Below are 54,256 nucleotides of genomic sequence, written 5' to 3'. Positions count from 1 at the left end.
CCCTCCCTCTCCCACGAGGGGAGAGGGAACCAAAAAGCGCCTCGCCCCTGCATATAAACCCCTCTCTCCTGGTGGGAGAGGGTTGCGCAGGCTTGGCGAGCGCAGCGAGCCTAGCCGAAGCTGGGTGAGGGGGACTGCGATGGCGGAGGCCGTGCGCAGTCCCTCGTACTGAACCAAAGCCCCCCTCACCCTCCCGCTTACGCGGGCCCCTCCCTCTCCCCGCTGGGGCGAGGGGACTACTCTGTTTCCCCCTCTCCCCGCTGGGGAGAGGGCCGGGGTGAGGGGACCTGCCGCTCAGGCGTTCTTCCTTTCGCTCTCGCCTTCCGCCCCCACCGCCCCCACACCGCCATCGACCCCGTCGACCGTCACCTCGGGCAGGCGGCAGAAGCCCTGGGGCGGGACCTCCAGGGCGGCGTTGAACTTGCTGGACATGTTCTGGAAGGCGATGAGGCCGGTCAGCTCGGCGCGCTGGTCCTCGTCGAACTGCTCGGTCAGCGCGGCGGCCATCGCCGGCGTGACGGCCTCCCCCGTGCGGGTCACCGCCTCGGCGTAGTCGAGCGCCGCCCGCTCCGCCGCCGTAAAGCCGTCACTGCCGCGCCAGCGGTGCAGGGCCTGGATCTTCTCCGCCGCCACGCCGCTCTTTTCCAGGGTCGCCGCGTTCACATCGACGCAGAAGGCGCAGTGGTTGATCTGCGAGATGCGCACGGTGACGAGGGAGCGCAGGGCCGGATCCAGCGGCGAGCCGCGGCGGTTCAGCGCCCCGTAGAGCAGCGCCAGCGCCGCGAAGACCCAGGGCGAGCGGCCCCAGAGCAGCCCCGGTTCCAGCACCTTGCCGTAGCTGCGCTTCTGCTTCCAGAAGAACAGGCGGATGAACCAGGGATAGGCCGACAGCGGCTTGGGGGTGACCAGCATGGGGTTCTCCGGTTGCGGCGGCGTCGTGACGGGCGCCATCGTGGGGTCGCGGCGCGCCGGCGCCGTCTCCCCTCCCACGTCGGGACCCCCGCCCCCTCGCGCAAGGGGTGCGGGGACTCAGGCCCGTCCGGCCGCAACGGAAAGCCGCCGCCCCGCGCCACCTGTTGACCAGATCCGGCTCCCTCCGCCGGCCGTTGCGCCAGGGGCCGCCGCTGCGGTGGTGGCTCGGCGCGGCGGGATCGGCTTTCCAGGTGTGGGCCGCCAGCAGCGGCAGGGCGAGCGGCAGGGCGAGCAGCAGGGCGCCGGTGCGGATGTCGTGGCGCTGGTGCGCCGTGGCTTCAGGTCAGCTCCTTCACGCCGTCCGGGGTTTCGATCCGGGCGCGGTAGCGGAGCCGGGGGCCCTGGACGACGGCGGGCGGGCGGTCGATGGCGAGGGCGTGGTAGAGCGTCTCGACGGCGGCGGGGTCCGGGTGTTCGAGGGTGAGCGAGAGGAGGCGCGCGCCGAGGTCGGGAATCCTGGCCATCACAGTGCGTTCGCCGCAGTGGTCGATAAGCGAGGGGGCGGCGCCGCCAAGAGGGAGCGAACCATCCGCCGGAATAGCGAAGTCGAAGGACGGCGCGGCGGGCGGCAGGGAAACCCGCTCGCCGAAAACCGTGCCCTGGGCGCAGACAAGGGACCCGATGTCCTCCGTCGCGGCGACCCAGCCGCGCAGGCGCCGGCCCTCGGCCCAGTCCGCCCGCACCTGCTCCCCGTTGTCGAGGCCGAACCAGCGCGCGCGGCCGGGGTCGATGCCCTCCGGGTCGCGGGCGACGATCTCCAGATAGACGGTGCCGCCGAGCTGAAGCCGGTGATTGTGCGTGCCCATGTAATCGTGGCGCGTGCCGAAGGGCACCTCGAGGCCGAGGCAATCGCGCACGTGCGCGACGCCCTCGGCCAGGGTCGGGGCGATCACGGTGAGGTGGTCAAGCGTCAGCACGGGGACGAACTCCTGTGGCGTCCGGATGGATGACATGCGGGCCTGTCGATGGGGCGGGCGGTCCATCTGGCGGGAGACCTATATGATCCAACCTTGCCGGGAAAAGCAAAGGCCGCTCTCGGCCTGAAGGCAGACCACCGCTTCCTTCGCGCCGGCGTCTTTCCCCTCCCTCTCCCGCAAGGGGAGAGGGTTGCGCAGGCTTGGCGAACCCAAAGGATGAGTTCAGCCGAAGCTGGGTGTGGGGGAGTGCGATGGGGCAGCCCGCTCCGAAGTTCCGAACCAAAGCCCCCACGCCCGCTTTCCGACATAACGCTGGACCTGTCTTCCGTTTCCTGTCTTTGCTGATGCCGACAGCCGCGCCAAACGCAGGAAACAAGACCCATGCTTGCCGTCAATCCGGAGCTTTTCGCCGCCTATCTCTTCGCCACCGCCGTGCTGATCCTGATGCCGGGGCCGATCGTCACCCTGGTGATCGCCAACTCGCTGGCCTACGGGCAGCGCACCGGGCTGGCGACGGTGGCGGGGGCGAGCAGCGGCAATGCCATCCTGGTGGCGGCCGGGGCGCTGGGCCTGACCACCCTGCTGGCCGTCGCCGCCGGCCTCTTCGAGGTGCTGCGCTGGATCGGCGTCGCCTACCTGCTCTATCTCGGCATCAAGCAGTGGCGGGCCGTGTTCACCGCCGGCGCGCAGGGCGAAGTGGCGCCGATGAAGTCTCACAAGGGCGTCTTCGGCCAGGGCGTGCTGGTGGCCATCACCAACCCGAAGACCATCCTGTTCTACGCCGCCTTCTTCCCGCAGTTCATCGACCCGGCGCTGGCGGCGGGCCCGCAATTGCTGGCCATGTCCATCGCCTTCGTGATCATCGCCACCACGCTGGACGGGCTCTATGCCGTCCTGGCCAGCCGCGTGAGGCGTTTCTTCGTCTCCGCCCGGGCCAACCGCATCCGCCACGGCATCACCGGCACGCTGCTGATCGGCACCGGCGTCGGCCTCGCCCTGGCAAGACGGTAGGGCGCGGCGGTAGCGAGAGGAGACCGCTGCTTCATCCTCCTGCCTGCGCGAAGCCGAAGCGGCTTCGCTTCGGCGAAGGCAGGTCGAGACGGCCTTTACAGGCCTCCTCAGGATGAGGAGAAGAGTAAGGGCCTCGCCCTGAGGAGCGGCCTGCAGGGCCGCGTCTCGAAGGGCGAGCGCTGCCGGACAGAGTGATCGAAAAGGAGCCGCCCGACATGGAAACACCGGAGGCCGTAGTGGCGGCCTTTCAGGACGCCTGGAATGCCCACGACATGACGGCGCTGGAGGGCCTGTTCCGCGACAAGGCGGATTTCGTCAACGTGCACGGCCTGTGGTGGCGTGACCGCGAGACCATCGCCCAGCGCCACCGCGCCGCCCACGCCGGGCCCTACGCCCGCTCCCTGCTGGAGGGCCAACTGCGCTCGCTGGAGAGCCTGGCCCCGGACCTGGCGCTGGCGCAGGTCGACTGGCGGCTGCACGTCCCGGTTCCTGAGCGCACAGCGGGCGGCAACAAGGTGGGCAAGAAGATCGTCGGCGGCGATCCGCCCCAGGGCCAGGCCCAGGCCCAGGCGGCGGCGCCTGCCGCCCAGCAAAACGCCGGAACCAAGACCAAGCTGTCGCGCAGCATCATGACCCTGCTGCTGCAGCGCGGCGACGAGGGCTGGCGCATCCGCGCGGCCCAGAACACCGAGAAGAGCTGGCGCTGAAGGAATTCGATGAGGGCTTTCGGTCCTAGGGCGGAGTTGGCACGGGGCATCATCCTTCGAGACGGCCCGCTTCCGACTCATTGGGCGGGCCTCCTCAGGATGAGGGCCGAAATGAAAGCCTCATCCTGAGGAGCGGCCCGCAGGGCTGCGTCTCGAAGGGCGCGCGACAAACTGCCGCAGTCGGATTTTCGCTGGCCCCGCGCCCCGGGGCGGGTCTATGGTCTGACGCATGAAAGGCGTATTCTTCGTTCTCATTCTCATCGCCATGCTGATCACCCTGGGGGTTCTGGCCACCGGCATCATCGGCATGGCCCGCGGCGGCGACTTCAACGCCAAGTACGGCAACAAGCTGATGCGCGCCCGGGTCATCGCCCAGGGCGTCGCCCTGGCCCTCTTCGCGCTGGCCGTGCTGGCCGGCGCCCAGGACTGAAGTCCGGAGGGCTGGCCCGGTTTGTTTCGGGCCGACGCCTTGGACCCTAAACACCCCAGAGAGTTCGGCAGATGGTGAAGCTCACCCGCATCTACACCAAGGGCGGCGACAAGGGAAAGACGGCGCTTGGCTCCGGCCAGCGGGTCGCCAAGCACCACCCGCGCGTTGCCGCCTATGGCACGGTCGACGAGGCGAATGCCGCCGTCGGCCTCGCCCGCCTGCACACGCAAGGCCTGCCGGACCCGGAGGTCGACGCCATTCTGGGCCGTGTGCAGAACGACCTCTTCGACCTCGGCGCCGACCTGGCGACGCCGGAGGTGGAGAACCCGGAGTACCCGCCGCTGCGCATCACCGCGCCCCAGGTGGACCGGCTGGAAGGGGAGATCGACCGACTGAACGCCGACCTAGAGCCGCTCAACTCCTTCGTCCTGCCGGGCGGCTCGCCGGCGGCGGCCTTCCTGCATCAGGCCCGCACAGTGGCGCGGCGCGCGGAGCGCGAAATCACCACGCTGGCGGAGGCCGAAGCGATCAACCCGGAGGCGATCCGCTACATCAACCGCCTCTCCGATCTGCTCTTCGTCATGAGCCGCTACGTGAACGACAAGGGCGCCGGCGACGTGCTCTGGGTGCCCGGCGCGAACCGCTAGACAGACTCGGCGGTACATTGGCGCTTCACCGGCGCTTCACCGGCGCCTCATCCGCGGTTTATCGGCGGAAATCCTGGGCTGACGCGGCGTTGACACTCCCCGGCCGGACTCCTATTGTGCGACCGCGAGATAGTAATGTATGCGTTCGTCCGTCCGGTTTCCGGGCCTTGCCCAGGCGCTTGCTTGGGGGCTTTTTTGGGCAACCCCGCTGCCGGACTCGTTGACATTTCCTAGCCGAGAGGTAGGTCGCAGACTTGCGATGAAAGTACTCGTACCGATCAAGCGCGTCATCGACGCCAACGTGAAGGTCCGCGTGAAGCCGGACCACAGCGGGGTGGAAACCGCCAACGTCAAGATGGCGATGAATCCGTTTTGCGAAATCGCCGTGGAAGAGGCCGTGCGCCTGAAGGAAGCGGGTGCGGCCAGCGAGGTCATCGTGGTCTCCGCCGGCCTGGCGCAGGCGCAGGAAACTCTGCGCACGGGCCTGGCCATGGGCGCCGACCGCGGCATCCTGATCCAGTGCGATGCGGACCCTGAGCCGCTGGCCGTCGCCAAGCTTCTGAAGGCGGTGGTCGAGAAGGAGAGCCCGGAACTGGTGATCCTCGGCAAGCAGGCGGTCGACAACGACAACAACCAGACCGGCCAGATGCTGGCCGCACTGCTGGGCTGGCCGCAGGGCACCTTCATCTCCAAGATCGAAAAGGCCGACGGCAGCTTCGCCATCACCCGCGAGGTCGACGGCGGCCTGGAGATGCTGGACATCAAGCTGCCGGCGGTGGTGACCACCGACCTGCGCCTGAACGAGCCGCGCTATGCCTCGCTGCCCAACATCATGAAGGCGAAGAAGAAGCCGATCGACACCATGACCCCGGCGGACCTGGGCGTCGACGTCAGCCCGCGCCTGACCGTGGTGGCCGTGAACGAGCCGCCGGCCCGCCAGGCCGGCGTCAAGGTCGGCTCGGTCGCCGAGCTGGTGGAAAAACTGCGCAACGAAGCGAAGGTGATCTGATGTCGACGCTGATCGTCGCCGAGCACGACAATGCGGAGCTGAAGCCCGCAACGCTCAACGCCGTCACCGCCGCCGGCCAGTTGCCCGGCGAAACCCACGTGCTGGTCGCCGGCACCGGCTGCGATGCCGCCGCCGAAGCCGCCGCCAAGGTGTCCGGAGTCGACAAGGTCTTGAAAGCCGACGACGCCGCTTTCGGCCACGGCCTGGCGGAAAACCTGGCCCCGCTGGTGGCCAAGCTCGCCGACGGCTACAGCCATGTCATCGCCGCCGCCACCACCTTCGGAAAGAACGTGATGCCGCGTGCTGCGGCACTGCTGGACGTGCAGCAGGTCTCCGACATCTCGGCGATCGAATCCGAAGACACCTTCGTGCGTCCGATCTACGCCGGCAACGCGCTGGCCACGGTGAAGTCGGGCGACGCCGTCAAGGTGCTGACCATCCGCGCCACCACCTTCGATGCCGCCGCGGCCGAAGGCGGCTCCGCCGCGGTGGAGGCGGTCGACGGCACCGGCGATGCCGGCCTTTCCAGTTTCAAGGGCCAGGAGCTCACCAAGTCGGAGCGGCCGGAGCTGACCACCGCCGGGATCGTGATCTCCGGCGGGCGCGGCATGCAGTCGGGCGAGAACTTCGCCATGCTGGAGCGGGTCGCCGACAAGCTCGGCGCCGCCGTCGGCGCTTCGCGTGCCGCCGTCGATGCCGGTTTCGTGCCCAACGACTATCAGGTCGGCCAGACCGGCAAGGTGGTGGCGCCGGACCTCTATGTGGCCATCGGCATCTCCGGAGCCATCCAGCATCTGGCGGGCATGAAGGACTCCAAGGTCATCGTCGCCATCAACAAGGACGAGGAAGCGCCGATCTTCCAGGTCGCCGACTACGGCCTGGTGGCGGACCTCTTCCAGGCGGTACCCGAACTGGAGAAGGAACTGGGCTGAGACAGCCCGACAGCGAAGCCGGCAGGAAGCCGGCGAAGGTCCGGTGCAGGACCCAGCGGGACCGCGAACACCAAGGACCGGATCAGGCATGAGGACGGGGTAAGTTGGAACTGATGGCAGATCAAGACGCGGCCGCCGAAGGCCCGACGGACGTGAAGTCGGTGGGCGTGATCGGCGCCGGCCAGATGGGCACGGGCATCGCCCATGTCTGCGCCCTGGCGGGCTATGACGTGAAGCTCTCGGATATCTCGGAAGATCAGGCCAAGGCAGCGCTCGACATCATCGCGCGCAACATGGACCGCCAGGTCAAGCGCGGCAAGATCAGCGACGCCGACAAGGACGCCGCCCTGGCGCGGATCGTCCCCGGCGGCAGCCTGGAAGTCTTCGGCGACAGCGACCTCGTCATCGAAGCCGCCAGCGAGGTCGAAGAGACCAAGCGCGAGATCTTCAAGGCGCTCTGCCCGCTGATCAAGCCGCAGGCCATCATCTGCACCAACACCTCGTCGATCTCCATCACCCGCCTGGCTTCGGTGACGGACCGGCCGTCGCGTTTCATGGGCATGCACTTCATGAACCCGGTGCCGCTGATGCAACTGGTGGAACTGATCCGCGGCATCGCCACCGACGAGGCGACCTTCGAGACCGTGCGCATGATGGCCGAGAGGCTGGGCAAGACCACCGCCTCCGCGGAAGACTTCCCCGCTTTCATCGTCAACCGCATCCTGCTGCCGATGATCAACGAGGCGGTCTACACGCTCTACGAGGGCGTCGGCTCGGTGAAGTCCATCGACACCGCCATGCGCCTGGGCGCCAACCACCCGATGGGACCGCTGGAGCTGGCCGATTTCATCGGCCTCGACACCTGCCTGGCGATCATGCACGTGCTCTATGACGGCCTGGCCGACACCAAGTACCGGCCCTGCCCGCTGCTGGTGAAGTACGTCGAGGCGGGCTGGCTGGGCAAGAAGGCCGGGCGCGGCTTCTACGACTACTCCGGCGACGAACCCGTCCCGACCCGCTGACCGGGCGCGGCGGCCAGCCAGTACGGCAGACCGCAACGACCGGGGTGCGACCCCACTGCAACCTTAGGATTTCGCGGGCATTCAGCCCGGAGAAGCTTGTTGCTCTTGATTTGTGCCGATATATCGCTATATCTCGATATATGGATTTACAAGCCGGCCTCACGGCCCTCAATAATCCGGTGCGCCGCCAGATCCTCGACTGGCTGAAGGACCGCAGCAACTTTCCCCCCGCCCTGCCCGAACATGCCGGGGTGGACGGAGTCTGCGTCGGCTACATCCAGGAAAAGGCGGGCCTCTCCCAGTCCACGGTTTCCAGCTACATGGCGCTGCTGAAGCAGGCCGGCCTCGTGGTCTCCGAACGTCACGGTCAGTGGACCTTCTACCGCCGCGACGAGGCGGCCATCGCAGATTTCGCCGAAGCCTTCCGGGACGCCCTCACCAAGGCGCAGCCATGATCGACCGTCCTTTGACGCTGCCCAGCGGTGCGCGCCTGAACAATCGCATCGTGAAGTCCGCCATGTCGGAGGCGCTGGCCGATGCCCGGAACGACCCGACGGAGGGCATGATCGCCCTCTACAGGCGCTGGGGCCAAAGCGGAGCCGCACTGCTGATCACCGGCAACACACCGGTCGAGCGCAATCATCTGGAGCACGCCGCGAACGTCGTCCTGGACGAAAGAAGCAACCTGGAAAAGACCCGTCGCCTGGCGGTGGCGGCCAAGAGCGGCGGCGCCCTGGCCCTGGTCCAGATCGCCCACAGCGGACGGCAGACCCCCGCAGCGATCAACGCGCGGCCGCTGTCCATCTCCGACAGGGCGCTGGACCTGCCCGGTTACGGCACACCGAAGATCGCCAGCGAGGACGCGTTGCAGGCGATCATCGCGCGCTTCGCGGCCACGGCCCGCCTCGCACGAGAAGCCGGCTTCGACGGGGTGGAGGTTCATGGCGCCCATGGCTACCTGCTGAGCTCCGCACTGTCGCCGCGCATCAACACCCGGAAGGACCGCTGGGGCGGTTCCCTGGTGAACCGCAGCCGCCTGCTGCGGGAGGTGATCCGGGCGGTGCGCGCGGCGGGCGGAGCGGACTTCGTCGTGGCCGCGAAGCTCAATTCGTCGGACTTTCAGAAGGGCGGCTTCACCCACGAGGAGAGCATCGAAACCGCGCGGATGCTGGAGCGCGAGGGCGTAGACTTGCTGGAGATCTCCGGCGGCACCTTCGAAACTCCGGTCGCCTACCAGCATGCCACGCAAAAACAAAGCACAGCGGCGCGCGAAGCCTACTTCCTGGACTATGCCCGCGATATCAAAAGGGCGCTCGGCATTCCGGTCATGGTCACCGGCGGTTTCCGCTCAGCCGCGGTGATGCGCCAGGCCCTCGCAGAAGATGCAACGGACCTGATCGGCATGGGCCGCCCCTTCATTCTCGATCCGGCATTTCCGAGGAAGCTTCTGGCCGGCGACATTGCCGTCACCCCCGCGCCCGAGCGCGACTTCCCGCCGGCGGAGGCTCTGCCGCGCGGCGCCGTGCTGAACTGGTTCTGCCATCAGCTGGCGCTGCAAGGTACGCGAGGAAAGGCGGATCCGGACCTACCGGTCATCGAAGGCCATGACCGCTACCTGGACCGCATTGCGTCCTCCACCGCCGGACTGCTGGCAGCCCGTGCGGCAGCGCCCTGCTGACCCTGCGGTGCCAACGCCTTAGCGGCGGACGAATTCGACGACGGAACCCTCGTGCTCGTAGCGGATCTGGACCAATCTGCCGTCGGGGCCGTACCAGAGGTCGCGGCTCAACTGACCGCTGAGGCGGTAGCGCTCCGCCTCGACGTCACCGCTCTCCAGCGTGATCACCTCGCGGCCCAACAGATCGGCGCGCACCCTGTAGACCTCGTCCTTTTCCGGCGACAGCAGCTTGCCGCCGGAGAGAACGCTCTTGGACCACAGGCTCGCAACGACAATGGGCGCAGCCAACTGCTCGTCCCGGCCGTTTATGGTGCGGGTGTACTCCTTGTCCTTCAGGACGATGGAAAGCTCGGTCTCCTCGCCGTCGTCATTGGTCATCCCGGCCAGGGAGAGCAGCAGCCCGTTGCGCCAGCGTTCGACGCGCTTGTGCTCGTAGCGCGAGACAGTGATGAAGGCCACCTTCACCGCCAGCGCCGTTTCGACCGAAACCTTCAGCGCCTCGTCTTCTTGCTCGAACTCGAAGTGATGGCTGCCGATGGTCTCGCCGTCGCGCAGCACATCGAAGACGAGGCGCTCCTGGGCCAGGGCCGCGGCGGAGGCAAGCAGACCGAAAACAAGGGCTGCCAGACCGCAACGCCGGCCCAGGCGCAGCCGGCGCCAACGCCCCCCCCATCGCACTTGCCACGGCACCCCGGCAGCTGTGGGGACGGGGCGGCCAAGACACCGATCACTGCTGCGCATACATCACCTCCTGACCCTGGCGGCCTGGAAAGACGGCACGCTCTATCTTGGCCAGGGTGGAAGCCCACCACAAGCTTTCCGTGCAATTTGGGAAAATTCTCGGTTGTCTCTACCTTAGGTTTTAGGTCCTTCGGCAGGCTGGGCCAGATAGTGGCGGATCACCTCCATGGCCTCCGGAGAGTCCCACTCCGCCGGGCCGGTCATCCCGGCAACGACGGTGCCGTTGCGGTCGATCAGGAAGGTGGCCGGCAGGCCGTTGAGGCTGAAGGCCCGGGCCAGCGCCCCCCGGCGCTCGCCGGACTGGTCCAGAAAAACCGGCAGATCGTTCAAACCCAGGCGGTCCAGAAAGGGCACGACCTGCGCCGCGCCGCCGCGGTCTTCGGAGACCGCCATCACCAGAAACCCCTGATCCTTGAAGGCCTGGTGCAGGCGCTCCAGGCCCGGCATCTCGCGGATACAGGGCGCACACCAGGTGGCCCAGAAGTTCACCAGAACCACTTCCCCCTTGAACTCCTGCAGCGCCAGGGGGCTGCCGTCCAGGGTCTCGAAGGCCGTGCTCGGCGCTGGCAACGGCGGGTCCCAGAAGGTAAGGTTCTCAACGAAGGGGCCCTTCAGGGCCGACGGCGCTTCGCCGGATGCCCTTACCAGGTCTGGATAGATCACAAAGGCCACGGCAAGGACGGCGAGCACGACGGCCGCGAGGGCTCTTCGCATGAAACGCCCCGCCCGCGGCGTGAGAGATCTCAGATCGTGGAGCATGGCGGCGATTGTCCTAACCCCGTTGTTTATGATCATTCTGCGAGAGGCCCCCTAAAGGCGGATGACTGCTGAGACACAAAATCTGGCTGCCAAGGCCGGGGCGCAAGAGGGAACAGAGGCTGAAAGCGCCGCAAAGCCGGAAACCGCCGCGGAACCCGGAAGCGCGGGCGATATTGGCGCCAACGCCATGTGGGGCGGCCGTTTTGCGGCCGGTCCTGCGGAGGTTATGGAACAGATCAATGCCTCCATTTCCTTCGATCAGCGCCTCTATGCCCAGGACATTGCCGGCTCCAAGGCCCACTGCGCCATGCTGGTCGACCAGGCCATCATCTCTGCAGAAGATGGGGCCGCGATCCTCTCGGGTCTAGACACGATCCTGTCAGAGATCGAGGCCGGGCGCTTCGTCTTCAAGGCAAGCCTGGAAGACATCCACATGAACATCGAGGCGCGCCTCAGGGACCTGATCGGCGAGGCCGCCGGCCGCCTGCACACCGCGCGCTCGCGCAACGATCAGGTCGCCCTGGACGTGCGCCTCTGGACGCGCGATGCCATCGACCGCCTGGACCCGGCCCTGCGCGACCTGCAGGCCGCGCTGATCGACCAGGCCGAGCGCGAGGCCGACACCATCATGCCGGGCTATACCCATCTGCAGGCCGCCCAGCCGGTCACCCTCGGTCATCATCTCATGGCCTATGTGGAGATGCTGGGGCGCGACCGGGCCCGCCTTGCCGACTGCCGGCAGCGGCTCAACGAATCGCCCCTGGGGGCGGCCGCCCTGGCCGGCACGTCCTTTCCCATCGACCGGGCGGCGACGGCCCGCAGCCTCGGCTTCGACCGGCCCATGGCGAACTCGATGGATGCGGTCGCCGACCGCGACTACGTGCTGGAGTTCATCGCCGCCGGCTCGATCCTGGCGCTGCATCTCTCGCGCTTCGCCGAGGAACTGGTGCTCTGGTGCTCGGCCGGGTTCCGCTTCGTCGAGCTCTCCGATGCCTTCACCACCGGATCATCGATCATGCCGCAGAAACGCAACCCGGATGCGGCCGAGCTGATCCGCGGCAAGGCCGGGCGGGTGATCGGGGCGCTCAACAGCCTGCTGACCGTGATGAAGGGCCTGCCGATGACCTACGGCAAGGACATGCAGGAAGATAAGGAACCGCTGTTCGACGCCGCCGACACCCTTCAGCTCTGCGTCACGGCAATGACCGGTATGGTCCGGGACATGCGGGCCCGGCCCGAAGACCTGCGCCAGGCGACCGATCACGGCTTCATCACCGCGACCGACCTGGCGGACTGGCTGGTGCGGCGCCTGGATATGCCGTTCCGGCAGGCCCATCACGTGACCGGCAGCATCGTGCGCCTGGCCGAGGAGCGCGACTGCGCCCTGGCCGACCTGCCTCTCGCAGCCATGCAGGAGGTCGAGCCGCGCATCGATGCCGAGGTCTTCGAGGTGTTAAGCGTTGAAAAGGCGGTCGCGAGCCGCAACAGTGAAGGCGGCACGGCCCCTGAGGCCGTGCGTCGGGCCATCGCCGCAGCAAGGGAGCGTTTTCTATGACCGCTGGCCGCCACCGCCGTGTCCTGGTTCTGGCCGCTGCAAGCCTGCTGATTGCGGGCGGCCTCGCCGCCTGCGGCAAAAAGGGCTCGCCCAAGCCCCCGACCGGCGAGGAAGAGGCCTATACCTACCCGCAGGCCTATCCGGCGCCGGGCACCGTCGGGCCGCCGCCCGAAGGCGAGAACCCGCAGGAAAACCGCGGACCCTTCTCGATCTTCGAAGACAGCCGCACCAAGACCACGACCTACTAGCCGGCAGCAGCGCTGCGAACGCCGAGGATCCGTTCTTATGGACAGCACCTTCTTTGCCTATCGCGACGGCGGCCTGCAGGTCTCTGAGGTCGCGCTCGATCGCCTGGCGGAGGAGGTCGGCACGCCGTTCTACTGCTACTCGGGCGATGCCCTCGAACACAGCTACCGCAGTTTCGCCGCTGCTCTTTCCGGGCTGCCGGCGACCATCTGCTATGCGCTGAAGGCCAACTCGAACCAAGCGGTGATCAAGACCTTCGCCGACCTGGGCGCCGGCGCCGACGTCGTCTCCGAAGGCGAGCTTCGCCGCGCCCTGACAGCCGGTGTTCCGGCCGAGAAGATCGTCTTTGCCGGTGTCGGCAAGACCGCAGCAGAGATGGCCGCGGGCCTGGATGCCGGGATCATGCAGTTCAATGTCGAGTCGCTGGCCGAACTGGAGCTGCTTTCCCAGGTCGCCAGCCAGCGCGGAACCACCGCCCCGGTCGCGGTGCGCGTGAACCCGGACGTCGACGCGGGCACGCTGGACCAGATCACCACCGGGCGGGCCGACAGCAAGTTCGGCATCGATGCCGGCGCGGCACGCGACTATATGCTGAACATCAAGAGCATGCCGGGCATCCGCTTCGAAGGACTGGCGGTCCACATCGGCTCGCAGCTCACCGACATCGCACCCTACCGCACGGCGTTCCAGCGGCTTATCGCGCTCTATCATGAGCTGCGCGCCGCAGGCCTGCCGCTGCGCCGCGTCGATCTGGGCGGCGGCATCGGCATCAGCTACACGCACGATCTGCAGGCGCAGTTCGCGGAAACCGAGAAGCGGGTGCGCGACTATGCGACCATGGTGCGCGGGCTTGTGGACGGCCTGGACGCCGAGTTGGTGTTCGAGCCTGGGCGCTCGCTGGTCGGCAACGCGGGGCTGCTGGTCACGCGCGTGCTCTATGTAAAGGACAACGACACACGCCGCTTCGTCATCGTCGATGCGGCGATGAACGACCTGATCCGCCCCTCCCTCTACGATGCCTGGCACGAAATCCTGCCGGTGAAGGCGGCGCCGGAAGGAACGGCGCTGCGGCCGGTCGACGTGGTCGGGCCGGTCTGCGAATCCACCGATACCTTCGCCAAGCAGCGCCCCTTGCCGCCGCTGGCCGAGGGCGACCTGCTGGTGTTCAGCTCCGCCGGGGCCTACAGCTTCGTCATGGCATCGACCTACAATTCGCGCCCGCTGCCCCCGGAAGTCCTGGTACGCGGCGGACGCTTTGCAGTGGTGCGCGAGCGCATGAACTATGACACAATGATCGGGCAGGACCATCTGCCGGACTGGCTGAGCGACGGGGCCGCCCAGCCGGCCGTAAGGAAGGCTGCAGGCTGAAGCGTTTGGGCCGCAGGCGCCAAAGACTGCGTGGCGGCCCGGAGCGGAGCGTTGGTTGGGGGCAGAGAGCTGGGGGACGAAAGGACAGGAGGGACGATGACCTCGAGTTGGCCCAGTAACTCAAGCAGTAACTCCAGCGGTAACTCCAGCAACAACGCCGATGGCGGCACCCGCGGCCCTGCCCCGGGAGGCGAGCCCTCCAAGACCGCCAACCCGAACCAGACCAGCCCGAATCAGAACCGCTGGTCAGCGGGCGTGAGCCGCGCCGAGGAGCGCCGCGCCACCGAGCGCAGCCTCCGGCGCTTCGGCGTCCTGCTGAGCCTGGCGCGCGGCGCTGTCGCCTGGGAAGCGATCTGGCGCGCGGTCTGGCCCGTGCTGGGGATCTGCGGGCTGTTCCTCGCACTGGCCCTTTTCGGAATCCTGCCGGCGCTGCCGGCCTGGCTCCACAGCCTCATCCTGATCGGTTTTGTCGCTGCGCTCGGTTATGCCCTCTGGCGCGCCGTCACGGTGGTGGCGCTGCCCGACGAGGCCGCCGGCAAGCGCCGGCTGGAGCGGGACAGCGAACTCTCCCACCGGCCCCTGACGGCGCTCGACGACCGCATGATGACCGGCCTCAGCGACGTGGAGTCGAAAGCCCTGTGGCGCGCCCATCAGAAGCGCGCCATCAGCCGCCTTACAGGCCTGCGCGTCCTCTTGCCGCGGCCCGGGCTCGCCGGGCTGGACCCCTGGGCCCTGCGCGGCCTTGTGCTGCTGCTGATTTTTGTCGGCTTTGCCAGTTCCGACGGCAACGTCACGACCCGCCTGGCCAGCGCGATGACCCCGCAGTTCCAGGGCGAACCGACGTTGCCGCCCAGTCTGGATGCCTGGATCAACCCGCCGACCTACACGGGCCTGGCCCCGCTCTATCTGGATGCGGAAGGCAGCGGCGGAGAGAGCGGCGAGCGCCTGCGGGTACCGAGCGGCAGTGTGCTGCTGGCCCAGGTCCAGGGCGGCAGCACGGCGCCGAGCCTACAGATCGATGAGAATACCGAAGCCTTCGAGCCCTTTGCGCAGGAAGCCTACCGCCTGGAGCACATTCTGACCGAAGGCTCCAGCCTGGCCATCCGCCAGGGCAGCCGCAGCTTGGCGGAGTGGCCGCTGGAACTGGTTCCCGACACGGCGCCCAGCATCGTCTTCGAGTCGGCGCCGGGCCGCAGCGAGCGTGCCGCCCTGCGCCTCGCCTATCAGGCCGAGGACGACTACGGCGTCGTTGCCGCAAGAGCCGAGATCAAGCGCATCGACAAACCCGAAGAGCCGCCCATCGAAATCGATCTGGTGGTGCCCGGGGCCGCGCCCAAGGCCACCGCCGCGACGACCTACCGCGATCTGACGCCGCACCCCTGGGCCGGATTGGCCGTCGAAATCCAACTGATCGCGCGCGACCATCCGGGCCAGGAGGGGCGCAGCGAAACCCTGCGTACGGTGCTGCCGGAACGCGTCTTCAACCATCCCGTTGCCCGGGCTCTGGTCGAACTGCGCAAGCAGCTCACCCTGAAGCCCGAGTCGCGCCTGCCGATCGTCCAGGCCCTGAGCGCCATTTACGAGCGCCCCGACCATTTCTTCCACGATCTGGTGGTCGCGCTGGCGATCCGCTCCGCCGAGCGCCGCCTGATCTACGATCCGTCAGAGCAGGCCATCACCGAGGTACAGCAGCTCCTCTGGGACACGGCGCTGCGAATCGAGGAAGGCGAACTGGCGATCGCCGAACGCGCCCTGCGCGATGCCCAGCAGGCGCTGATGGACGCCCTGGCGCGCGACGCCGGAGACGACGAGATCCAGCGCCTGATCGACGAGTTGCAGGCCGCGCTCAACAACTTCCTCGACGAACTGGCCGAACAGATGCGCGAGCAGATGGCCCGCGGCGAGCAGCCGGGCGAACAGGAGCTGCCGCCCAACGCGCAGCTGCTCGACCGCCAGGACCTGCAGAGCATGATCGATCAGGCACGCGAGCTGGCGCAGTCGGGCGCCCGCGATGCCGCGCGCGAGCTGCTCTCCCAGCTGCGTGAGATGCTGGAAAACCTGACCGCCAATCCCTATGCAGGCCAGATGAACCAGGACATGCAGGATGCCTCGCGCATGATGGAGAACCTGGAAAACATGATGCGCGAGCAGCGTGATCTGCTGGACCGCAGCTTCGAGCGGTCGCAGCGCGGGCGCCAGCAGCAGGGGCAACAGGGCCAGCAAGGGCAGCAGGGACAACAGGGCCAGCAGGGTCAGCAGGGACAACAAGGCCAGCAGAGCGCCGACCTGACCGATGCCCAGCGCCAGGAAGCCCTGCGCCGCAGTCTGGGCGAACTGATGCGCCAGTTGGGCGACGTCATGGGCGACATTCCGCGCCCGCTGGGCCGGGCCGAGCGCGAGATGCGCGATGCCCGCGACGCCCTCAACAGCGAACAGCCCGGTCAGGCGGTGCCGCCGCAGACCCGCTCGCTGGACCAGCTTCAGCAGGGCATGCAGGCCACCCTGGACCGCTTCATGGAGATGTTCGCCAATCAGCCCGGCGAGACCGGCGAGGGCAGCGTCTCAGGCCGCTTCGGGCCCAACGGCCGCGACCCGCTGGGACGCGACAACAACCGCCCGGCGGGCGAGGCCTTCTCCAACGAGGGCGTGCAGATCCCCGAGGAAATGGAGCTGCAGCGCAGCCGCGAGATCGTCGACGAACTGCGCCGGCGGCGCGGCGAACGCAACCGGCCTGCCGAAGAGCTGGAGTACATCGACCGTCTGCTGAAGCGGTTCTGAGAGACACCGGCAAGGGCGCCGATTACGCCCTCAAGCACAAGAAGACGATGGCGTCGCGAGCGGCCTTTCAGTGTTCCGGCAAGACCAGTACGTGTCTCCGACGGAACCTGAACACTCTAGTGGCAGGTCATCGGCTCGCTGGACAGCGCCGCCTCGGCGGCCTCGCAGATCTCGAGCAGCGTGAAAGGCTTTGTGATCACCTCGCAGATCAGCTCTTCGAGGTTGTGCGCACGCTGGCGTTCCGCCGAATAGCCGGTCATCAGAAGCACCGGCATGCTGGGATAGTCCTTGGCGACCTTGAGGGCCAAACCGATACCGTCGAGGCTGGGCATCACGATGTCGGTGATCAGGAGGTCGAAACTGGAACCGCCGAGCGCCTCGAGGGCCTGCACACCGTCTTCCACCGACGTCACTTTGTGACCGCGGTGGGCGAGTGCGCGACTGACAAAACTCTGAACTGCGGTGTCGTCTTCGGCGACCAGGATATGCGCCATTGTGTAACGGTCTCCAGCGGCCTCTCGTCTCGGGCGGGCGCCCGGACTCTGCGGCTTTTCAGGCGTTTCCATGAGAGGGCCCGGCCGATCACCGCGTCTGCGTGACGCCTCCGGCGCCGGCCATACCCCCGCACGGCCTCTTCGCCAAACTGCCACCGCGTGGTTAAACAAGCCTTAATGGAGCAGGTCCGAGGCGCCGATGAGGCCGGCTATTCCTCGTCCTGAACGAAGGTGATGGTGAGGTTCTGGCCCTCGGCCGGCGGATCGACCGTCTCGGTCGCGAAATCGACCGCTGCACCCGCATCCAATTCGGCCCTGGGCGCTTCGAACTCCCACTCGCGCAGCACCGCGCCTTCTCCGTCGGTCAGGCGGGCGCGCAGCTTGGGCACCGTCTGTTTGCGGTCCGTGATGTTGGTCACCGACCCGCTGAGCAGGATGATGCTGTCGCCGTCGCGCTGGGTGACCCGCGGTTCGCCAACCCGCAGCTCCAGGGTCGGCCCGGGCGCGGTTACCGGAACGCCCAGGGTGGCGTAGAGCGTTTCGAACTGCGGGAACTGGGCGACGATCTGCTCGCGCCCGAACCAGGCGCCGGCAAACAGCGCGACCAGCACCGCCAGGAGAGCGAGCCAACCCAGGCCGGCGCTGTTTCTGGCCTTGGCCTTCGCAGGTGCGGCACGGCGCTTGGGCAGCGGGGGCGGCGGCGGTGGAGGTTCGGCCGGTTCCGGCGCCGCGGCGGGCGGCTCCTCCTCCGGCATCTGGTGCCAGCAGTTGCCGCATTTTCCGCAGCGTACGATTCGCCCGTCATAACCGAGGTGCTCGCGCTCGACGGCAAAGCGGCTTCCACAGGCAGGACAGGTAACAATCATGAACGGCCGGCTACCCCCAACGGCAGGTAATCCGATAACCTTATATGGGCGCGGTATAATCAAAGCAAGGCATGAGCAGGAACCTTTACGGGACTGACTTGCCTATGCCATTTTCGATTCAGGCTTCCGCAAAGGGGAATCCGAGCTTGGTTCGCTTCGAGGACGTCGCGCTGCGCTATGGCACTGGGCCGGAGATCCTGAAGCACATCTCCCTGCAGTTCGACCCTGGATCCTATCACTTTCTGGTCGGCGCCAGCGGCGCCGGCAAGTCGTCGCTGCTGCGCATGATGTACCTGGCCCAGCATCCCAGCGCCGGCCGGGTGACGCTGTTCGGACGCGACGTCACCGAACTGTCGCGCCCCGAAACGGCGCTGCTGCGACGGCGAATCGGAGTCGTCTTCCAGGACTTTCGCCTGCTCGACCATCTGACCGCGCGCGAGAACGTGGCCCTGCCTCTGCAGATCAGCGGCCAGGCCCACGGCCGCAGCGATAAGGACGTGGAGGAACTGTTGACCTGGGTCGGTCTGGCCGACCACATGGACGCCCTGCCGCCGACGCTTTCCGGCGGCCAGCAGCAGCGCGTCGCCATTGCCCGGGCGGTCATCGGCCGGCCCAACCTGCTGCTGGCGGATGAGCCGACCGGCAATCTGGACGACCGCATGGCCGTGCGCCTGCTCTATCTCTTCGAAGAGTTGAACAAGATCGGCACCACCGTGGTCATCGCCACGCATAACGAATCGCTTGTCGACCGCTTCCCCCATCCAGTGACCCGGTTGAGCGTCGGCGCAATCGCCCCCTCCGGAGAGATGGCCAAGACGCCCGCCGCAGGTCCCGGTGCAAACCCGGCCACTGCCAAGTCCGCGGCCGCCGTGGCCGGCCGGGAAAGCCCATGAGGCGGCGGCGCCAGGCAGTCCCGCTGGACCGCGACGCGACCGGGCGCTACCTGCCGCTGCTGGTCGCGATCATGGTCTACCTGGCGGCCCTCGCCCTGGCCGGCGCGATGGTGGCCAGCAAGCTTGCCGACCGCTGGGACAGCGGGCTGAGCGGTGCGCTGACCGTACAGCTTCCCGCCGCCGGGCCCGCCGCGACGGAAGGCGGCGAGGGCGACCCCGTGGCGCAGCAGGTGGTTGCCCTGCTGCGGGACACACCGGGCGTGACCGCGGTGGAGCGACTCGACACCCGGGACATCGCCGCGCTGCTGGAGCCCTGGCTCGGCGACGCGGGCCTGACCGCGGACCTGCCGCTGCCGGGGCTGATTGCGGTAACCGTGGACGCCGATCAGCCGCCTGATCTGAACGCCCTGCGCCGCGCAGTGCTGGCGGTTGCGCCGGGCAGCCTCGTGGACGACCACCAACGCTGGCTGGGCCATCTGCTGGACCTGACCTGGGCCATCGAGGCGATGGCCATCGTGGTGGTTGCGCTGGTCGTCCTGGCCGCCGCCATCATGGTCGCTTTCGTCACACGCATGGGTCTGGCGGCCCATGAGCAGGCCATCGAGGTTCTGCACCTGATCGGGGCGCAGGATTCCTACGTAGCACGCCAGTTTCAGAGCCACGCCCTCAGCCTCGGACTGCGCGGCGGCCTGATCGGCCTGCTCTGCGCGCTCCCGACCCTTTATCTCGGGCGTCACCTGCTGCAGCGAATCGACAGCGGCCTGCTGCCGGAAATGCAGCTTCTGCCGATCGAGTGGTCGCTTCTGGTGCTGTTGCCGGTGGCTTCGGCACTGGTGGCCATGATGACAGCGCGGATTACAGTCTTGCGCACCCTGGCTAGAATGCCCTGATGCGCCTGCGAACGATCAAGAAGGACCGCGCCTCGCCGCTCAGCCGCGGCCTCCGCCGCCTGCGCGGCCTGCTGGTGCTGGCCGTCATCGCCGCCCTGGCCTGGGGCGCCGGCCTGTTGTGGTTCGCGACGCTGCTGCCCACCGCCGTCGCGGACAGCGACAGCCGCACCGATGCCATCGTGGTGCTGACCGGCGGCAGCGACCGGCTGAACATCGCGCTCGACCTGCTGGCCGAGCAGAAGGCCGACAAACTCTTCGTCTCCGGCGTTTACCGCGGCGTCGATGTCCGTCAGCTCCTGGAACTCTTCCAGCAATCGCCGGAGGAGCTTTCCTGCTGCGTCTTCCTGGGCTACGAGGCCGACAACACCCGCGGCAACGCCATCGAAACGGCGGACTGGATCGCAGCGCAGAACGCACGCTCCCTGCGGCTTGTCACCGCCAACTACCACATGCCACGTTCGCTCCTGGAGTTCCGGCGCCGCATGCCGGAGGCCGAGATCGTGCCTCACCCGGTCTTTCCCGAGCCCTTCAAGCACGATGACTGGTGGCTCTGGCCGGGCAGTTCCTCCCTGCTCGTCACCGAGTACAGCAAGTACCTCGTCGCCGTGGTGCGCGGCTGGTTCGACCGCATGGTCGCCGCCCTGCCGTGACTGATCTGCGATGACTGATCTGCCATGACCAAGCTGCGCTCCTTCCTGTTCAACGTCTTCTTCTATCTCTGGACCACCGTCGTCCTGCTTCTCGGGCTGCCGTTGATGCTGGGGCCGCGCAGCGGGCTCTATCACCTGGGCCGCTTCTGGGTGCGCGGCATCATGGCCGCCCTCGCCGTCCTCTGCGACCTGCGCTACGACATCCGCGGCCGGGAGAACCTTCCCCAGGGCGCCTTCCTGGTCGCGTCGAAGCATCAGTCCGCCTGGGACACCTTGATCTACTCGCTGCTGCTCTGGGACCACAGCTTCGTTCTGAAGCAGGAGCTCACCTGGATCCCGGTCTTCGGGCAGTACCTTATCCGGGCCGGCCTGGTGCCGGTCGACCGCGCCGGCGGCAGCAAGGCCCTGCGCAAGATGGTGGCCCAAGCCAAGAGGGTGGCCGCTCAGGGCCGCCCGATCGTTATCTTTCCGGAGGGCACCCGGGTCGCCCCTGGACAGCAGCGGCCCTACCACCCCGGCGTGGCGGCGCTCTACGGGCAGCTCAACATCCCGGTGGTCCCGGTTGCCCTGAACTCCGGGCTGTTCTGGGGGCGCCGCAGCTTCGTCAAGCAGCCGGGCCGGATCACCCTGGAATTCCTGCCCGCCATCGAGCCGGGATTGAACCGCAAGGCCTTCCTGCAACGGCTGGAAGCGGCGGTTGAAGGACGCAGCCGGAAGCTGGCGGAAATCGCAACCCATGGGCGTGCAGAGCGGTCGCTGAAGCAGGCCGGTTAGCTTGTGCGCAAAGCTGTGGACAGCTCCCGGGGCGCCGGCCGTTTTGGCTGATTCTCCGCTTGCCAAGCCCGGCGCAGGCGGCGAATCGGAAGCCGGAGCGCCTGACGAAGCCCGTTGACCGGGTTCTTCGGCGGACCTATCGTCAGCACAGCGTTTCCGCCGAAATATCGCACAAATGCGGGATCTTAGGGCCCGCGAGAGGTTCGCCCATGTCTGAATTCTCGGCCCTGTCGCAAGAGATCTGGGACATGAAATACCGGCTCAAGGCCCCCTCCGGGGAGCCTGTGGACAAAACGCTGGGCGACAGCTGGCGGCGCATCGCGGGGGCCCTGGCCGCCGCCGAATCGGATTCGGCAACCAGAAGTTCTATTGAGACGCGATTCGAAGACGCTCTGCGCGATTTCCGCTTCCTGCCGGCCGGACGCATTCAGGCCGGCGCCGGCAGCGAGCGGAACGTCACCCTTTTCAACTGCTTTGTCATGGGGGTCATCCCCGACGACATGGCGGGGATTTTCGAGCACCTGAAAGAGGCGGCCCTGACCATGCAGCAGGGCGGCGGCATCGGCTACGACTTCTCCACCCTGCGGCCGCGCGGCGCCGTGGTGCACGGCATCGGCGCCGACGCCTCGGGGCCGCTCTCTTTCATGGACGTCTGGGACGCCATGTGCCGCACCATCATGAGCGCCGGGTCGCGCCGCGGCGCCATGATGGCGACCCTGGCCTGCAACCACCCGGACATCGAAGCTTTCGTCGAGGCCAAGCAGGAGCCGGGCCGCCTCTCGATGTTCAACCTCTCGGTGCTGGTCACCGACGCCTTCATGCAGGCGGTGCGCGAAGACCAAGCCTGGCCGCTGACCTTCGACGGCACGGTCTACCGCGTGGTGCAGGCCCGCGATCTCTGGGAGCGCATCATGCGCGCCACCTACGCGGCGGCGGAGCCCGGCGTGATCTTCATCGACCGCATCAACCGGCGCAACAATCTGCACTACTGCGAGACCATCTGTGCCACCAACCCCTGCGGCGAACAGCCCCTGCCGCCCTACGGCGCCTGCCTGCTGGGCTCCATCAATCTCGCAGCCCTGGTGACGCAGCCCTTTGGGGACGATGCCGCCCTCGACATGGCGGCCTTGGAGACACTGGTGCCGACGGCGGTGCGGATGCTCGACAACGCCATCGACGTTTCGCGTTTCCCGCTGGAGACCCAGCGCCAGGAAGCCCAGGCCAAGCGGCGCATCGGCCTGGGGATCACCGGGCTCGCCGACGCACTCATCTGCTGCGGGCTGCGCTACGGCTCTTCCGAAGCCGTCGCGACGACGGAGCGCTGGATGGCCGCCTTCCGCAAGGCCGCCTATCAGGCCTCCATCGACCTGGCCGCCGAGAAAGGCCCCTTCCCGCTGTTCGACCGCGAGGCCTACCTGGCCGGCGAGTCGATCGGCGAACTGGACCAGGATCTGCGGGATGGAGTCGCAAAGCATGGAATCCGCAACGCCCTGGTCACCTCGGTCGCGCCCACCGGCACCATCTCCCTGCTTGCCGACAACATCTCCTCGGGCCTGGAGCCGGTCTTCAGCTTCGCCTACACCCGGCGCATCCTTCAGCCCGACGGCAGCCGGCGCGAGGAGGAAGTGAGCGACCATGCCTATCGTCTCTACCGCCGCCTCAAAGGACCGGACGCCCCGCTGACCGAGGCTTTCGTCGATGCCCAGACCCTAGAACCGGCGGCGCATCTGGTCATGCAGGCCGCGGTGCAGCGCTACATCGACAGCTCGGTCTCCAAGACCATCAACCTGCCCGCCGACATCTCCTTCGAGGCCTTCAAGGACGTCTATACCCAGGCCTACGATCTCGGCTGCAAGGGCTGCACGACCTACCGGCCCAACGAGATCACCGGCGCCGTGCTGACGGTGCAAAGCGAAGAGCGGCAACCGGAACTGCGCGAGGCAAGCCTTGCGGCCACGCCGCCGGCACCGCCGGCCGAAGGCGACGTCGTCTACATGACCGACCCGCTGGCGCGGCCGGCGATGTTGCCCGGCTGCACCTACAAGCTGCGCTGGCCAGAAAGCGACCACGCCATCTACATCACCCTCAACGACATTCTGCAGGAGTCTCCCGGCAAGGCCGGGGGCAGCAAGGAACCGCGGCGGCGGCCTTTCGAGATCTTCATCAACTCCAAGAACATGGAGCACTATGCCTGGACGCTGGCACTGACCCGCATGATCTCTGCGGTGTTCCGGCGCGGCGGCGATGTTTCCTTCGTCGTGGAGGAACTGAAGGCGGTCTTCGACCCGCGCGGTGGCGCCTGGATGGAGGGCCGCTATGTGCCCTCCCTGCTAGCGGCCATCGGCGGTGTGATCGAACAGCACATGGTGGAGATCGGCTTCCTGCAACCCAAGGAGCGCCCGCAGCTCGGCGCGCAGGGCGGCGCCGTCAAGATCGCCGCCACCGCAGGAACGCAGCGCTTCGCCCAGTGTCCGAAGTGTGGCAGCGCCGGGCTGATCCGCCAGGAAGGCTGCGACCTCTGCACGAGCTGCGGCTATTCCAAGTGCAGTTGAGGCCTAAGCGCATTTAAGAGACCGCCGGGACGGTCGGCAGTGATCGGCCGGTTTAGAATGCGGAAAGACTTCTGGTTCACAATCTCCTAAGGTTCCACCTCCTGAGATTTCCCGCGTCAGAGGAGACCGGGAAGATCCGGTGCCCGCAAGGAAGCCTGAAGCTTTGGACAAGCCCGCCGCAGATCCCAAGGTCAAGATCCGCCGCCCGGTCGAGGAAGACTGGCCGCGCATGATGGAAGTGCTGGAAGGCGCCAACTTTCATCACATCGGCGGCCCGGAGATGCCCAGCTTCCCTCTCAGCGACTGTTTCGTGGCGGAACTCGACGGCGTCGTGATCGGCGTCGGCGGCTATCGGATCCTCGATGCGACCACAGCCAAGACCACCTTGCTGGCGGTCGACCCAGCCTATCGCGGCCACAACGTGGGGGCGGCGCTTCAGCAGACACGCCAGGACTATCTGCGCGATCAGGGCATCAAGGAACTCTACACCAACGCCGATGACGAGCGCGTGGTCGCCTGGTACCAGCGCAACTTCGGCTACCAGCCCACCGGAAAGCGCATCCCGAAAGTCGCACCCTTCGGGCGCAGCGACAAGGATGAGTGGATCAACCTGGTGACGAAGCTTTAGGGCGCGCCAGGCCCAACCGGTGCTGCGGCTATTGCAAGTGCATCTGCCCCGCAGCGGCGGGGCCCCTTCCCGCCAACACACGCCCGAACACAGCGTCCAGAGAGAGCGCGCCGGCGCCGCGCACAACGAGATAAACCAAGAGGAAGACCCAGAGCGCCCGTTGGTCGAGGATGGCCGCGCTTGGCAGGCGGTCGAACCAACTGCCGATGGTGGCCGCGTCGACGCCGTGGAAGGCGATATCGACATAGGACTGCACGACGATAAAGCCGATCATGCCGAGAGCGGCAAGCCGCGTGAAGAGCCCCAGCACGATCAGTATCGGAAGGACGAACTCCGCATAGGTGCCGGCGAAGACAATGAGGTCGTAGGGAAAGAAGGGCACCTGGGAGGCATCGTAACCGTAGGCCTCCACCACCGAGGGCAGGATCTGGAAGTAGGCGTTGTCGCCGATGCTGAAAAACCCGAGGACACCCTCTCCTACCTTGGTGGCGGCGGAATGCAGATAGTAGACCGCGAGCACGGCTGCAAAGACCAGGCGCGCAGACAGGCCCAGGAACCAGCCGTCCAGCTTCGCCTCCACCGCACCGAAGATCCGGCCATGAACTGCTGTCAATCGGGTCATCATCTCTCGTTCATCCTTACTGGAGTGTCTGGGTATCAGGGCCCGAAGGCAGGAGCGCGGTCACGGCGCCGATCTCGAAAAGGCCCTGCAGATGGACGGCAAGGTCGAACGCCGGATCGCGCTCGACGGCCCGTTCGGCAGCCGCGCCCAAGGTTGCGCCTTCCATCAGGTCGGCGATGAAGTCGTGGCCGCCTGGCGGGAGCAGGCGGGTTTCCACCTTCAAGGCCGGGCGAATGACCGCAGCTTCCTGGCCGCTCTTCATGTCGATGTCCGTCTCATCAGCCGCCCCTCCGCTCGCAGCCCAGAGCGAGACGACCGGCCAGCGCGAGCGGATGAGATGGAGGGAGGGATGGAGCACGAAGCACAGGCTGCCGAGCTCGGCCGGCGGCACCGCCGAGAGGCAGTCAATCTCCAGGGGGGCGGCGTCGCTGGCGTGGTAAGCGTAGAGTTGCGCCCACTCCAGCCGTGCCATGTCCCCCAGATAAGGCACACCCGCAGCCGGAGGGAAGGTCTCGAGAAAATCCCCGAAGCCCCGGCCATACAGCAGCAGTACGGGCGACCGTGGCGGTTCCTCGGCGATGTAGGCCCTGGCCGTCGCCTTGAAGAAGTCCGCGCCGACCAGCCGAAGGACCACCGGAAAGGCGGCCTCGAGCGCTTCGATGAGGCTGACCGCCACATTGTTGCGGTAGACGTCGAAGCCGCGGGCGGCGGGCCCCTCGGCACCCACCGCAATTGGCGCCGGCACCGGCTGCGCAGCGTCGCGCAGCGCGGCGGAAAACGCCTGCTGCAGCGCAGCCAGCGAGTCAGCCTGCGGCGACATGGGCTCTGCGGCGCTTCGCCAGCGGCGGCACGCGGCCGGAGATCTTGCGGACCTCGAGCAGCTGCTCGGCGGCCCGGGCCTCGGAATAAAGAGTCTCCCAGTCAGGCAGGTCGTTATCCCATTCGATGAGGGTGGGCTTGGCACCGCCGCGGGCAAGGCTGCGGTCGTAAAGCCGCCAGACAGCGTCATCCACCGCCCGGTCGTGGGCATCGATCAGCAGCGTGTTGCCCTGGTCGTCGTCTTCGCGGGCGTGCCCGCCGAGGTGGATTTCGCCGACATGCTCCAGAGGAAAGGAGTCGATGTAGGCCTCGGGGGCCGTACCCTGGTTGGTGGCGGAGACCATGACGTTGTTCACGTCCAGCAGCAGGCCGCAGCCGCTGAGTTTCACCACCGCCTTCAGGAAATCGATCTCGCTCATGGTGCTTTCCCTGAAGGTGACGTAGGTGGAGGGGTTTTCCAGCAGAACGCGGTGACCCACCACATCCTGCATGCGTTCCAGGTGGTCGCTCACCCGCACCACCGTCTCATTGGTGTAGGGCAGCGGCAGCAGATCGTTGAAGTAGATGTCGTTGTGCGTCGACCAGGCGAGGTGTTCGCTCACCAGGCCAGGCTCATAGCGCTCGGCCAGATCCTTGAAGCGTGCCAGATGCGCTTCGTCGAGGGGCGCCGCCCCGCCGATGGACAGCCCGACGCCGTGCAGCGAAAGCGGGTAGTCGCGGCGGATGCGCGTCAGGTAGTGATGCGGCGGCCCGCCGGCGCCCATGTAGTTCTCGGCATGGACCTCGAACCAGCCCAGGTCCGGCCGGCCGTCCAGAACAGCCTCGTAGTGCTGGGCCTTCAGGCCGACACCCGCGCGGGCTGGAATTGTCGAAGAACGCGCCATCACCAGTCACAGCATCTGTCAGGATTAAACAGGTTCAAGGTTGAGAGAAAAGAGGCGAACGCCGGTCCGGTCATCGCTGCTGCTTTGCCCGGACCGGCGCTCCCCTTCAAACCGCCCCGTCCAAGGACGGGCCGGCGGTCCTTGAGGCCGGCGTCAGGCCGGCAGGTCGCGGTCAATAGCCTCCAGCGAGCCCTTGCGGTCACCCGGAAGCTCGAAGTCCGCCGTCGTTTCCTCGACGCCGTACTTCAGGCAGTCCCCGGCCGGAACCAAGGTCCAGGCATTGCCCTGATAGTCCACGGTCGAGGTGCCGGCGCAGGTCGTGCCGGGGCCCGCAGCGCAGTCGTTCTGACCGGCCAGAGAGATCCCATAGCACTTTTCCTTTGCCTGGGCGCTGGCCGGCGTCACCTGCGCGGTTGCCGAAACCGCCAGAGCCACAGCACCGGCGATCATCGCCGCTGATACAACTTTCCCTTTTTCAGCCATAGACTGATGTCTCCTCTTGATGAATGTTCCTCATCCGATCCCCGATCTGCGGAAGCCCCGCTGGCAGAGCTTACAACAGATCCGAAACGCGGTCCGGTGTAAGCCGAAGGCTATCCTTCAATGGGGGCCGGACCCTCGTAGGTTCCGTCATTGTCATTGATGGCCTTCCAGCTCTTGGTTGAAGCGGGAAGGGGTTCCTTCTTCGACCAGATGCCGTCGGCCTTCTCGAGGTTACCGGGAATATCGCCCTCCCAGAACCCGACCACCGTCGGCGTGATGTTCAAATAGAGCTTACCGTCCACAATGCGCCAGAGGTTGGGATTGGCGGGGACCTTGCCGCCCTGGGCCAGACCATAGGCGCAGTGACCGTCGTACTGGGGCGCGTACTTCGCCGGATCGGCAACGAACTTGTCGCGGTTTGCCTCGTTCGCGAAAGCCCAGGTGGCGCCATTGTACTCGGCGGTGATGCCGGCCTTGCCGCGCACCGCCTGGGGCTGCTGGGAGCCGACGGGGTTCTGCTTCAGGTCGAAATAGGCCACCGCGTCATAGCCGCTGATCGCGTAGCCGGTTTCGTCAACGTACTGCTCGCCGGCCTGGGCCGCGCCAACGGTCATCACCGACAGGGCCGATGCCAGTAATAGCTTGCGCATCATGGGGGAGAACCTCGCATCTCCTGTTGAAGGGACAGGCGGGTGCCTGATGGCCTAGAAATATTGACCAACAGCCCCTGCGATCAATTCACGACACTACACTAAGATGTGACGAGCCCCCGATCGGCCGCCCCGGAGTCGGAAGAACCGGAGTCGGAAGAACCGGAGGCGGCGCGCCTTGCCTTGGCTTCCTTCAGCAGGCGCTCGAGGGCGCGGTCGCGCAGGCCCAGGGCCTGAAGGTGGTGCACGGTGTTCTCGAGATACTCCATGCAGGGCCCGCGGGCGCCGTGGCCTTGCAGGATGAGACCCACCATATCGTCGTGGCTGAGCCCGCCGGCGTACTGGCGGTGGGCGCGGTCGACGACGAAGGTAATCGCCGAGACGCTGCCCTGATCGGTCTTGGCGGCCCGCCAGGACGGATGATAGACGCCGGTGATCATCTCCCGCGCGTAGAGGTAGTCCAGCACCTCCTCGCCCTCGCCGGCGGGGACCCGGAACACCAGCCCGCGGCAGGACCCGCCGCGGTCAAGCCCCAGCACCAGCCCCGGGACCTGTGGCGTACCGCGGTAGCGGTGGGAGAAGACGCAGAAGCTACGGTGGAAGCCGTTCAGGCGGGCGATGCGCACCTCGACGTGGGGAAAGCCGGGGTGCCACATGAGCGAGCCGTAGCCGAAAACCCAGAAATCCTGACCATCCGGGAGGTCGAGACGGCGGGCGGCCAGTTCCTCGGGCGTGAGGTTGTCGGGGTCGTCGAACTCCGGCCACCGGCTTTCCGTCATTTTGTGTTCCGATACATCTGCGCAGCGGCTGCTATACCAACAAATCGCAGCCGCCCCCTCAAGCCTGCTCCAGCCTACCCCTGGAATGGACAGCGGCAATTTGATCCGCAACAAGAGGGCCGGCGCGGCTATGATGCGCCGATCTGCGAAGCCCGCAGCCCGACCCCTTGCGGAAAGGAGCCACCGCGCGCATGCGTCGCACCCGCCTCGTCAGCCTCGGCACGGTCGCCCTCGTGGTCTTTGCGCTGGCGGTATCGGCCTACTGGTACTGGGCTTCGCAGGCCCTGGCCGAAGGCATCGCGCGCTGGCGTGCCGAGCAGATCGAACGCGGCTATGAGATCGACTACGACGGCCCCCATATGGGCGGCTTTCCCTTCGCCCTGACGGTCACCTTCAACCAGCCCAAGGCGGTCAGTCCACAGGGGTTGAGCTGGCAGGGGCCGCCGATCCGGGGGGAGGCGAAGCTCTGGGATCCCTTCACCATCGATCTCGCGTTCCCCGGCACGCACCAGCTTCGCCTGGCCGAGGGGCAGGAGGAACGGGCCGCCGATGTCGCAACGGGGGAGGCCCGCGGGCAGGTGGTGCTGGCCCTTGACGGCCAGGTCGACAGCGCCTCCGTCGATCTCGGCGCCCTGCGGGTGAATGGGCCGGACCTGAAGCCGCTGACGGTGGACCGGCTGACGGCCCGCCTGGGCCCGCTGCGGCCGTCGCAGGCCGGCGACCCCGACGCGTTGAACCTCATGGGAGAGGCGGTCTCCGTGAGCCTGCCTGAGGGCGAAGGCGGTCCCCTCGGCGATTCCCTGGAGCGGCTGTCCTTCCGCTCCACGGTGGTCGGCGGCATTCCCCGCGGAAAGCCGGCGGAGTCTCTGCCGCAGTGGCGCGATGCCGGCGGCCTCTGGCGCTTCGAAAGCCTCTCGGCGCTCTGGGGGCCCCTTGACCTGCAGGCCGAAGGGCGGCTCGGCCTCGATCAGGCGCTGCGCCCGGCCGGGCTGTTCGATACCAAACTGAAGGGCGCGGACGAGATCATCGAACGTCTTGTCGAAGACGGGCGCATCAAGCCGGAAGCCGCCTTCGCCGCGCAGCTTGCCGTAGCCGCCATGGGACGGCGCGACGCCGCCAGCGGGACGACGGTGCTGGAAGCGCCGATTACTCTGCGGGACGGCCTGCTTTTTCTGGGACCGGTCCCGTTGTTCCCGATCGCTCCGGTTCTCTAGGATCGAAGGAGCCGGCCTGGTGGGCATCGATGATGCCGGCGCGGATTTCCCGCGTGCGGCGGAACAGCCCCTCCAGGGTCTCGCCCTCGCCCCAACGGATCGCGCGCTGCAGCGCCGTCAGGTCCTCCGAGAAACGCTGCAGCATCTCCAGCACCGATTCCCGGTTATGCAGGAAGACATCGCGCCACATGATGGGGTCGGAACCGGCGATGCGGGTGAAGTCGCGGAAGCCGCCGGCGGAGAACTTCACCACCTCGGCGCGCTCGCTCTCCTCCAGGTCGGTGGCCGTGCCGACGATGGTATAGGCGATGAGGTGCGGCAGGTGAGAGGTGATGGCCAGCACCTTGTCGTGATGGGCCGCATCCATGATCTGGACCGTCGAGCCCAGGGCCTGCCACAAGCGCACCAGCCGTTCCACCTGGTCCTCGTGGGTGCCCGGCGGCGGCGTCAGGATGCACCAGCGCTGCTCGAAGAGGTCGGCGAAACCGGCCTCCGGCCCTGAAAACTCGGTACCGGCGACAGGGTGGCCGGGAATGAAGTGCACGCCTTCGGGCAAGGTGGGGCCGATGTCGCGGATCACCGCCTGTTTGACCGAGCCGACATCGGTGACGATGGCGCCCGGGGTAAGGCGCGGACCGATCGCCTCGGCCACCGCAGCGTTGGCGCCCACGGGCACGCAGAAGAAAACGAGATCCGCCCCCTCAACCGCATCGCCGGGATCGGCATGAACGGAATCGGCGAACCCAAGTTCCTCGATCTTCGCGCGGGTTTCGGCACGCCTGGAATGGGCGGCGACGTGGTCCGCCAGTCCCCGCGCCCGCATGGCCCAGGCCAGGGACGAGCCGATGAGCCCGGCCCCCAGCAGGGCGACACGGCCGAACATCGGCCCTTCGCCACCCTTCGCAGCCTTGGATACAGCGGGGCTGCTCATGCGCCCGTCTCCGAGAGGGCTTCCTGCAGCGCCTCGGCCGTCACCCGCATTTCCTCTTCGGTGCCGACGGTCACCCTCAGGCAGTTGGCGAGACCATAGGCCGCAACACCGCGCACCAGCACGCCCCGGCGCTTCAGGGCCGCGAGGACCTGTTCGGCCTGGGATTGCCCGCCGGGAAAACGCAGCAGGACGAAGTTGCCGACGCTGGGCAGAGGCTCGACCCCCGCCGCCGTTGCCGCCCGGGCAAACCAGCCGCGCCATTCGTCGTTGTGCGCGCGCGAGCGCGCCACATAGGCCGCATCGCCCACCGCGGCGATGCCCGCCGCCTGTGCGGCCTGGCTGACGTTGAAAGGGCCGCGGACCCGGTTCAGGACGTCGACGACCGCCGGCGGCGCATAGGCCCAGCCGAGACGCAGCGCCGCCAGGCCGTGGATCTTGGAGAAGGTGCGCAGCATGACCACGTTGTCGGCCTGCTCGACGAGGCGGGCCGGCTGCGGGTAGTCCGCTGCAGCAACGTATTCCGCATAGGCGGCATCGACCACCAGCAGCACGCCGGGCGGCAGCCCCTGATGCAGACGTGTGAGCGCCGCCTCCGAGATGTAACTGCCGGTCGGGTTGTTGGGATTGGCCAGGAACAGCAGGCGCGTTCTCTCGGTGACCCGCGCAAGCAGGGCGTCGACATCAGCCGTCAGCGCCACCTCCGGCGCCGCGACCACGGTCGCCCCGGCGGTGCGGGCGGAAATTCCGTACATCAGGAATCCGTGCTCGCTGTAGAGCACCTCGTCGCCGGGGCCGGCGTAGGCGCGCACCAACAGGGCGATCAACTCGTCGGAGCCGGCGCCGCAGGTGATACGCGCCGCATCCAGCCCTTCGGACTCGGCAATGGCCTCGCGCAAGGCCCGGGCGCCGCCATCGGGGTAGCGGTGCAGGTCGTCCTGCTCCGCGGCATAGGCGGCCACGGCCTTGGGGCTCGGCCCCAGCGGGTTCTCGTTGGAGGCCAGGCGGATGACCCGGTTGACCCCGGCGGCCTTGGACTCACCGCCGACGTAGGGCGCGACATCCAGAATCCCAGGGCGCGGCGTCGGGCCTTCTGCCGCCGTCATGACGCACCGCTGCTTTCTGCTCCGGCCCCTGCCCCTGCCCCTGCCCCGGCCATGATGGCCGCAACCGGCTGGGCCGCCAGATCTTCCGGCGTCAACGGAACGGCGAAGCTGCCGACCGCCCAGGCGTGGCTGACCTGCGGAACCTCCTCGACCAGCGCGGCGACCCTGGCATCGTCGCTCGCCAGGAAACCCTCCACCTCGACGAGGTGCAGCGTGCGGTCCGGCGCATCGACCCAGGCCTGGGTGTTGCGCACCGCAAAGCCGGCATCGGACAGCAAGGTCTTCAGGGCGCCGCGGGACACCGCCTCGTCCAGTTCGACGATCAGGTAGCCGCGGTCGCCGCCGCTTTCCTCCGGCTCGGCCAGGGAGATCACCACCGCCTCGGGGCCCGAGCGGCGCCCGCCGTCCAGTGGCGCAAAGGGCAGACGGGCGATGATTTTGGGCGAGGCGCGCCCGCTGCGCGCCAGCTTCGGCCACCAGGGTGTGCCCCGGTCCGATTCCGGCAGCGGCAGAATCCCGATGTTGGCCTTGCCATCGCTGACCGCCCGCAGCACCCCCATTTCCGATCCATAGCCGGTGATCGGCGTCAGCGAGCCGAAGTGGTCGCGCGCCAGCAGCGAGAGATCGGTGCCGTGCTCCGGCGCGAAAGCCGCCGCCGCGAAGGGACCCTGCAAGCGTGTAAAGACCGAGATGATCTCGCGCCAGATGCGGCAGACGACCGGCTTGGGGAAAAGCCCCTGATGCCGCCCCACGAGCCGGCGCAGAACCCGGGCTTCCCGCCCAGGGCGCATGATGACGGCGTTGGTTCCCTTGGCCAGGGCGATCTGGCGCGCCAGTTCCGTGCGGCGCATGAGCTGGTCGTGGATTGCGTTGTCGATTTCGTCGATTTGGCGACGCAAATCGTCCAGAGATGGCGGTTTTTCTGACATTCGGGCCCGATACCTGCAGCCAAGGCGGAGCTACTGATAGTCGCTGGGTTGGGTAAAATCAAAGGAAACCTTACACTAACCCGGCCGCCCCAGGGACCACCCAGCGGACCATGCCGGGGACCACCCCGCGGACCATGCCGGGGGCCACCCCGGCAGCCAGGGCGGAGGGCGGTCGGCGCCCCGCTGCGCCTTCTGCTGCGCCGCTTGTGCGACCATGGGAAAGGTTGACAGAGCGGGTCCTTGCTCCCTAGCTAAGGGCCCTCTCGCTAGGATAGAGGCCTTTTGGCCGGAGTGGGCGCCGCGGCGGCAGCCGAAGGGGCGCCGGATCCGTGCAGCGGCCAAGCCCCGGGAACGGGCGAAGACAGAGGAGTGACGGTGAGCGAACAGCCGGGAGCCACAGCGGTCGACGGGGCGGTCGAAGGGGCAGCCGAGGAGGCGGAGGATGCCGCGGAGACAGCCCAGCAGCAGGCGCGGCAGGACGGCCTGACCGCCGAGTTCGGCGGCGACACGCCGATGATGCTCGACTGCGGCGTGGCGCTGGGACCCTTCACCCTCGCCTACCAGACCTACGGCCGTCTCAACGCCGACAAGTCCAACGCCATCCTGGTCTGCCATGCCCTGACCGGCGACCAGTTTCTGGCCGGCACCCATCCGGTGACCGGCAAGCCCGGCTGGTGGAGCCAGATCGTTGGCCCCGGCCTGGCGCTGGACACCGAGCGCTTCTTCGTCATCTGCGTCAACGTGCTGGGCGGCTGCATGGGCACCACCGGACCGAAGTCGGCGAACCCGGCGACGGGCGAGGCCTGGGCGCTCGACTTTCCGGTGATCACCATTGCCGACATGGTACGGGCCCAGAAGCTGCTGATCGACCGGCTGGGCATCGACAAGCTGTTCTGCGTGACCGGCGGCTCCATGGGCGGCATGCAGGTGCTGCAGTGGGCGGCCAGCTACCCGGAGAAGGTCTTCGCCGCCGTGCCCATCGCCACCGCGGCCCGCCACACGGCCCAGAACATCGCCTTCCACGAGGTCGGGCGCCAGGCGATCATGGCCGACCTGGACTGGTGCGGCGGCCGCTACATCGCCGAGGGACGCAACCCGGACCGCGGCCTGGCGGTCGCACGCATGACCGCGCACATCACCTACCTCTCCGAGCCGGCGCTGCACCGCAAGTTCGGCCGCCGCCTGCAGGACCGCCGCGGCCTGACCTTCGGCTTCGACGCCGACTTCCAGGTGGAAAGCTATCTGCGCCATCAGGGCGCCAGCTTCGTGCAGCGCTTCGACGCCAACTCCTATCTCTACATCACCCGGGCGATGGACTACTTCGACCTGGCCCAGGAGTCCGGCGGGCAGCTTGCCCAGGCCTTCCGCGACACCCCGGTGCGCTTCTGCGTCATCTCCTTCTCCAGCGACTGGCTGTTCCCGACCTCGGAGAACCGCGACGTCGTCCATGCCCTCAACGCCGTCGCCGCCGACGTCAGCTTCGTCGAGATCGAAAGCGACGCCGGCCACGACGCCTTCCTGCTCGACGAGCCGGAATTCCGCGGGACCCTCGCCGGCTTCCTGAACGGCTGCGCCGAACATCGGGGTCTCAGCTTCCCATGAATGCCCTCCAATGACCCCCTTCTCATGACTGCAGCAACCGGAACCCGACCGATGAGCCCGCTCGACACCAGCGCCGCCCGCAGCGCCGCTCCGCTGCGCAGCGACCTCGCGCTGATCGCCCGCATGGTCGACCGCGGGGCCAGGGTGCTCGACATCGGCTGCAGCGACGGCGCTTTGCTGGATCATCTGATCCGCGAGCGCGAGGTGGTCGGCCGCGGCATCGAGCTGTCTCAGCGCAACGTGAATGCCTGCGTGGCCAGGGGCCTCTCGGTGATCCAGGGCGATGCAGACACCGATCTGGTGGAATATCCGGCCCGCGCCTTCGACTACGCCATCCTCAGCCTCACCCTGCAGGCGACCCGCGACCCGCGCCGGGTGCTCGAACAGATGGTGCGCATCGCCCGCCACGCCATCGTCTCCTTCCCCAACTTCGGCCATTGGCAGGTGCGCCTGCATCTGACCTTGCGCGGGCGCATGCCGGTCACGGACTCCTTGCCGGAAGCCTGGTACGAGACCCCGAACATCCACTTCTGCACGATCCGCGACTTCATCGCGCTTTGTGAGGCCTGCGGGCTGGAGATCGAGGAAACCCTCGTCCTGCGCAACGACCGCCCGCAGAAGGGTCTGCTGGGGTCAATCTGGGGCGGCCCGCTCGCCAACCTGCTCGGCGAAAAGGCGATCTTCCGCCTGCGCAAGGACTAAGCCCCTCCGCTGTCAGGAGTCGGCGAGCCCCAGTTCGCGCTGCTTCTTCTTGGAAAGACCCAGAGCCACGATGCGGTGGGATTCGCGCAGGTAGTCCTTCAGCGCGTCGTCCGCGAGGCCCGGCGCGGCGTAGTGCTGGATCCACTTCATGCCGCGCGAGGCGAGATAGGGGGCCGGGCGCAGCCCCGGCTGATCCTGCAGGATCTCATAGGACAGCGGGCTGGTCTTGAAGGTGTAGGCCGGCGCGCCCTCGGCCCAGCCGCCGATGGCGAAGACCTTGCCGCCCACCTTCCAGACATGGGAGCCGCCCCACTGCACGACGTGGGTCGTGGCCGGCAGGGCTTTGCAGAAGGCGTTGAACTCCTCGTAGGTCATAGGCGTTCGCCGGGACCGTCTCCATCGCGCGACCGGCTCAGGTCGGCTTCGGCGTTCTCTCTCGGTGCACGCGGCCGGCGGCCTGGGGCAGTTGGACCACCACCGGCTTGCCGATGCGTCCGCGCACCCGCTTGACGGAACCGGCGTAGAGCTGTTTGCCTGATTCGATCATTACGACGCCGGCGAAGGTGGGAAAGAAGCGCGCGCCGATGCGCTCGAAGGCCGGGGCCGAGCGCAGCAGGGTGTGGGAGGTGGTGGGCGGCACGTAGAGCGCCCGCTCGGTCCGCGTCGGCGTGAACATGTTCTCCCGCAGCAGCCGGGAAAGCTGGGCGGCACTGTAGGGATGGCCCCAGCCCAGCGGCGTGCGGTCGGAGCGCGCCCAGATGCCGCGGCGGTTGGGCACCACCACCAGCAGGCGGCCGTCGCCGGTCAGCACGCGCCAGATCTCCCGCAGCAGGGCCCGCAGGGCCTCGCTGTTCTCCAGGCCGTGGGCCAGCAGCACCCGGTCGACCGAGTAATCGGGCAGCGGCAGCTCTGTCTCTTCGACCAGGGAAACCACCCCCGGCCCTTCCGGCGGCCAGTGCAGCACCCCCTGGGAGGCCGGCATGAAGGCCAGCACCCGCTCGGCCTCGCTCCTGAACTGGCGCAGGTAAGGCGTGGCGAAGCCGAGCCCCAGCACGCGCTGGCCGGTCACGTCCGGCCAGACCGAGCGCACGGCCCGGCGCACCATATGGCGCGCCACCTGGCCGCGGCGGGTCTCGTAGAACTCCCGCAGATCGACAACGTCATGCCACATGGGCGCGGAGCCTATCACAGTTGGCCGTTCCAGGCGATCACAGGTCTGCTATGGTTAACAAAGCCTTAACAGAAGGATGCCCCAACAGGAGGACGGCCTTGGACGCCGCGCAGATCATCGAGACCCTGGGCCTGCAGCCCCATCCGGAGGGCGGGCACTTCCGCGAGACCTTCCGCGACCCCACAGCCATCGATGGGGGTATCGAGGGGCGGGCCGCCTCCACGGCGATCTACTACCTGCTGGCGGCGGGGGAGGTCTCCCACTGGCACCGGGTCGACGCGGCGGAGGTCTGGCACTGGTACGCGGGCGCGCCCCTGGTGCTCACCATGTCGGCAAACGGCCACGACGCCGAGGCCAAGGTGTTGGGGCCGGAACTGGCGGCACGTCAGCGCCCGCAGGTGGTGGTCCCGGCGCGGGTCTGGCAGACGGCGGAAAGCCTCGGCGCCTGGACGCTGGTGGGCTGCACCGTGGCCCCCGGCTTCCGGTTCGAGGGTTTCGAGATGGCACCGCCGGACTGGAGGCCCCTCCCCCGATAGAGGCCGCGGCAACGTCGCCCTTCGTCGTCAGGACTTGCGCAGCAGTTCCTTCGAGGCCAGCACCGCCCCGGCGACGATCAGCAGGCAGGCCAGGGCGACGATCCAGGTCGCCTCGGCCTGGCCGAAGGCGATGAGCAGCAGCGTCGACAGCAGGGGCGCGGCGTAGGAGAAGGCGCCCAGCACCTGGATGTTGCCGTGCTTGGTGCCGTAGTCCCAGACGAAGAAGGCGGCACCCACGGGGCCCAGGCCGAGCCCCAGGATCGCCAGCCACTGCAGGCCCTGGGGCACCACCGTGGTCTCCAACAAGAAGTGACAGGCCGCGCCCAGCAAGGCCACGGCCCCGCAGAAGCCGCCCACCACGTCGGTCGGCACCGCGCCGAAGCGCCGGTTCAGGACCGAGTAGGTGGACCAGGTGAGTGCACAGGCGAGCGCGGCCAGGTAGCCCAGCGCGAACTCAGCCCGAAAGGCGACCTGCCCGCCGCGGGTGACCAGCAGGGCCGCCCCGGCCAGACCCAGCAACGCCCCGCCAAGGTGGAACCAGCGCAGCCGTTCGCCCGGCAGCAGTGCCGAAAAGACGACGATCAGCAGCGGCCAAAGGTAGGCGATGAGGCCGGCCTCCACCGGCGGCGCATTGCCGAGGGCGACGAAGTAGAAGAAGTGATAGCCGAAGAGCCCGGCCACCCCCAGCAGCCAGACCGGCGGGCGCTGGCGCCAGGCGGCAAAGCTGCCGCGGCCGCGGGCCGCAAGAACGCAGAGGCTGGTCACGAAGGCGACCGCGAAGGTCATGGCCAGGAGCTGAAAGGGCGGAATGCCCGCCGCCCCGGTGGTGAAAAGCGCCAGCAGCGACCACAGCAGCACGGCGATGCCCCCGATCAGGGTGGCGCGCAAACGCTGCGGAGCGGAGGCCGGGGCGGAGAAACTCATGATCTGGCTGATAGCGCTGCACGCGCAGGCTGGCAAGCCCGCCGCCCGGTTCAGGCGGCCCCGCGCTTCTGCACCGCGAGAGCGATGATGCGCTCGGTCTCGGTCCAGAGATCGAAGGGCGCAAGATCGGCCGGGTCGGCCCAGGCGACCTCGGCGGCATCGTGACCGGCGGCCGCCTCGCCCCCGCGCCACTCTGCCAGAAGGTCGACGAGGGTGTAGTGGTACTGCACGGCACCGTTGTCATCGCGGGTGATGGAGTCGACCACGTCGACGAGGGGGCCGACCGCGATCTCGATGCCCGCCTCCTCCCGCACCTCGCGGCGGGCAGCAGCCTCGATGCGCTCGCCGAGGCGCTGGCGCCCGCCGGGCAGCGACCACTGGCCTTCGCGCGGCGGCTTGCCGCGGCGGATCAGCAGCACGCGGTCCGCCTTGAAGACCACCACGCCGACGCCGATGAGCGGGCGGTTGGGATAGTCGTTCACGCCACGCCCTCCCCTTCCGGCACGAGGTAACCGCGGTAGGCGATCAAGAGCCCTGCCAGCGGCAGAACGATGGAGACCTCGAAGGTGAAGCGGCCCGCACCGTCCACCCGCTCGCGCCCGACGATGCGCGGCCACAAGCGACGCGGCAGCGGCAGGCGCAGAAGCCGCACCCCGACAAGCCGGAGATCGAGACCTGCCGCCGAAACCTCGGGCCGCAGGATGAAATGGCCGATGCCGAAACGCTCGTAGAGGTGACCCGGCCGGGCCGGCTCCGCGCCCTGGCGGCTGGACAGGCGATGCCCGGCGAAGTCCCGCTCCCAGGTCTCCACCCCGTCGCGGGTCGAAAACCGCACCCGCACCGGCAGGTCCCGTCCGGCCGGCGGCATGCCGAAGCAGGCGGCGACAAGGCGCGCGGCCAGCCCGTCTCCGCGTTCCACATCGCAGCGCCCGGCAGCACTGCTGGCGCCGTCATGATCGTGCAAGCGCCGCAGCGGCCCCGGCAGCCGGTCGAGCGCACCGCCCAGCACCCGGCGGTAAAGCGGCACAAAGGCGCCGCTGCCTGTTCCGGCTACGCTCATTGGAGGAACCGCCCGCGCTCCTCGGCGGTGGGGATACGGCAGTGGTCGTAGCGGCCGAACAGACGGTAGCGGTTGCGGGCCACCCGGTCGTAGAACCAATCGCGCAGACCGCGCGGCAGGATCGCCAGCACCCGCAGCCAGGACCAGGGTGCGCGCAGGTCCCGCGCGATGCGGATCGCCGCGTCGGACTTCAGGTAGACCGCAGAGCCATCGACGACCACCACCGAATCCCAGTCCTCGGTCGGCTGCCCGTGGGCCGCCAGGGCACGGCGCCCGGCATCCGACTGCACGGCGGCGAAGCGAAACTCCGCCGCGCGCTCGTGCTTCATGATGAATTGCATGGAGCCGTTGCACAGCACGCAGACGCCGTCGAAGAGAATCAGCTTGGCTGGCAGAGATATCTCGGAAAACGACTCCTCAGACACCGCAACCTGCCAAAGCATCCACCGTCAGGCCATGTACTGGCCGCCGTTGGCCGAGATCGTCGAGCCGGTGATGAAGCCGGCCTCTTCGCTGGCGAGAAACACAACGCAGCGCGCAATCTCCTCCGGCTCGCCCAGCCGGCCCACCGGAATCAGCGGCAGAATCTTGCTGTTGAGAATCTCCTCCGGAACGGCGCGGACCATCTCCGTGCCGATGTAGCCCGGCGCCACGGCGTTTACGGTGATGCCTTTGAAGGCGTTCTCCTGGGCGACCGCCTTGGTGAAGCCGAAGACGCCGGCCTTGGCGGTGGAGTAGTTGGCCTGGCCGAGCTGACCCTTCTGGCCGTTGATCGAAGAGATCGAGATGATCCGCCCGTAGTTGCGGCTGCGCATACCTTCGATGACGTTACGCGTCATGTTGAAGAGCGAATCGAGATTGGTGGCGATGACGGACTGCCAGTTTTCCAGGCTCATACGGTGCAGCGTGCCGTCGCGGGTGATGCCGGCGTTGTTCACCAGCACGTCCACCGGCCCCAGGTCGCCCTCGACCTGGGCGATGCCGGCCTTGCAGGCCTCGAAGTCGCCGACGTCCCATTTGTAGACGGCGATGCCGGTGTCATCCTTGAACTTGTTGGCGGCTTCGTCGTTGCCGCCGTAGCTCGCCGCCACACTGTAGCCGGCGTCTTTCAGGGCAACGGAAATCGCCGCCCCAATGCCCCGCGTTCCCCCCGTCACCAATGCCACCCGCGCCATCGTGCACCTCCCCGCTCACTGATTAAGCCCTTAGCGATCACCGCCGCTTTAGGACAACGGTCTGTTTTCAGGTGCATCAAACCATGGATCGCAACCGCCGCCAACCGCTGCTCGCATCAACCGGCGGCCCAATTTGAGGAATTGACATTAAAGTGATCGCTTTAATATTATTCCGGCCATGCAGGCCATTGAAAATGACGCCGTCTTTCATGCCATTGCCGACCGGACGCGCCGCCGGCTTCTCGAGCTGTTGGCCGAGGGTGATCGCCCGGTGCAGGATCTGGCTGCGGAATTCGACATGAGTTTCGCGGCTGTCTCACAGCATCTTCAGATACTGCGGGCGGCGGGACTGGTGCACCGCCGCCCCGCCGGCCGCAAGCGGATCTATGCCTTAGAGGCTGCGCCGCTGGCCGAGGTACGCGCCTGGACCGATCAGTACGAACGCTTCTGGAAGGCGCGGCTCGCGCGCCTGCGGCGGCACCTTGCAACAAAGCCTGCAGCAAAGGATTAATCGTAATGAGCATGCGCCGGCCGATAGACCTTGTCCTGACACAGGACTTCGATGAGGACAGGGAGTCGCTCTGGCAGTCCCTGACCGACAGCACCACGCTGGCCGATTGGCTGATGCCCAACACTTTCCGCCCGGTCGTCGGCGCGGCCTTCGAACTCCGCGCCGGGCCGGAGGACACCGACTGTGGCGGCACTGTGCGCTGCCGCGTTCTGACGCTGGAGCCACCGCACCTTATGGTCTGGTCCTGGATGGAGGAGGGCGTCGGCAGCCCGACAGCGGTCAGCTTCACCCTGACAGAACGGGGGACCGGCTGCCGTCTGGCGATCCGGCACCGCGGCCTGGCCAGCGCGCCGGAAGAAGAAAGCTTCCGCCAGGGCTGGCAGGAGAAATGCGCTGCGTTTGCCCGACGCGTCGGAAGCAAAGGAGACGATCATGCCCGAAGCGCATGAGCAAGAGGATCGCAGGACAGGTTTCAAGGCCGGCCCCAATCTCGCGATGAAGGTGCCGGCGCCGCTTTACGCCCAGACCGTGGCTTTCTACCGCGACGTGCTGGCCCTGAGAGAGCTGAAGAGCGATGAGGACACCACGGCCTTCGCTTTTGGCAACATGACGCTGCACCTGGACTGCTGTCCGCAGATGAGCCAGGCGGAACTCTGGCTGCAGGTGGCCTGCAACGACAGTCGTGCCGCAGCAGAGCGGCTCGACCGCGCGGGCATCCGCCGCTGCGACGGCATTGAAGCGCTGCCCGAAGGTTTCGACGGATTCTGGATCAGCAACCCGGCGGGAATCGTTCACCTGATCGACGGCGCTGGCCAGGACAGGCAATAGCCGGGCGCGGCAGAGACGAAAACCGGCCCGCACAAGGGCGGACCGGTCGTCGTTCTCGCTTCATGGCCGGGCGGGCATTGACCACCCGGTCACAGCTCAGTCGCGCTCGATGCACATGGCGATGCCCATGCCGCCGCCGATGCACAGCGTGGCGAGACCCTTCTTGGCGTCGCGCTTGCCCATTTCATGCAGCAGGGTGACCAGAACGCGGGCCCCGGAAGCGCCGATGGGGTGGCCGAGGGCAATGGCCCCGCCGTTGACGTTCACCTTGTCGGTGTCCCAGCCCATGTCCTTGTTCACGGCCAGGGCCTGGGCGGCGAAGGCCTCGTTGGCTTCGACCAGATCGAGGTCGCCGGCCGACCAGCCTGCCTTCTCCAGCGCCCTACGGCTGGAAGGGATGGGGCCCGTGCCCATGATCGAAGGATCGACGCCGCAGGTGGCCCAGGAGACGATGCGCCCCAGCGGCGTGACCCCGCGGGCTGCCGCGTCTTCGGCGGACATCAGCACGACCGCCGCCGCACCGTCGTTGATGCCGCTGGCGTTGCCGGCGGTCACCGAACCTTCCCTGTCGAACGCCGGGCGCAGGCCCGAAAGGGACTCCGCCGTCACGCCGTGGCGCGGGAACTCGTCGACGTCGATGATGTTCTCGCCCTTGCGGGTCTTGATGGTGACCGGCACGATCTCCTCGTTGAAGCGGCCCGACTTCTGCGCCGCTTCGGCCTTGTTCTGCGAAGCGGCGGCAAAGGCGTCCTGCTCTTCGCGGGTGATCTGCCACTGCTTGGCGACGTTCTCGGCCGTGTTGCCCATGTGGTAGCCGTTGAAGGCGTCCCAGAGCCCGTCCTTGATCATGGAATCGACCATCTTCAGGTCGCCCATCTTCTGGCCGTTGCGCAGGTGGGCGACATGGGGCGCCTGGCTCATGCTTTCCTGGCCGCCGGCCACGACGATACGGGAATCGCCGGTCTTGATCGCTTGCTGGCCGATCGCCACCGCACGCAGGCCGGAGCCGCAGAGCTGGTTGATCTGATAGGCCGTCTTCTCGACGGGGATCCCCGCCTCGACGGCGGCCTGACGGGCCGGGTTCTGCCCGGCGCCGGCGGTGAGGATCTGGCCCAGAACGGCCTCGTCGACCTCTTCGGCCTCGACTTTGGCGCGCTTCATGGCCTCCTTGACGGCCACCGCCCCGAGGTGGGAGGCCGACACAGAGGACAGGCCCCCGTTGAAGGAACCAACGGGGGTGCGGGCCGCACCGGCAATTACGACTTCGGTCATTTCGGAGATCTCCCGTGTTGTGGGCGGAGCGCTTCTCTTCGCGATAAAGCGGCGACCCGCAATCCTTGCGTCCCGGAAGGGCTCAGGACGCGCAGCCTTGACGAACCTGACCTTGATATAAGGACAGACGAGCCCGCGGTGCAAGCCGTGCGGGAGACGCGCGCCGTCCCGCGGCTAGTTCGGCCCTGCGGCGCGGGCCAGGATCCACTCCTGCAGAGGCTGCCAGACGCTCGCCTCCGCCCTGCCGCCCACCATCATGCCGATGTGGCCGACCGTGGGGGTGACGGTTTCCCCGGCAGGCAAAGCGTTGGCGAGGGCGAGGGCCGAGGCCGGCGGGACGATGCGGTCCTGCGCCGGGATGACGCTGAGTGCCGGCAGCGTGACGGCGGTCGGGTCGACCGGACGGCCTGCCAGCAGCCACTGGCCACGGGCCGCGCTGTTGTCGCCGTACCAGCGCCCCAGACACTCGCGCGCCACCGGTGCGGCCAGCGCCACGCCGTCGTTCAGCCAATCCTCCAGGGCCACGAAGGCCTCGGCTTTCGACGATGCGGGATCGAGCCGGGCGAAGCTGAGGAACTTGCGCACCACGAGATGCGGGTCGAGACTGGCGAACAGCGCCTGGATCAGGTCCACCGGCATCTCGCCCATGACCTCCAGGAGCGGCGCGGCCAGCGGCAGGCAGGCCGCGGCAAGGCGGCTGTGGGGCGCGTTGTCGGCGTGGAAGTCCCAGGGCGTCGCCAGCAGCACCAGGGCCTCGAGATCCTCCTGCCGGCGCGCCGCCAGACCCAGCGCCAGCAAGCCGCCCATGCAATAGCCGATGGCCAGCGGCCTGCGTCCGCTCTCCTCCACCACGAAGTCGAGCGCCCGCTCCAGGCGCCCGGCGATGTAGTCGGTCAGGGTAAAGGCGCGCTCCTGCGCACCCGGGCGGCCCCAGTCCACCAGCAGCGGGCGGAGGCCGCGGGCGGCCAGCCAGCGCAGGAAGGAGCGCCCCTCCATGAGGTCCAGGACATAGGCCCGGTTGATGAGCGAGGGGACGACCAGCAGAGGCGCCGCCGATTGCACGGCAGGGCCCGCCTCGGCCCCACCCGCTTCCGGGCAGGCGCCGTAATCGAGCAGGCGGGTGTCGCCTTCCTGCCAGATCACCGGAGGATCGGGGAGCACGCGGCGGTAAGGATGATGGCGGTAGGCCTCGATACCCTGGGCGAGCAGGGTCATCCGCTGCATCACCTCGCGTTCCACCGCAGCGGAGAAGACCTCGGGGTCAGCCGCCCCCAGTTTTTGCCTTAGGCTTTCGGCGCGGTCTGCCAGTTCCCCCTTCCAGGGCAAGGATCCGCTGCTCCAAAGCGGCAAGGCGCTCCGCGATGACGCCCAGGTCAGCCCCGCCGCCGTCAGATGCAGCGGCAGCGGGCGCGGGCCCAGCCGGCCCGGCGGACCCATCGTTCCCCCGCACGTCTTCGCGCCGTCCATTCCTCGCCCCATCCTTTTCCGGCCCGCCGGCCTTCGCCGCCCCGGCGGCCTGCAACCCGGCGGCCTGCAATCCGGCGGCCTGCAATCCGGCGGGCGGTCCGCCCTGCGCGGCCGCGAGCATGCTGGCCATGGCCGCGGGCCAGGCACCCCAGACCGCGGGCAGGCCGGCCGCCGTAACCCCCAGCGAGGCCATCACCCGCTGCATGGCCTCGGCAAAGTCCGGATCTGCCGCCAGCGCTGTCATCTGATCCTGCCAGAGGTCGACGTAGCGCCGCGCCAGGTCTTCAAGCTCTTCGGTCTGGCTCATTACAGGGCCAGTATAGCCGGCTCCCAGGGCCCCTGGCCAGACGAGGTCCAGACGAGGTCTAGACGTGGACCAGACGAGAGCCAGCCTCCCCGGGCCGCGGAAACAGCGGAAGCCAGGGCGAAAGCGGCCGAAAGGGCGCGAAGACGCGCCCGGAGACGGGCGTTGACAGGCCGTGATGCGGCGCAGCAATATCTTTCCTGCGGGAGCGGAACGTCCGGTTGAGGCGCCGCTGCAGCGCCCGGGCCCCAAGGTCCGCGCGCCCGCAAGCGATGAAAACGCCGGTGCCGGTTGTCCATGAGGAACTCATGACCGGGACGCGGCGGGAAAGGCAAGGGAACTTGGCTGCTTCCAGCAAGGGTGGAAAGAAAAAGGATGGGAACGACGGGCCCATCACGATCAAGAAGTACGCGAACCGCAGGCTCTACAACACCGCGACCAGCAGCTACGTGACCTTGGACCATCTCTGCCAGATGGTGCAGGACGATGTCGACTTCGTCGTCTACGACGCCAAGAGCGGCGAAGACATCACCCGGGCAGTGCTGACGCAGATCATCGTCGAAGAGGAGTCCAAGGGCCAGAACCTGCTGCCCATCAACTTCCTCAGGCAGCTGATCTCCTTTTACGGGGATTCCATGCAGTGGATGGTTCCGCGCTACCTGGAACACATGATGGAGAGCTTCGCCCAGAACCAGGACCGCATGCGCCAGTCCATGCAGGAAACCTTCGGCAACATGTTCCCCTTCGGCAATCTGGAGGAAATGGGCAAGCAGAACATGGCGCTGTTCGAAAGCGCCATGCGCATGTTCTCCCCCTTCCCCGCCGACCAGGATGAAAACGGCGACAAGCCGGCGGCCGAGAACGGCCGCGCCGACACCAAGGCCGAGGCCTCTTCGGAGTCCCTGGAGGATCTGAAAGCGCAGATCGATCAGCTGCAGAAGCAGATCAACACGCTGACCAAAGACAAGACCTAGAAGAGCTTTGACAGAAGGTCCGGGCAGACGCCGGTCTTAGTCGCCCACAGCCAGAGCGCCCTTCGGCACTGCATCGCCCTGCTGGCGGCGCAGCAGGCGTTCGTCGACCTCCGGCCGGCCGAAGTAGTAGCCCTGCAACAGGTCGACACCCTCCGCTGACAGATACTCGGCGTCCTCTTTGGTCTCGACGCACTCGGCCACCGTGGCGACGCCCAGGGCCTGGGCAAGGGCCAGAAGATTGCGGATAAAGATCTGGTTCTCCTTGTCCGCGGTGATGTCGCGGATGAAGGATCCGTCGATCTTCACGATATCGACGGTCAGCGCGCGCAGATGATGGAAGGTGGTGAAGCCGGCGCCGAAGTCGTCAAGCGCAACCTCGCAGCCAAGGGAGCGCAGCGACGCGACGAAGCGCGAGGTCTCGTCGACATCCATGAGCGCCGTCGTCTCGGTGATCTCGACGATGAGCCGCGAGGCCAGGTCGCGGTGCCCCTTGAGGCGGGCAATGAGACCGCGCTGCCAGGACCGCTCCGTGGCCGTCAGGCCGGAGATGTTGATGGCCAGCCTCACATCCGGGTAGCGCTCCAGGGCGGCGAGGGCGAGGTCGCGCACCCTGTTGTCGATGGAGCGCATCAGACCCAGCTGCTCGATCGCGGGGATGAACTGGGCGGCGGGCACCAGGGCGCCGGCCTTGTCGTACATGCGCACCAGGCATTCGAAGTAGCGCACCGCATGGGACCGGGCGTCGACCACCGGCTGATAGGAAAGCGCGATGCGGTCGTCGCGCAGGGCCTCCTGCACCTCTTCGCCGATGTCCATGGAGGCGCGGTAGTCCAGCCGCTGCGCCTCGCTCAACTCATAGAACCGCAGGCAGTCGCGGCCGGCAGCCTTGGCCTGCTGCAGGGCGCTTTCCGCCTTGGTCATGGTGTCCACGGCCGTCTTGCTCTGGCTGCAGAAAGCAACCGCACCGATGGAGACGGTGACATGAATGCGCTCGCCGCCGACCACCACGGGGTCGTCGCGCATGCGCGACAGAATGCGCTCGGCCGCGGCCTGCGCCTTTTCCTCGCTGCAGACCGACAGCAGCGCGCCGAAGCAGTCGCCACTCGGCCGGCCGATCACATCGGCGGCGCGCAGACAGTCGTCCAGCCGCCGGCCGAGTTCGACCAGCACCGCATCCCCGACCTCGTAGCCGTAGCCGGTGTTGATGCGGTCGAGATGGTCGATGCCGATGACGATATAGACGCCGGGCTGGCCGAAGCGCTGCGACTGGGTGAGCGCGTGCTCAAGCGCTTCGCGCATGCGCAGCTTGTTGTAGTGGCCCGTCAGGTCGTCGAAGTTGGCGAGGTACTGCAGGCGTTCCTCGTGGCGCTTGCGCTGGGTGATCAGCCGGATCACACCGCTCATGCGTGCCGGTACGCCGGCCGGCGAATACTCCACGCTGCCGCGGTCATGCAGCCACTGGAAATCGCCCCGGCCGGTGCGAATGCGAAACTCGCAGTCGTAGTTTGCCGAACCGGCGAAATGGTCCGACAGAAGGCGGCGGCGTCGGGGAATGTCCTCGGGGCTGATTCGCAGTTGCAGCTCTTCGCCGCTGCGCGGCACCGGCAGTTCGTCGCTCTCGAAAAGCGCCTCAACGTCGCCGCTGAAGGAGATCTGATCGGTTGCCAGGTCCCAGTCGTAGACGACATCGCCGGAAGCCCGGATCGCCGCACGCAGGCGCCCGAGTTCCATTTCCATGTCGTCCTTGCCTATGGCATCGATCACGCCGCTGCTCTCCTACCTGAAGCTGAACCATCGGCCCCCAATGCTGGACACCCCCAAAATGGGCGCCCTCAGTGTTGGCGCGACCGTCCCCGGCCTTAAAGGCGCCATCTGGCACCCGATACATGGGAATCTGGCAGTGCCCCCTTAAAGAAACATGAACGTTCGAGGAGAGTTTGTTGTAAATTTTGACCTGAACGTGGTATTGATTTAGTAAATATCGCCCGGTTCGTTTATTTTTTACAGGCTTATAGATAATTTTATTGGTTAATATATAAACCAAATTAGATTCAATGCTTGATAAATTTTTCATAAGATGCATCTATTGTAAGCGAGGATGAGAGGACTGGACTGGACCCCGACCCGATGACCGGTGTTCCCAAGATGCAGCTGCTGCCAGCGCCCGGCGCCAAGCCGTTGGCGCCTTCAGGTGCTGCAGGCCAGGGGTCCGGGTCCCGGCAGGTGATCGAGGCGGTGGTCAGAACCACGCCGCCGCGCGGCGGCAGCGAAGAGGCTGCAGCCCGGGCCCTTGTCGAACAACGCGCGCGGGAGGGCCGCGACGGCTCGACCGGGCGGGACCGGACGGCGGCATCGCAGGAGCCGGCAAAGGGACGCCTCGTCAGTTTTTCCCGCCTGTCGTCCATGCCCTTCATGGTGCAGGTCCTGGGCCAGCAGGCCCTGGCGGAGCGCTCGCCGGCCGCGGCGGCACAGACCCCGCTTTCACAGCATCGCGACGGCGCCCTGATGGGAAGCGACCTCTACCGCAAGGCCGGCGGCGAGCCGGAACTGATGCCCGACAACGCAACGCTGGTGCGCTTCGCCGTCTAGCCGTCCTGCAGAGTGGACAGCGTCGGACCCTCGCCCCGACTCACACCGATTATCGGGCCTCGATTGCCGGCGGACCGGCAACCGGCAGGCGGACCCAGTCCGCCGTCAGAACTTCCGCGTCTTCTCGGCCTTCGTTTTGTGGACCAAAACCAGAAGCGTATCGCCCGACTTCACAGCCTTGCCGTCAGGATGCTTCACCTGCTCGTGCTTGCCGCGATGGACCCTGCCATCGGCGGGCGAGCGATAGCGGTATTCGACATAGGTGACTTTGACCAACCTGTAGTCCTTGTAGGCCGGGTGGGTCTCATGAATGCGCTGCATGGGCGCGCAGGGACCGTGATCGGTCGTCGTCGTGGTCTTTGAAAGAACGCCGCGCTCACGCTTCTCCATGTAGCAGAGTTCTTCAACCTTGGTCACCCGCGCCATCGCCTCTTCGTAGTTGGTGGCACGGTCGAACTGCGCATAGAGAAAGAGCCCGCCAAGACCCAGAGGGATCAGAACGAACTTGATCAGCAGCCTTCTCATAAGGAATCTCCCGGTTCGCAAGTGACGCTAGGCCTGCGCCCGCAAGCTGAGCCCGGACCCGGAAAGATTCTCTTAAAAAGGGTAATTGAGGCTGAGTTTATTCAATTAATGGTGTCTTCCGCCGCGGTGCGGAGCGGCGACCGCGTTGCCCCGCCTATGGCTCGCTGTGTTCCGCGGCGCCGGCAGCCTGGTCGCGACCCTGCCGCTCCTCGCGGGGCATCTTGTTGAAGAACTCCCGGTAGCACTTGGAAAAGTGGGAGGCGGAGACGAAGCCACAGGCCAGCGCAACGTTCAGGATCGACATCGCCGTCTGCTTCAGCAGCGTACGCGCCCGGTAAAGCCGCAGTTCCAGATAGTAGCGGGTCGGCGTCCGGGCCAGGTATTTGCGGAACAGGCGTTCGAGCTGACGGTTGGACAGCGCCGCCCGGCGCGCGAGCTCGGCGCGGGACAGCGGTTCCTCGAGATTGGTCTCCATCAGTTCCACGACCTGAAGCAGCTTCGGATGACTGATGCCCAGGCGGCCCTGAAGGCTCATGCGCTGATGATCATGGGTCTCGCGAATGCGCTCGTGAATGAACTGCTCGGCGACCCGGGTGGCGAGATCGCGGCCCAGCCGCTCGCCGATCAGGCTCAACATCATGTCCAGGGAGGCTGTCCCGCCGGAGCAGGTCAGACGGCCCCGGTCGACTTCGAAGAGCTCGCCGGTGATGTCCAACTCCGGAAAGTCCTCGCGGAACGCATCGAGGTTCTCCCAATGCACCGTGCAGCGATAGCCCTTCAAAAGGCCGGCCCAGGCCAGCAGGTAGCTGCCGGTCGACAGTGCCCCGACACGGCTGCCGCTGCGCTCCAGACGGCGCAGGGCCGATATGGCCGGCGACTCCCGAAAGCGGTGAATGTCCATGCCGCCGACTACAATGAAGTAGTCCGGCGACTGGCAGGCATCGAGCGCACAGTCCGGCAACATGCGCAGCCGATCAGAGGCCGGTGCCGGCCCGCCGTCCTCGGTCACGATCTGCCAGTCGTAACACGTCCTGCCGGTCAGCCGATTGGCCACACGCAGCGGTTCCACTGCACAGCTGAACGCCAGCATGGAAAAACCGGGCAGCAGAAAGAAGGCAAAGGTCTGTTGCGACTCGGCGCTGGGCTTGACGTCCACTGTTCCTACGGCCTCTCCCGACTCCGGCCCTGCCCCCCGCACGGCCATGCATCGCGCACAGCATACCCTCAAGCCCCCGATGAACAATGGTTTGCGCGGCCGCCAAGAACGCCCGTCGTTTGCACAATGAGGGGCAAAAGGGACTGGATCGCCCCTATTTTGACCCTGGCGTAGAACTGCCAAGGCGGCGATAGATTCATCCTGTACGAGAGGGTGATGCGGTCACGATGCAATCACCGAAGGGCCGATCCGGTGCCTTCGGCCATGTCCGCCGCTCAAAAAGTCTGTGAGTCAGGGTTGCATGGCTTTCTTGCGGCCCCAAGTTGAATATCAGGAGCCCAGGCAGCCCGAGGATTGATGGGTCCCTGGCAGGCGCGGACCATGGAGTCCGGCGCCACGACAGGCGCGCGGCGCGAAAGTGAATTATCTTTCGGTATTTTAGATACTCCATACTCGCGTAAGGACATTGCGCCGGAACAGCCTATAAGGATGGTTCCGCTAGGGTTTTAAAAGTGTCCTCGCGAAAAAACTCTTGCCTTATTTACTTCATAAAGTGATTATGAAATATCACCGTATCGATTAGATTCTTACTTAAGGTTGAGCAGGAATCACAACAAAGATGGTGGGATCGAGTGGAAACTGTATCTGCTAATATTCAAAGCGTTGAGAAGTTCGTCGGTCAACGTATCCGCGAGCGGCGTACCATGCTGGGGCTGACCCAGCAGCAGCTTGCCGAAATGATCGGCGTGACCTACCAGCAGGCCCATAAGTACGAGCGCGGTATCAACCGTGTTTCGGCCGGGCGGCTGTTCGAGATCGCCAAGGTGCTTGGAGTCGACATCGGGTTCTTCTATGAGGGCCTGAACAGCGAAGACGGGCGCCTGAACGAGCGTCAGCGGATGTGCTTGGATCTGGCACGTAACTTCACCCGTATCTCGAACGACCGCCATCAGGAGGCCGTGAGCCAGTTGTGCCGCGTCCTGGCGGACGGCGGACGGCCTCACTGAGGCCCGGTCTGACCGAAAGCCTGTCTGACCGAAAGCCTGTCTGACCGAAAGCCTGTCTGACTGAGGGTCTGCGATCGGCTTTGAACGAGGACTGCCCGGCTGCGATGGCCCGGCAGTCCCGTTCCTCGACCTTTGCCTTCAAAGAAGCCGCCACTCCAGCGGTCAAATGACGTGGGCTTTTCCCGGTCTGCGTAACTCGTCTGCATAAAGGCAGCGCGCAGACGGCCTGCTTGTCCCCGGCCCACTTGTCCCCGGACCATGCTGGCGGCACACTGGTCGCGGGGTCGATGCCTGCACAGCCGGATCAGGTCTGGATGCAGCGGCTTTCGGCCCTGCCTATGGAACGCAAAGCCCGCAGCCCAGAGAGACAGCCCAGAGAGACAGCCCAGAGAGACAGCCCAAGGCCAACCCGAACGTGTCTTCCCTGCTTCCGCAACAACAGCTGGTGCTGGAACTGCTGCGCATGTCCGGCGAGATCGGCGTCACGGAACAGACGTCGGAAACCATTCTCTGGCGGACACTGCGCGAGTGTCGCGCCAAAGGCTGGCTGACCATCACCGAGGTGAGTCCGGGGATCCACTCTGTGGCCATGACGCCCGGAGGCCGCCGCAAGATCGAGTCCGTCTCGCCCGGAGATGCGGCAAAGGCGTAATGCGCCCGAAGACGCGCCCCGAGATGCCTGCGGGGACTACCAGGAGCAGTCCCGGCGTCGCAGCAGTAGATGCGTGCCGGACCTCTGGGCTTCATCAAGCCGTCATATCTCTGTAACCTTTCAATCATGGGGCGGGATTACTCTCCGGCGTTCTGCGGTCGGGCCCCGGCATTCGGCCCTTGAGCGCGCGTGAGTTTTCTTCCCGACATTTCCACCGGAGGCTCCCACGATGCCATCGCTTCGTTATGCTGTTGCCGGCCTGCTGCTCGCTGCGCTCGCCGTCTTCCTTCCCAACTCTTCCGCCCTGGCCGTCTCGGGCAAGCTGGTCGTCTACACCTCTCAGCTTGAGAAGGACGCCCAGCAGACGGTCGACGCCTTTAAAGCCAAGTATCCGGACGTCGAAGTGGAGTGGACCCGCAACGGCACCTCGAAGCTGATGAACATCCTGCGCGCGGAGATCTCCGCCGGCGAGATCAAGCCCGACGTCCTGCTGATCGCCGACATCATCAACATGGGCCAGTTGAAGAAGGAAGGCCGCCTGCTGCCCTACAAGGAGGCCGCCGTCGGCCCTTATGACAAGGCGCTCTACGACGCCGACATGACCTATTTCGGCACCAAGCTGATCACCACCGGCATCGTCTACAACACCGCCGCGCCGATGAAACCGAAATCCTGGAGCGATCTGCTGGCCGCCGAGGCCAAGGGCCTGGTCGCAATGCCGAGCCCGCTCTATTCCGGCGCCGCGCTCAACCACATGCACAGCGTCGTGAACGCACCGGGCCTGGGCTGGGACTACTACGAAGGCCTGGCCGGCAACGACATCACGCCCAAGGGCGGCAACGGCGGCACCTTCAAGGCGGTCGCCAGCGGCGAAAAGCTCTACGGCATCGTCATCGACTTCCTGGCCATCCGCAACAAGCTGGAAGGCTCGCCGGTCGACTTCGTCTTCCCCGAGGAAGGGGTGAGCGCGGTGACCGAGCCGGTGGCCATCCTCTCGACCTCCAGGAACGTTCCGGCCTCCCAGGCCTTCGTCGACTTCATCCTCTCGGAAGAGGGCCAGACGCTGGCGGCGGCCCAGGGCTTCCTGCCCGCCCACCCGGCCGTCGCCCCACCGCCGGGCTTTCCCGCGCAGTCCGAGATCAAGCTGATCGGCTTTGACGCCGACCAGGCGATCGAGACGGACAAGACCGCGCGGATGAAGTTCAGCGAACTGTTCGGCGAGTAATGTCGCCTTCGGAGGCCGGCGCCCTGGCCCGGAGCCCGGGCGCCGGCCCCGATAAGGCAGGTCCCGTTTCGGGCCTCTGGCGCGGCAAGGGCGAACAGGCTCTCTTCGCCTTCCTCGTGCTCTTCGTCGGCCTGATCGCCGTGCTGCCTCTGGCGCGGCTGTTGTGGGAGGCGGTCGCCCCCGGCGGCACGCCGTCCCTGGCCACCATCGAAGAAGTGCTGGCGCGGCGCTCCACATGGCGCGCGACCTGGCACAGCATCGAGGTTTCCCTCGGCGGCACGATCATCAGCCTGCTGCTCGGCAGCTTCTTTGCGTTCCTCGTCGCGCTCACCGATATCCGCGGCAAAGCGGTGCTGGTGTTCTGCTTCATGCTGCCGATGATGATTCCGCCGCAGGTGACCGCCCTTTCGTGGATCCAGGTCTTCGGTCCTTCAAGCAGCCTGCTGAACATGCTGGGCCTCGCCCCGCCGCTCGGCACGCCCCATCCGCTCTACTCGCGTGAAGGCATCATCCTGCTGCTCGGCATCCAGCACGCCCCGCTGGTCTTCCTCGCCCTGCGCGCGGGCCTGCGCGCCATGCCCAAGGAGATGGTGGAGGCCGCGCGGGCCAGCGGCGCCTCCGGGCGCCAGGTCTTCCAGACCATCGTGCTGCCGCTGATGATGCCCTCGCTGGTCGCCGGCACGGCACTGGCCTTCGTCTCCGCCGTCGGCAACTTCGGCATCCCGGCCATGCTGGGCATCCCGGCCCGCTACTCGGTGCTGCCGACCCTGATCTACCAGAGGCTCTCCGACTTCGGGCCGGACATCATCAGCCAGATCGCCGTGCTCTCGGTGCTGGTCAGCTTTATCGCCGCTGCGGGCTTCGGCCTCCAGGCCTGGCTGCTGCGGCGGCGCGACTACCGCACCATCGGCGCCCCCTCCCAGCCGCTGTTCTACGAGCTCGGGTCCCGGCGCCGGCTGGTGGAAGCGCTGTGCTGGCTGGTCATCGTCTTCATTCTGGTGCTGCCGCTGGCCGCCCTGCTGGCCGCCTCCCTGGTGAAAGCCTACGGCCTGTCGCTTTCGCCCGAGACCTTCACGCTGCGCCACTATGCCGATGCCGTCCTCAGCCACGACGCCACGGCGCGCGGCTTTGTGAACAGCTTCATGCTGGCGGGCGCGACGGCGGTGCTGCTGATCGCGCTGGCGGTGCCGCTGGCCTACTTCATCGTCTGGCGCCGCACCGCGCTGCTGCGGGTGCTGAACGGCCTGGCGGAGCTACCCTACGCCCTGCCCGGCGCGGTGCTGGCCATCGCCGCGATCCTGGTGTTCCTGAAGCCGATCCCGCTGCTCGGCGTCTCGCTCTACGGCACGCTGTGGATCATCTTCGCCGCCTACCTGGCGCGCTTCCTCACCCTCGGCCTGCGCCCGGTGATCAGCGGCTTCTACCAGCTCGACCGCACCCTGGAAGAGGCCGCGCAGATGGCCGGGGCCGGCTTTTTCCGGCGCTTGGCCACCATCGTGCTGCCGCTGATCGCACCGGTGGCCGCGGCGGGTGGACTGCTGGTTTTCCTCACCGCCTTCAACGAGATCCAGGTCTCCGCCCTGCTCACCTCCTCCGGCGCCGAGACCATCGGCGTGGTCATCTTTTTCCTCGACGAGAGCGGC

Annotated in this window: 60 protein-coding genes; 32 read left to right on the top strand and 28 right to left on the bottom strand. The window is 67.1% G+C overall.

All coding sequences use genetic code 11. The annotated features are described in order from the left end of the window. Positions 1-294: 294 nt before the first annotated feature. Positions 295-990 (bottom strand): carboxymuconolactone decarboxylase family protein, encoded by a 696-nt coding sequence (locus Q0982_RS12215; protein ID WP_299395849.1) that lies wholly within the window; start codon positions 988-990, stop codon positions 295-297. A 260-nt stretch (positions 991-1,250) separates the two neighbouring features. Next, a complete protein-coding gene (locus Q0982_RS12210; RefSeq protein ID WP_299395847.1) occupies positions 1,251-1,889 on the bottom strand; it encodes a VOC family protein in 639 nt (212 codons plus the stop codon). Between the two features lie 381 nt (positions 1,890-2,270). On the opposite strand from Q0982_RS12210, the gene Q0982_RS12205 reads away from it, so the two are divergent. The 9 genes from Q0982_RS12205 (at position 2,271) to Q0982_RS12165 (ending at position 9,325) form a co-directional block, all read left to right on the top strand. Beyond that, positions 2,271-2,900 carry a LysE family translocator gene (locus Q0982_RS12205; protein ID WP_299395844.1) on the top strand — a complete coding sequence of 210 codons (630 nt, stop codon included), beginning with the start codon at positions 2,271-2,273 and terminating at the stop codon, positions 2,898-2,900. A gap of 215 nt (positions 2,901-3,115) precedes the next feature. Beyond that, complete coding sequence (locus Q0982_RS12200) at positions 3,116-3,607, top strand: SgcJ/EcaC family oxidoreductase (RefSeq protein ID WP_299395842.1); 492 nt, start codon at positions 3,116-3,118, stop codon at positions 3,605-3,607. A gap of 229 nt (positions 3,608-3,836) precedes the next feature. Then, entirely contained in the window at positions 3,837-4,037 is a 201-nt protein-coding gene (locus Q0982_RS12195) for a twin transmembrane helix small protein (RefSeq protein ID WP_299395839.1), read from the top strand. Positions 4,038-4,108: 71 nt separating this feature from the next. Next, positions 4,109-4,684 (top strand): cob(I)yrinic acid a,c-diamide adenosyltransferase, encoded by a 576-nt coding sequence (locus Q0982_RS12190; RefSeq protein ID WP_299395837.1) that lies wholly within the window; start codon positions 4,109-4,111, stop codon positions 4,682-4,684. Between the two features lie 259 nt (positions 4,685-4,943). Next, positions 4,944-5,693, top strand: coding sequence for an electron transfer flavoprotein subunit beta/FixA family protein (locus tag Q0982_RS12185; RefSeq protein ID WP_299395834.1), 750 nt, complete (start codon positions 4,944-4,946; stop codon positions 5,691-5,693). Then, positions 5,693-6,625, top strand: coding sequence for an FAD-binding protein (locus tag Q0982_RS12180; protein WP_299395832.1), 933 nt, complete (start codon positions 5,693-5,695; stop codon positions 6,623-6,625). Before Q0982_RS12185 ends, Q0982_RS12180 begins: the two co-directional genes overlap by 1 nt. 113 nt (positions 6,626-6,738) lie before the next feature. After that, a complete protein-coding gene (locus Q0982_RS12175; protein WP_299395829.1) occupies positions 6,739-7,647 on the top strand; it encodes a 3-hydroxybutyryl-CoA dehydrogenase in 909 nt (302 codons plus the stop codon). A gap of 140 nt (positions 7,648-7,787) precedes the next feature. After that, a complete protein-coding gene (locus Q0982_RS12170; RefSeq protein WP_299395826.1) occupies positions 7,788-8,102 on the top strand; it encodes a helix-turn-helix transcriptional regulator in 315 nt (104 codons plus the stop codon). Next, positions 8,099-9,325 (top strand): NADH:flavin oxidoreductase/NADH oxidase family protein, encoded by a 1,227-nt coding sequence (locus Q0982_RS12165; protein ID WP_299395824.1) that lies wholly within the window; start codon positions 8,099-8,101, stop codon positions 9,323-9,325. Before Q0982_RS12170 ends, Q0982_RS12165 begins: the two co-directional genes overlap by 4 nt. 18 nt (positions 9,326-9,343) lie before the next feature. On the opposite strand, the gene Q0982_RS12160 is transcribed toward Q0982_RS12165, so the two are convergent. Together Q0982_RS12160 and Q0982_RS12155 are read right to left on the bottom strand one after the other, a co-directional pair. Then, the gene (locus Q0982_RS12160) at positions 9,344-10,003 is read right to left on the bottom strand and encodes a DUF6134 family protein (protein ID WP_299395821.1); all 660 of its coding nucleotides are present in this window, start codon (positions 10,001-10,003) and stop codon (positions 9,344-9,346) included. Between the two features lie 177 nt (positions 10,004-10,180). Then, entirely contained in the window at positions 10,181-10,780 is a 600-nt protein-coding gene (locus Q0982_RS12155) for a TlpA disulfide reductase family protein (protein WP_299395819.1), read from the bottom strand. A gap of 232 nt (positions 10,781-11,012) precedes the next feature. Between Q0982_RS12155 and argH the strand changes: the two genes are divergently transcribed. The 4 genes from argH to Q0982_RS12135 all read left to right on the top strand — a co-directional run bounded on the left by argH (position 11,013) and on the right by Q0982_RS12135 (position 16,772). Then, positions 11,013-12,380: an argininosuccinate lyase gene (argH, locus tag Q0982_RS12150; protein WP_299395896.1), complete on the top strand. Its 1,368-nt coding sequence runs from the start codon at positions 11,013-11,015 to the stop codon at positions 12,378-12,380. Further along, complete coding sequence (locus Q0982_RS12145; RefSeq protein WP_299395817.1) at positions 12,377-12,628, top strand: hypothetical protein; 252 nt, start codon at positions 12,377-12,379, stop codon at positions 12,626-12,628. The genes argH and Q0982_RS12145 overlap by 4 nt, the downstream gene beginning before the upstream one ends. Before the next feature lie 37 nt (positions 12,629-12,665). After that, positions 12,666-13,994 (top strand): diaminopimelate decarboxylase, encoded by a 1,329-nt coding sequence (gene lysA, locus Q0982_RS12140; RefSeq protein WP_299395814.1) that lies wholly within the window; start codon positions 12,666-12,668, stop codon positions 13,992-13,994. A gap of 96 nt (positions 13,995-14,090) precedes the next feature. Beyond that, positions 14,091-16,772 (top strand): TIGR02302 family protein, encoded by a 2,682-nt coding sequence (locus tag Q0982_RS12135; RefSeq protein ID WP_299395812.1) that lies wholly within the window; start codon positions 14,091-14,093, stop codon positions 16,770-16,772. Between the two features lie 116 nt (positions 16,773-16,888). Here the strand turns inward: Q0982_RS12135 and Q0982_RS12130 are convergent, their stop codons facing one another. After that, on the bottom strand, positions 16,889-17,266 hold the full coding sequence (locus tag Q0982_RS12130) for a response regulator (RefSeq protein WP_299395809.1): 378 nt from the start codon (positions 17,264-17,266) through the stop codon (positions 16,889-16,891). A gap of 209 nt (positions 17,267-17,475) precedes the next feature. Beyond that, positions 17,476-18,132: a DUF3426 domain-containing protein gene (locus Q0982_RS12125; protein WP_299395807.1), complete on the bottom strand. Its 657-nt coding sequence runs from the start codon at positions 18,130-18,132 to the stop codon at positions 17,476-17,478. A 104-nt stretch (positions 18,133-18,236) separates the two neighbouring features. Between Q0982_RS12125 and ftsE the strand changes: the two genes are divergently transcribed. The 6 genes from ftsE to Q0982_RS12095 all read left to right on the top strand — a co-directional run bounded on the left by ftsE (position 18,237) and on the right by Q0982_RS12095 (position 24,519). After that, the gene (gene ftsE / locus Q0982_RS12120; RefSeq protein WP_322097013.1) at positions 18,237-19,025 is read left to right on the top strand and encodes a cell division ATP-binding protein FtsE; all 789 of its coding nucleotides are present in this window, start codon (positions 18,237-18,239) and stop codon (positions 19,023-19,025) included. Continuing rightward, the gene (locus Q0982_RS12115; RefSeq protein WP_299395805.1) at positions 19,022-19,915 is read left to right on the top strand and encodes an ABC transporter permease; all 894 of its coding nucleotides are present in this window, start codon (positions 19,022-19,024) and stop codon (positions 19,913-19,915) included. The genes ftsE and Q0982_RS12115 overlap by 4 nt, the downstream gene beginning before the upstream one ends. Further along, positions 19,915-20,565, top strand: coding sequence for a YdcF family protein (locus tag Q0982_RS12110; RefSeq protein WP_299395803.1), 651 nt, complete (start codon positions 19,915-19,917; stop codon positions 20,563-20,565). The genes Q0982_RS12115 and Q0982_RS12110 overlap by 1 nt, the downstream gene beginning before the upstream one ends. A 24-nt stretch (positions 20,566-20,589) precedes the next feature. After that, on the top strand, positions 20,590-21,339 hold the full coding sequence (locus Q0982_RS12105) for a 1-acyl-sn-glycerol-3-phosphate acyltransferase (protein WP_299395800.1): 750 nt from the start codon (positions 20,590-20,592) through the stop codon (positions 21,337-21,339). A 209-nt stretch (positions 21,340-21,548) separates the two neighbouring features. Beyond that, the gene (locus tag Q0982_RS12100; RefSeq protein WP_299395797.1) at positions 21,549-23,891 is read left to right on the top strand and encodes an adenosylcobalamin-dependent ribonucleoside-diphosphate reductase; all 2,343 of its coding nucleotides are present in this window, start codon (positions 21,549-21,551) and stop codon (positions 23,889-23,891) included. A 163-nt stretch (positions 23,892-24,054) separates the two neighbouring features. Beyond that, positions 24,055-24,519, top strand: a complete 465-nt coding sequence (locus tag Q0982_RS12095) for a GNAT family N-acetyltransferase (RefSeq protein ID WP_299395795.1) — start codon at positions 24,055-24,057, stop codon at positions 24,517-24,519. 28 nt (positions 24,520-24,547) lie between these two features. Here Q0982_RS12095 and Q0982_RS12090 read toward each other — a convergent pair whose 3' ends face one another. From Q0982_RS12090 to Q0982_RS12065, 6 genes are all read right to left on the bottom strand, one after another. Beyond that, positions 24,548-25,144, bottom strand: coding sequence for a DoxX family protein (locus tag Q0982_RS12090; protein ID WP_322097012.1), 597 nt, complete (start codon positions 25,142-25,144; stop codon positions 24,548-24,550). A gap of 13 nt (positions 25,145-25,157) precedes the next feature. Then, positions 25,158-25,961 (bottom strand): DUF2063 domain-containing protein, encoded by an 804-nt coding sequence (locus Q0982_RS12085; RefSeq protein WP_299395792.1) that lies wholly within the window; start codon positions 25,959-25,961, stop codon positions 25,158-25,160. Beyond that, entirely contained in the window at positions 25,945-26,844 is a 900-nt protein-coding gene (locus Q0982_RS12080; protein ID WP_299395790.1) for a DUF692 domain-containing protein, read from the bottom strand. The genes Q0982_RS12085 and Q0982_RS12080 overlap by 17 nt, the downstream gene beginning before the upstream one ends. A gap of 153 nt (positions 26,845-26,997) precedes the next feature. Further along, the gene (locus tag Q0982_RS12075) at positions 26,998-27,327 is read right to left on the bottom strand and encodes a DUF2282 domain-containing protein (protein ID WP_299395789.1); all 330 of its coding nucleotides are present in this window, start codon (positions 27,325-27,327) and stop codon (positions 26,998-27,000) included. Positions 27,328-27,437: 110 nt separating this feature from the next. Beyond that, entirely contained in the window at positions 27,438-27,980 is a 543-nt protein-coding gene (locus tag Q0982_RS12070) for a YHS domain-containing (seleno)protein (protein WP_299395786.1), read from the bottom strand. Positions 27,981-28,078: 98 nt separating this feature from the next. Then, positions 28,079-28,756, bottom strand: a complete 678-nt coding sequence (locus Q0982_RS12065) for a gamma-glutamylcyclotransferase (protein ID WP_322097011.1) — start codon at positions 28,754-28,756, stop codon at positions 28,079-28,081. Positions 28,757-28,947: 191 nt separating this feature from the next. Here Q0982_RS12065 and Q0982_RS12060 point away from each other — a divergent pair, with 191 nt between their 5' ends. After that, positions 28,948-29,970 carry a DUF2125 domain-containing protein gene (locus tag Q0982_RS12060; protein WP_299395784.1) on the top strand — a complete coding sequence of 341 codons (1,023 nt, stop codon included), beginning with the start codon at positions 28,948-28,950 and terminating at the stop codon, positions 29,968-29,970. Here the strand turns inward: Q0982_RS12060 and Q0982_RS12055 are convergent. Genes Q0982_RS12055 through Q0982_RS12045 form a run of 3 tightly spaced genes read right to left on the bottom strand, consistent with a single transcriptional unit; the run spans position 29,903 to position 32,903 of the window. Next, positions 29,903-30,901, bottom strand: a complete 999-nt coding sequence (locus tag Q0982_RS12055) for a prephenate/arogenate dehydrogenase family protein (protein ID WP_322097010.1) — start codon at positions 30,899-30,901, stop codon at positions 29,903-29,905. The two genes, Q0982_RS12060 and Q0982_RS12055, sit on opposite strands and share 68 nt — an antisense overlap. Next, positions 30,898-32,004 (bottom strand): histidinol-phosphate transaminase, encoded by a 1,107-nt coding sequence (hisC, locus tag Q0982_RS12050; protein ID WP_299395781.1) that lies wholly within the window; start codon positions 32,002-32,004, stop codon positions 30,898-30,900. The genes Q0982_RS12055 and hisC overlap by 4 nt, the downstream gene beginning before the upstream one ends. After that, a complete protein-coding gene (locus Q0982_RS12045; RefSeq protein WP_299395779.1) occupies positions 32,001-32,903 on the bottom strand; it encodes a chorismate mutase in 903 nt (300 codons plus the stop codon). Before Q0982_RS12045 ends, hisC begins: the two co-directional genes overlap by 4 nt. A gap of 513 nt (positions 32,904-33,416) precedes the next feature. On the opposite strand from Q0982_RS12045, the gene Q0982_RS12040 reads away from it, so the two are divergent. Next, entirely contained in the window at positions 33,417-34,535 is a 1,119-nt protein-coding gene (locus Q0982_RS12040) for a homoserine O-acetyltransferase (protein ID WP_299395879.1), read from the top strand. 51 nt (positions 34,536-34,586) lie between these two features. Then, positions 34,587-35,237: a methionine biosynthesis protein MetW gene (metW, locus tag Q0982_RS12035; RefSeq protein ID WP_299395776.1), complete on the top strand. Its 651-nt coding sequence runs from the start codon at positions 34,587-34,589 to the stop codon at positions 35,235-35,237. Between the two features lie 12 nt (positions 35,238-35,249). On the opposite strand, the gene Q0982_RS12030 is transcribed toward metW, so the two are convergent. Together Q0982_RS12030 and Q0982_RS12025 are read right to left on the bottom strand one after the other, a co-directional pair. Next, a complete protein-coding gene (locus Q0982_RS12030) occupies positions 35,250-35,612 on the bottom strand; it encodes an MmcQ/YjbR family DNA-binding protein (protein WP_299395774.1) in 363 nt (120 codons plus the stop codon). 37 nt (positions 35,613-35,649) lie between these two features. Beyond that, positions 35,650-36,408: a class I SAM-dependent methyltransferase gene (locus Q0982_RS12025; RefSeq protein ID WP_299395772.1), complete on the bottom strand. Its 759-nt coding sequence runs from the start codon at positions 36,406-36,408 to the stop codon at positions 35,650-35,652. 50 nt (positions 36,409-36,458) lie between these two features. Here Q0982_RS12025 and Q0982_RS12020 point away from each other — a divergent pair, with 50 nt between their 5' ends. Then, on the top strand, positions 36,459-36,944 hold the full coding sequence (locus tag Q0982_RS12020) for a cupin domain-containing protein (RefSeq protein ID WP_299395770.1): 486 nt from the start codon (positions 36,459-36,461) through the stop codon (positions 36,942-36,944). Between the two features lie 27 nt (positions 36,945-36,971). On the opposite strand, the gene Q0982_RS12015 is transcribed toward Q0982_RS12020, so the two are convergent. Genes Q0982_RS12015 through phbB form a run of 5 tightly spaced genes read right to left on the bottom strand, consistent with a single transcriptional unit; the run spans position 36,972 to position 40,103 of the window. Beyond that, positions 36,972-37,868, bottom strand: a complete 897-nt coding sequence (locus Q0982_RS12015) for a DMT family transporter (protein WP_299395768.1) — start codon at positions 37,866-37,868, stop codon at positions 36,972-36,974. 50 nt (positions 37,869-37,918) lie between these two features. Continuing rightward, positions 37,919-38,350: an NUDIX hydrolase gene (locus Q0982_RS12010; RefSeq protein WP_299395766.1), complete on the bottom strand. Its 432-nt coding sequence runs from the start codon at positions 38,348-38,350 to the stop codon at positions 37,919-37,921. After that, complete coding sequence (locus Q0982_RS12005) at positions 38,347-38,928, bottom strand: DUF4166 domain-containing protein (RefSeq protein WP_299395764.1); 582 nt, start codon at positions 38,926-38,928, stop codon at positions 38,347-38,349. Before Q0982_RS12005 ends, Q0982_RS12010 begins: the two co-directional genes overlap by 4 nt. Next, on the bottom strand, positions 38,925-39,353 hold the full coding sequence (locus Q0982_RS12000) for a thiol-disulfide oxidoreductase DCC family protein (protein WP_299395763.1): 429 nt from the start codon (positions 39,351-39,353) through the stop codon (positions 38,925-38,927). The genes Q0982_RS12005 and Q0982_RS12000 overlap by 4 nt, the downstream gene beginning before the upstream one ends. Before the next feature lie 24 nt (positions 39,354-39,377). Continuing rightward, complete coding sequence (gene phbB, locus Q0982_RS11995; protein WP_299395760.1) at positions 39,378-40,103, bottom strand: acetoacetyl-CoA reductase; 726 nt, start codon at positions 40,101-40,103, stop codon at positions 39,378-39,380. A gap of 178 nt (positions 40,104-40,281) precedes the next feature. Between phbB and Q0982_RS11990 the strand changes: the two genes are divergently transcribed. Genes Q0982_RS11990 through Q0982_RS11980 form a run of 3 tightly spaced genes read left to right on the top strand, consistent with a single transcriptional unit; the run spans position 40,282 to position 41,442 of the window. Then, positions 40,282-40,614 carry a helix-turn-helix transcriptional regulator gene (locus Q0982_RS11990; protein WP_299395757.1) on the top strand — a complete coding sequence of 111 codons (333 nt, stop codon included), beginning with the start codon at positions 40,282-40,284 and terminating at the stop codon, positions 40,612-40,614. A 5-nt stretch (positions 40,615-40,619) separates the two neighbouring features. Next, the gene (locus tag Q0982_RS11985) at positions 40,620-41,063 is read left to right on the top strand and encodes an SRPBCC domain-containing protein (protein WP_299395755.1); all 444 of its coding nucleotides are present in this window, start codon (positions 40,620-40,622) and stop codon (positions 41,061-41,063) included. Further along, positions 41,047-41,442, top strand: coding sequence for a VOC family protein (locus tag Q0982_RS11980; protein WP_299395752.1), 396 nt, complete (start codon positions 41,047-41,049; stop codon positions 41,440-41,442). Before Q0982_RS11985 ends, Q0982_RS11980 begins: the two co-directional genes overlap by 17 nt. Before the next feature lie 96 nt (positions 41,443-41,538). Here the strand turns inward: Q0982_RS11980 and Q0982_RS11975 are convergent, their stop codons facing one another. From Q0982_RS11975 to Q0982_RS11965, 3 genes are all read right to left on the bottom strand, one after another. Continuing rightward, entirely contained in the window at positions 41,539-42,714 is a 1,176-nt protein-coding gene (locus Q0982_RS11975) for an acetyl-CoA C-acetyltransferase (RefSeq protein WP_299395750.1), read from the bottom strand. A 174-nt stretch (positions 42,715-42,888) separates the two neighbouring features. Beyond that, positions 42,889-44,040, bottom strand: a complete 1,152-nt coding sequence (locus Q0982_RS11970; protein ID WP_299395748.1) for an alpha/beta fold hydrolase — start codon at positions 44,038-44,040, stop codon at positions 42,889-42,891. Beyond that, on the bottom strand, positions 43,976-44,488 hold the full coding sequence (locus tag Q0982_RS11965; RefSeq protein WP_299395746.1) for a hypothetical protein: 513 nt from the start codon (positions 44,486-44,488) through the stop codon (positions 43,976-43,978). Before Q0982_RS11965 ends, Q0982_RS11970 begins: the two co-directional genes overlap by 65 nt. Positions 44,489-44,826: 338 nt before the next feature. On the opposite strand from Q0982_RS11965, the gene phaR reads away from it, so the two are divergent. Then, positions 44,827-45,459, top strand: a complete 633-nt coding sequence (gene phaR, locus Q0982_RS11960) for a polyhydroxyalkanoate synthesis repressor PhaR (protein WP_299395744.1) — start codon at positions 44,827-44,829, stop codon at positions 45,457-45,459. A gap of 36 nt (positions 45,460-45,495) precedes the next feature. Here phaR and Q0982_RS11955 read toward each other — a convergent pair whose 3' ends face one another. Next, on the bottom strand, positions 45,496-47,223 hold the full coding sequence (locus Q0982_RS11955) for a bifunctional diguanylate cyclase/phosphodiesterase (protein WP_299395742.1): 1,728 nt from the start codon (positions 47,221-47,223) through the stop codon (positions 45,496-45,498). A gap of 363 nt (positions 47,224-47,586) precedes the next feature. Here Q0982_RS11955 and Q0982_RS11950 point away from each other — a divergent pair, with 363 nt between their 5' ends. Next, positions 47,587-48,048 carry a hypothetical protein gene (locus Q0982_RS11950; protein WP_299395739.1) on the top strand — a complete coding sequence of 154 codons (462 nt, stop codon included), beginning with the start codon at positions 47,587-47,589 and terminating at the stop codon, positions 48,046-48,048. A 105-nt stretch (positions 48,049-48,153) separates the two neighbouring features. Here the strand turns inward: Q0982_RS11950 and Q0982_RS11945 are convergent, their stop codons facing one another. Continuing rightward, positions 48,154-48,573: a hypothetical protein gene (locus Q0982_RS11945; RefSeq protein ID WP_299395737.1), complete on the bottom strand. Its 420-nt coding sequence runs from the start codon at positions 48,571-48,573 to the stop codon at positions 48,154-48,156. A 154-nt stretch (positions 48,574-48,727) separates the two neighbouring features. Continuing rightward, positions 48,728-49,729: a GlxA family transcriptional regulator gene (locus tag Q0982_RS11940; RefSeq protein WP_299395734.1), complete on the bottom strand. Its 1,002-nt coding sequence runs from the start codon at positions 49,727-49,729 to the stop codon at positions 48,728-48,730. Between the two features lie 632 nt (positions 49,730-50,361). Between Q0982_RS11940 and Q0982_RS11935 the strand changes: the two genes are divergently transcribed. From Q0982_RS11935 to Q0982_RS11920, 4 genes are all read left to right on the top strand, one after another. Continuing rightward, entirely contained in the window at positions 50,362-50,736 is a 375-nt protein-coding gene (locus tag Q0982_RS11935; RefSeq protein WP_299395732.1) for a helix-turn-helix domain-containing protein, read from the top strand. A 415-nt stretch (positions 50,737-51,151) separates the two neighbouring features. Further along, a complete protein-coding gene (locus Q0982_RS11930; protein WP_299395729.1) occupies positions 51,152-51,388 on the top strand; it encodes a hypothetical protein in 237 nt (78 codons plus the stop codon). 229 nt (positions 51,389-51,617) lie between these two features. Next, entirely contained in the window at positions 51,618-52,613 is a 996-nt protein-coding gene (locus Q0982_RS11925; protein WP_299395727.1) for an ABC transporter substrate-binding protein, read from the top strand. Continuing rightward, positions 52,613-54,256, top strand: a 1,644-nt coding sequence (locus Q0982_RS11920) for an iron ABC transporter permease (protein WP_299395724.1), incomplete at its 3' end; no start/stop codon positions are given. The genes Q0982_RS11925 and Q0982_RS11920, both read left to right, overlap by 1 nt.

It is taken from the genome of Pelagibius sp. (assembly GCF_028281305.1).
Taxonomy (GTDB): domain Bacteria; phylum Pseudomonadota; class Alphaproteobacteria; order Kiloniellales; family Kiloniellaceae; genus Pelagibius.
Note: the sequence above shows the minus strand (reverse complement) of the source record. Positions and strands in the feature narration are given on the sequence as shown.

What these genes read in the sequence shown, in the direction of transcription:
- Q0982_RS12205 (WP_299395844.1), top strand. Translation starts at nt 2,271, where the DNA reads ATGCTTGCCGTCAATCCGGAGCTTTTCGCCGCCTATCTCTTCGCCACC.
- Q0982_RS12100 (WP_299395797.1), top strand. Translation starts at nt 21,549, where the DNA reads ATGTCTGAATTCTCGGCCCTGTCGCAAGAGATCTGGGACATGAAATAC.
- Q0982_RS12075 (WP_299395789.1), bottom strand. Translation starts at nt 27,327, where the DNA reads ATGGCTGAAAAAGGGAAAGTTGTATCAGCGGCGATGATCGCCGGTGCT.
- Q0982_RS12080 (WP_299395790.1), bottom strand. Translation starts at nt 26,844, where the DNA reads ATGGCGCGTTCTTCGACAATTCCAGCCCGCGCGGGTGTCGGCCTGAAG.
- Q0982_RS12015 (WP_299395768.1), bottom strand. Translation starts at nt 37,868, where the DNA reads ATGAGTTTCTCCGCCCCGGCCTCCGCTCCGCAGCGTTTGCGCGCCACC.
- Q0982_RS12085 (WP_299395792.1), bottom strand. Translation starts at nt 25,961, where the DNA reads ATGTCGCCGCAGGCTGACTCGCTGGCTGCGCTGCAGCAGGCGTTTTCC.
- Q0982_RS12180 (WP_299395832.1), top strand. Translation starts at nt 5,693, where the DNA reads ATGTCGACGCTGATCGTCGCCGAGCACGACAATGCGGAGCTGAAGCCC.
- Q0982_RS11925 (WP_299395727.1), top strand. Translation starts at nt 51,618, where the DNA reads ATGCCATCGCTTCGTTATGCTGTTGCCGGCCTGCTGCTCGCTGCGCTC.
- Q0982_RS12060 (WP_299395784.1), top strand. Translation starts at nt 28,948, where the DNA reads ATGCGTCGCACCCGCCTCGTCAGCCTCGGCACGGTCGCCCTCGTGGTC.
- Q0982_RS12065 (WP_322097011.1), bottom strand. Translation starts at nt 28,756, where the DNA reads ATGACGGAAAGCCGGTGGCCGGAGTTCGACGACCCCGACAACCTCACG.
- Q0982_RS12145 (WP_299395817.1), top strand. Translation starts at nt 12,377, where the DNA reads ATGACCGCTGGCCGCCACCGCCGTGTCCTGGTTCTGGCCGCTGCAAGC.
- Q0982_RS12070 (WP_299395786.1), bottom strand. Translation starts at nt 27,980, where the DNA reads ATGATGCGCAAGCTATTACTGGCATCGGCCCTGTCGGTGATGACCGTT.
- lysA (WP_299395814.1), top strand. Translation starts at nt 12,666, where the DNA reads ATGGACAGCACCTTCTTTGCCTATCGCGACGGCGGCCTGCAGGTCTCT.
- Q0982_RS12135 (WP_299395812.1), top strand. Translation starts at nt 14,091, where the DNA reads ATGACCTCGAGTTGGCCCAGTAACTCAAGCAGTAACTCCAGCGGTAAC.
- metW (WP_299395776.1), top strand. Translation starts at nt 34,587, where the DNA reads ATGAGCCCGCTCGACACCAGCGCCGCCCGCAGCGCCGCTCCGCTGCGC.
- Q0982_RS12155 (WP_299395819.1), bottom strand. Translation starts at nt 10,780, where the DNA reads ATGCGAAGAGCCCTCGCGGCCGTCGTGCTCGCCGTCCTTGCCGTGGCC.
- phbB (WP_299395760.1), bottom strand. Translation starts at nt 40,103, where the DNA reads ATGGCGCGGGTGGCATTGGTGACGGGGGGAACGCGGGGCATTGGGGCG.
- Q0982_RS12105 (WP_299395800.1), top strand. Translation starts at nt 20,590, where the DNA reads ATGACCAAGCTGCGCTCCTTCCTGTTCAACGTCTTCTTCTATCTCTGG.
- hisC (WP_299395781.1), bottom strand. Translation starts at nt 32,004, where the DNA reads ATGACGGCGGCAGAAGGCCCGACGCCGCGCCCTGGGATTCTGGATGTC.
- argH (WP_299395896.1), top strand. Translation starts at nt 11,013, where the DNA reads ATGTGGGGCGGCCGTTTTGCGGCCGGTCCTGCGGAGGTTATGGAACAG.
- Q0982_RS12165 (WP_299395824.1), top strand. Translation starts at nt 8,099, where the DNA reads ATGATCGACCGTCCTTTGACGCTGCCCAGCGGTGCGCGCCTGAACAAT.
- ftsE (WP_322097013.1), top strand. Translation starts at nt 18,237, where the DNA reads ATGCCATTTTCGATTCAGGCTTCCGCAAAGGGGAATCCGAGCTTGGTT.
- Q0982_RS12115 (WP_299395805.1), top strand. Translation starts at nt 19,022, where the DNA reads ATGAGGCGGCGGCGCCAGGCAGTCCCGCTGGACCGCGACGCGACCGGG.
- Q0982_RS11985 (WP_299395755.1), top strand. Translation starts at nt 40,620, where the DNA reads ATGAGCATGCGCCGGCCGATAGACCTTGTCCTGACACAGGACTTCGAT.
- Q0982_RS12055 (WP_322097010.1), bottom strand. Translation starts at nt 30,901, where the DNA reads ATGAGCAGCCCCGCTGTATCCAAGGCTGCGAAGGGTGGCGAAGGGCCG.
- Q0982_RS11975 (WP_299395750.1), bottom strand. Translation starts at nt 42,714, where the DNA reads ATGACCGAAGTCGTAATTGCCGGTGCGGCCCGCACCCCCGTTGGTTCC.
- Q0982_RS12005 (WP_299395764.1), bottom strand. Translation starts at nt 38,928, where the DNA reads ATGAGCGTAGCCGGAACAGGCAGCGGCGCCTTTGTGCCGCTTTACCGC.
- Q0982_RS11950 (WP_299395739.1), top strand. Translation starts at nt 47,587, where the DNA reads ATGACCGGTGTTCCCAAGATGCAGCTGCTGCCAGCGCCCGGCGCCAAG.
- Q0982_RS11945 (WP_299395737.1), bottom strand. Translation starts at nt 48,573, where the DNA reads ATGAGAAGGCTGCTGATCAAGTTCGTTCTGATCCCTCTGGGTCTTGGC.
- Q0982_RS12185 (WP_299395834.1), top strand. Translation starts at nt 4,944, where the DNA reads ATGAAAGTACTCGTACCGATCAAGCGCGTCATCGACGCCAACGTGAAG.
- Q0982_RS12175 (WP_299395829.1), top strand. Translation starts at nt 6,739, where the DNA reads ATGGCAGATCAAGACGCGGCCGCCGAAGGCCCGACGGACGTGAAGTCG.
- Q0982_RS11965 (WP_299395746.1), bottom strand. Translation starts at nt 44,488, where the DNA reads ATGAGCCAGACCGAAGAGCTTGAAGACCTGGCGCGGCGCTACGTCGAC.
- Q0982_RS12190 (WP_299395837.1), top strand. Translation starts at nt 4,109, where the DNA reads ATGGTGAAGCTCACCCGCATCTACACCAAGGGCGGCGACAAGGGAAAG.
- Q0982_RS12020 (WP_299395770.1), top strand. Translation starts at nt 36,459, where the DNA reads ATGGTTAACAAAGCCTTAACAGAAGGATGCCCCAACAGGAGGACGGCC.
- Q0982_RS12025 (WP_299395772.1), bottom strand. Translation starts at nt 36,408, where the DNA reads ATGTGGCATGACGTTGTCGATCTGCGGGAGTTCTACGAGACCCGCCGC.
- Q0982_RS11980 (WP_299395752.1), top strand. Translation starts at nt 41,047, where the DNA reads ATGCCCGAAGCGCATGAGCAAGAGGATCGCAGGACAGGTTTCAAGGCC.
- Q0982_RS12170 (WP_299395826.1), top strand. Translation starts at nt 7,788, where the DNA reads ATGGATTTACAAGCCGGCCTCACGGCCCTCAATAATCCGGTGCGCCGC.
- Q0982_RS12030 (WP_299395774.1), bottom strand. Translation starts at nt 35,612, where the DNA reads ATGACCTACGAGGAGTTCAACGCCTTCTGCAAAGCCCTGCCGGCCACG.
- Q0982_RS12125 (WP_299395807.1), bottom strand. Translation starts at nt 18,132, where the DNA reads ATGATTGTTACCTGTCCTGCCTGTGGAAGCCGCTTTGCCGTCGAGCGC.
- Q0982_RS12200 (WP_299395842.1), top strand. Translation starts at nt 3,116, where the DNA reads ATGGAAACACCGGAGGCCGTAGTGGCGGCCTTTCAGGACGCCTGGAAT.
- Q0982_RS12110 (WP_299395803.1), top strand. Translation starts at nt 19,915, where the DNA reads ATGCGCCTGCGAACGATCAAGAAGGACCGCGCCTCGCCGCTCAGCCGC.
- Q0982_RS12130 (WP_299395809.1), bottom strand. Translation starts at nt 17,266, where the DNA reads ATGGCGCATATCCTGGTCGCCGAAGACGACACCGCAGTTCAGAGTTTT.
- Q0982_RS12090 (WP_322097012.1), bottom strand. Translation starts at nt 25,144, where the DNA reads ATGATGACCCGATTGACAGCAGTTCATGGCCGGATCTTCGGTGCGGTG.
- Q0982_RS11990 (WP_299395757.1), top strand. Translation starts at nt 40,282, where the DNA reads ATGCAGGCCATTGAAAATGACGCCGTCTTTCATGCCATTGCCGACCGG.
- Q0982_RS12195 (WP_299395839.1), top strand. Translation starts at nt 3,837, where the DNA reads ATGAAAGGCGTATTCTTCGTTCTCATTCTCATCGCCATGCTGATCACC.